52 protein-coding genes and 1 riboswitch (2 of these 53 running past the window's edge) are annotated in these 57,671 nt (G+C 40.0%); of the genes, 26 read left to right on the top strand and 26 right to left on the bottom strand.

From position 1 onward, the window contains the following. The 4 genes from ACIQYG_RS08360 to ACIQYG_RS08345 all read left to right on the top strand — a co-directional run. Positions 1 to 554, top strand: partial view of an ABC transporter ATP-binding protein gene (locus tag ACIQYG_RS08360; protein WP_402836980.1) — the 3' portion only. Its footprint begins 295 nt before the window's first position; the window shows 554 of its 849 coding nt (coding positions 296-849); its start codon lies beyond the left edge, outside the window; its stop codon occupies positions 552 to 554. Next, a complete protein-coding gene (locus tag ACIQYG_RS08355; protein ID WP_402836978.1) occupies positions 505 to 1,425 on the top strand; it encodes an iron-hydroxamate ABC transporter substrate-binding protein in 921 nt (306 codons plus the stop codon). Before ACIQYG_RS08360 ends, ACIQYG_RS08355 begins: the two co-directional genes overlap by 50 nt. Before the next feature lie 67 nt (positions 1,426 to 1,492). Beyond that, on the top strand, positions 1,493 to 2,503 hold the full coding sequence (locus tag ACIQYG_RS08350; RefSeq protein WP_402836976.1) for a FecCD family ABC transporter permease: 1,011 nt from the start codon (positions 1,493 to 1,495) through the stop codon (positions 2,501 to 2,503). Next, positions 2,500 to 3,507 carry a FecCD family ABC transporter permease gene (locus ACIQYG_RS08345; protein ID WP_402836974.1) on the top strand — a complete coding sequence of 336 codons (1,008 nt, stop codon included), beginning with the start codon at positions 2,500 to 2,502 and terminating at the stop codon, positions 3,505 to 3,507. Before ACIQYG_RS08350 ends, ACIQYG_RS08345 begins: the two co-directional genes overlap by 4 nt. Before the next feature lie 82 nt (positions 3,508 to 3,589). Here the strand turns inward: ACIQYG_RS08345 and ACIQYG_RS08340 are convergent, their stop codons facing one another. Both ACIQYG_RS08340 and ACIQYG_RS08335 read right to left on the bottom strand, forming a co-directional pair. Next, positions 3,590 to 4,534 (bottom strand): response regulator, encoded by a 945-nt coding sequence (locus ACIQYG_RS08340; RefSeq protein ID WP_402836972.1) that lies wholly within the window; start codon positions 4,532 to 4,534, stop codon positions 3,590 to 3,592. Positions 4,535 to 4,538: 4 nt separating this feature from the next. Beyond that, a complete protein-coding gene (locus ACIQYG_RS08335) occupies positions 4,539 to 5,894 on the bottom strand; it encodes an ATP-binding protein (RefSeq protein ID WP_402837185.1) in 1,356 nt (451 codons plus the stop codon). Positions 5,895 to 6,234: 340 nt separating this feature from the next. Here ACIQYG_RS08335 and ACIQYG_RS08330 point away from each other — a divergent pair, with 340 nt between their 5' ends. The 3 genes from ACIQYG_RS08330 (at position 6,235) to ACIQYG_RS08320 (ending at position 11,441) form a co-directional block, all read left to right on the top strand. Further along, positions 6,235 to 7,224: a glutaminase gene (locus ACIQYG_RS08330; RefSeq protein ID WP_402837183.1), complete on the top strand. Its 990-nt coding sequence runs from the start codon at positions 6,235 to 6,237 to the stop codon at positions 7,222 to 7,224. A 205-nt stretch (positions 7,225 to 7,429) separates the two neighbouring features. Continuing rightward, entirely contained in the window at positions 7,430 to 9,064 is a 1,635-nt protein-coding gene (locus tag ACIQYG_RS08325) for a glutamate/serine transporter AimA (protein ID WP_402836970.1), read from the top strand. A 481-nt stretch (positions 9,065 to 9,545) separates the two neighbouring features. After that, positions 9,546 to 11,441, top strand: a complete 1,896-nt coding sequence (locus ACIQYG_RS08320; RefSeq protein ID WP_053533904.1) for a PrkA family serine protein kinase — start codon at positions 9,546 to 9,548, stop codon at positions 11,439 to 11,441. A gap of 187 nt (positions 11,442 to 11,628) precedes the next feature. Here the strand turns inward: ACIQYG_RS08320 and ACIQYG_RS08315 are convergent, their stop codons facing one another. Beyond that, the gene (locus ACIQYG_RS08315; protein WP_034315156.1) at positions 11,629 to 11,838 is read right to left on the bottom strand and encodes a metal ABC transporter ATPase; all 210 of its coding nucleotides are present in this window, start codon (positions 11,836 to 11,838) and stop codon (positions 11,629 to 11,631) included. Between the two features lie 117 nt (positions 11,839 to 11,955). On the opposite strand from ACIQYG_RS08315, the gene ACIQYG_RS08310 reads away from it, so the two are divergent. After that, complete coding sequence (locus ACIQYG_RS08310) at positions 11,956 to 12,135, top strand: hypothetical protein (RefSeq protein ID WP_034315155.1); 180 nt, start codon at positions 11,956 to 11,958, stop codon at positions 12,133 to 12,135. A gap of 495 nt (positions 12,136 to 12,630) precedes the next feature. After that, a complete protein-coding gene (gene yhbH / locus ACIQYG_RS08305; protein ID WP_101223356.1) occupies positions 12,631 to 13,800 on the top strand; it encodes a sporulation protein YhbH in 1,170 nt (389 codons plus the stop codon). Positions 13,801 to 14,129: 329 nt separating this feature from the next. Here the strand turns inward: yhbH and ACIQYG_RS08300 are convergent, their stop codons facing one another. The 7 genes from ACIQYG_RS08300 to galU form a co-directional block, all read right to left on the bottom strand. Beyond that, on the bottom strand, positions 14,130 to 15,356 hold the full coding sequence (locus tag ACIQYG_RS08300; protein ID WP_402836966.1) for a CynX/NimT family MFS transporter: 1,227 nt from the start codon (positions 15,354 to 15,356) through the stop codon (positions 14,130 to 14,132). Between the two features lie 14 nt (positions 15,357 to 15,370). Then, complete coding sequence (locus tag ACIQYG_RS08295) at positions 15,371 to 16,048, bottom strand: FadR/GntR family transcriptional regulator (RefSeq protein WP_402836964.1); 678 nt, start codon at positions 16,046 to 16,048, stop codon at positions 15,371 to 15,373. 400 nt (positions 16,049 to 16,448) lie between these two features. Beyond that, the gene (locus tag ACIQYG_RS08290; protein ID WP_402836962.1) at positions 16,449 to 17,780 is read right to left on the bottom strand and encodes an amino acid permease; all 1,332 of its coding nucleotides are present in this window, start codon (positions 17,778 to 17,780) and stop codon (positions 16,449 to 16,451) included. A gap of 619 nt (positions 17,781 to 18,399) precedes the next feature. Continuing rightward, positions 18,400 to 18,573, bottom strand: coding sequence for a hypothetical protein (locus tag ACIQYG_RS08285; protein WP_402836960.1), 174 nt, complete (start codon positions 18,571 to 18,573; stop codon positions 18,400 to 18,402). 69 nt (positions 18,574 to 18,642) lie between these two features. Next, on the bottom strand, positions 18,643 to 20,037 hold the full coding sequence (locus ACIQYG_RS08280) for a cytochrome P450 (RefSeq protein ID WP_402836957.1): 1,395 nt from the start codon (positions 20,035 to 20,037) through the stop codon (positions 18,643 to 18,645). 193 nt (positions 20,038 to 20,230) lie between these two features. Next, positions 20,231 to 20,371 carry a bacitracin ABC transporter ATP-binding protein gene (locus ACIQYG_RS08275; protein WP_402836955.1) on the bottom strand — a complete coding sequence of 47 codons (141 nt, stop codon included), beginning with the start codon at positions 20,369 to 20,371 and terminating at the stop codon, positions 20,231 to 20,233. Positions 20,372 to 20,655: 284 nt separating this feature from the next. Then, positions 20,656 to 21,516 (bottom strand): UTP--glucose-1-phosphate uridylyltransferase GalU, encoded by an 861-nt coding sequence (galU, locus tag ACIQYG_RS08270; protein ID WP_034315138.1) that lies wholly within the window; start codon positions 21,514 to 21,516, stop codon positions 20,656 to 20,658. Between the two features lie 168 nt (positions 21,517 to 21,684). Between galU and ACIQYG_RS08265 the strand changes: the two genes are divergently transcribed. The 4 genes from ACIQYG_RS08265 (at position 21,685) to ACIQYG_RS08250 (ending at position 27,275) form a co-directional block, all read left to right on the top strand. Then, entirely contained in the window at positions 21,685 to 23,349 is a 1,665-nt protein-coding gene (locus ACIQYG_RS08265; protein ID WP_402837181.1) for a DUF6044 family protein, read from the top strand. Between the two features lie 15 nt (positions 23,350 to 23,364). Continuing rightward, the gene (locus ACIQYG_RS08260) at positions 23,365 to 24,387 is read left to right on the top strand and encodes a glycosyltransferase family 2 protein (protein ID WP_402836953.1); all 1,023 of its coding nucleotides are present in this window, start codon (positions 23,365 to 23,367) and stop codon (positions 24,385 to 24,387) included. Further along, on the top strand, positions 24,347 to 24,802 hold the full coding sequence (locus ACIQYG_RS08255; protein WP_402836951.1) for a GtrA family protein: 456 nt from the start codon (positions 24,347 to 24,349) through the stop codon (positions 24,800 to 24,802). Before ACIQYG_RS08260 ends, ACIQYG_RS08255 begins: the two co-directional genes overlap by 41 nt. A 362-nt stretch (positions 24,803 to 25,164) precedes the next feature. Continuing rightward, positions 25,165 to 25,310: riboswitch (cyclic di-AMP (ydaO/yuaA leader) on the top strand. A 138-nt stretch (positions 25,311 to 25,448) separates the two neighbouring features. Further along, positions 25,449 to 27,275 (top strand): APC family permease, encoded by a 1,827-nt coding sequence (locus ACIQYG_RS08250; protein WP_402837179.1) that lies wholly within the window; start codon positions 25,449 to 25,451, stop codon positions 27,273 to 27,275. A gap of 951 nt (positions 27,276 to 28,226) precedes the next feature. On the opposite strand, the gene ACIQYG_RS08245 is transcribed toward ACIQYG_RS08250, so the two are convergent. Continuing rightward, positions 28,227 to 28,505: a hypothetical protein gene (locus tag ACIQYG_RS08245; RefSeq protein ID WP_402836949.1), complete on the bottom strand. Its 279-nt coding sequence runs from the start codon at positions 28,503 to 28,505 to the stop codon at positions 28,227 to 28,229. Between the two features lie 48 nt (positions 28,506 to 28,553). Between ACIQYG_RS08245 and ACIQYG_RS08240 the strand changes: the two genes are divergently transcribed. Together ACIQYG_RS08240 and ACIQYG_RS08235 are read left to right on the top strand one after the other, a co-directional pair. After that, a complete protein-coding gene (locus ACIQYG_RS08240; protein ID WP_402836947.1) occupies positions 28,554 to 29,408 on the top strand; it encodes a RhaT/GlcU family sugar-proton symporter in 855 nt (284 codons plus the stop codon). 15 nt (positions 29,409 to 29,423) lie between these two features. Then, on the top strand, positions 29,424 to 30,209 hold the full coding sequence (locus ACIQYG_RS08235) for a glucose 1-dehydrogenase (RefSeq protein ID WP_402836945.1): 786 nt from the start codon (positions 29,424 to 29,426) through the stop codon (positions 30,207 to 30,209). A gap of 79 nt (positions 30,210 to 30,288) precedes the next feature. Here ACIQYG_RS08235 and ACIQYG_RS08230 read toward each other — a convergent pair whose 3' ends face one another. Continuing rightward, positions 30,289 to 30,834, bottom strand: coding sequence for an NADPH-dependent FMN reductase (locus ACIQYG_RS08230; protein ID WP_402836943.1), 546 nt, complete (start codon positions 30,832 to 30,834; stop codon positions 30,289 to 30,291). 108 nt (positions 30,835 to 30,942) lie between these two features. After that, positions 30,943 to 31,911 (bottom strand): bile acid:sodium symporter family protein, encoded by a 969-nt coding sequence (locus ACIQYG_RS08225; RefSeq protein ID WP_402836941.1) that lies wholly within the window; start codon positions 31,909 to 31,911, stop codon positions 30,943 to 30,945. A 276-nt stretch (positions 31,912 to 32,187) separates the two neighbouring features. Here ACIQYG_RS08225 and ACIQYG_RS08220 point away from each other — a divergent pair, with 276 nt between their 5' ends. The 4 genes from ACIQYG_RS08220 (at position 32,188) to cobT (ending at position 35,382) form a co-directional block, all read left to right on the top strand. Beyond that, positions 32,188 to 32,604: an RrF2 family transcriptional regulator gene (locus tag ACIQYG_RS08220; protein ID WP_053533915.1), complete on the top strand. Its 417-nt coding sequence runs from the start codon at positions 32,188 to 32,190 to the stop codon at positions 32,602 to 32,604. A gap of 114 nt (positions 32,605 to 32,718) precedes the next feature. Further along, on the top strand, positions 32,719 to 33,426 hold the full coding sequence (locus ACIQYG_RS08215) for a nitroreductase family protein (protein ID WP_402836938.1): 708 nt from the start codon (positions 32,719 to 32,721) through the stop codon (positions 33,424 to 33,426). Positions 33,427 to 33,657: 231 nt separating this feature from the next. After that, positions 33,658 to 34,203, top strand: coding sequence for a signal peptidase I (lepB, locus tag ACIQYG_RS08210; protein ID WP_402836936.1), 546 nt, complete (start codon positions 33,658 to 33,660; stop codon positions 34,201 to 34,203). Between the two features lie 132 nt (positions 34,204 to 34,335). Further along, positions 34,336 to 35,382 carry a nicotinate-nucleotide--dimethylbenzimidazole phosphoribosyltransferase gene (gene cobT / locus ACIQYG_RS08205; RefSeq protein ID WP_402836934.1) on the top strand — a complete coding sequence of 349 codons (1,047 nt, stop codon included), beginning with the start codon at positions 34,336 to 34,338 and terminating at the stop codon, positions 35,380 to 35,382. A 90-nt stretch (positions 35,383 to 35,472) separates the two neighbouring features. Here cobT and ACIQYG_RS08200 read toward each other — a convergent pair whose 3' ends face one another. Beyond that, complete coding sequence (locus ACIQYG_RS08200; protein WP_402836932.1) at positions 35,473 to 36,873, bottom strand: sigma-54 interaction domain-containing protein; 1,401 nt, start codon at positions 36,871 to 36,873, stop codon at positions 35,473 to 35,475. Positions 36,874 to 37,126: 253 nt separating this feature from the next. On the opposite strand from ACIQYG_RS08200, the gene ACIQYG_RS08195 reads away from it, so the two are divergent. Then, on the top strand, positions 37,127 to 38,815 hold the full coding sequence (locus tag ACIQYG_RS08195) for an alpha-keto acid decarboxylase family protein (RefSeq protein WP_402836930.1): 1,689 nt from the start codon (positions 37,127 to 37,129) through the stop codon (positions 38,813 to 38,815). Between the two features lie 164 nt (positions 38,816 to 38,979). Here ACIQYG_RS08195 and ACIQYG_RS08190 read toward each other — a convergent pair whose 3' ends face one another. The 3 genes from ACIQYG_RS08190 to ACIQYG_RS08180 all read right to left on the bottom strand — a co-directional run bounded on the left by ACIQYG_RS08190 (position 38,980) and on the right by ACIQYG_RS08180 (position 43,203). Continuing rightward, positions 38,980 to 40,152 (bottom strand): C40 family peptidase, encoded by a 1,173-nt coding sequence (locus tag ACIQYG_RS08190; protein WP_402836928.1) that lies wholly within the window; start codon positions 40,150 to 40,152, stop codon positions 38,980 to 38,982. A gap of 736 nt (positions 40,153 to 40,888) precedes the next feature. Continuing rightward, positions 40,889 to 41,521, bottom strand: coding sequence for a DNA-3-methyladenine glycosylase (locus tag ACIQYG_RS08185; protein ID WP_402836926.1), 633 nt, complete (start codon positions 41,519 to 41,521; stop codon positions 40,889 to 40,891). A 116-nt stretch (positions 41,522 to 41,637) separates the two neighbouring features. Beyond that, entirely contained in the window at positions 41,638 to 43,203 is a 1,566-nt protein-coding gene (locus tag ACIQYG_RS08180; RefSeq protein ID WP_402836924.1) for an MDR family MFS transporter, read from the bottom strand. Between the two features lie 280 nt (positions 43,204 to 43,483). Between ACIQYG_RS08180 and proC the strand changes: the two genes are divergently transcribed. Continuing rightward, complete coding sequence (gene proC / locus ACIQYG_RS08175) at positions 43,484 to 44,290, top strand: pyrroline-5-carboxylate reductase (protein WP_402836922.1); 807 nt, start codon at positions 43,484 to 43,486, stop codon at positions 44,288 to 44,290. Between the two features lie 144 nt (positions 44,291 to 44,434). After that, positions 44,435 to 44,698: an FAD-binding oxidoreductase gene (locus tag ACIQYG_RS08170; RefSeq protein ID WP_402836920.1), complete on the top strand. Its 264-nt coding sequence runs from the start codon at positions 44,435 to 44,437 to the stop codon at positions 44,696 to 44,698. Positions 44,699 to 44,974: 276 nt separating this feature from the next. Here the strand turns inward: ACIQYG_RS08170 and ald are convergent, their stop codons facing one another. From ald to ACIQYG_RS08140, 6 genes are all read right to left on the bottom strand, one after another. Then, a complete protein-coding gene (gene ald / locus ACIQYG_RS08165) occupies positions 44,975 to 46,108 on the bottom strand; it encodes an alanine dehydrogenase (RefSeq protein ID WP_402836918.1) in 1,134 nt (377 codons plus the stop codon). Between the two features lie 172 nt (positions 46,109 to 46,280). Then, the gene (locus ACIQYG_RS08160; RefSeq protein ID WP_402836916.1) at positions 46,281 to 47,102 is read right to left on the bottom strand and encodes an EcsC family protein; all 822 of its coding nucleotides are present in this window, start codon (positions 47,100 to 47,102) and stop codon (positions 46,281 to 46,283) included. 52 nt (positions 47,103 to 47,154) lie between these two features. Then, a complete protein-coding gene (locus ACIQYG_RS08155) occupies positions 47,155 to 48,411 on the bottom strand; it encodes a PucR family transcriptional regulator (protein ID WP_402836914.1) in 1,257 nt (418 codons plus the stop codon). 127 nt (positions 48,412 to 48,538) lie between these two features. Continuing rightward, positions 48,539 to 49,537: an inorganic phosphate transporter gene (locus tag ACIQYG_RS08150; RefSeq protein ID WP_241591535.1), complete on the bottom strand. Its 999-nt coding sequence runs from the start codon at positions 49,535 to 49,537 to the stop codon at positions 48,539 to 48,541. A 15-nt stretch (positions 49,538 to 49,552) separates the two neighbouring features. Then, a complete protein-coding gene (locus ACIQYG_RS08145) occupies positions 49,553 to 50,173 on the bottom strand; it encodes a DUF47 domain-containing protein (RefSeq protein ID WP_048689774.1) in 621 nt (206 codons plus the stop codon). A 238-nt stretch (positions 50,174 to 50,411) separates the two neighbouring features. Beyond that, positions 50,412 to 51,410 carry an inorganic phosphate transporter gene (locus ACIQYG_RS08140; protein WP_402836910.1) on the bottom strand — a complete coding sequence of 333 codons (999 nt, stop codon included), beginning with the start codon at positions 51,408 to 51,410 and terminating at the stop codon, positions 50,412 to 50,414. A gap of 394 nt (positions 51,411 to 51,804) precedes the next feature. On the opposite strand from ACIQYG_RS08140, the gene ACIQYG_RS08135 reads away from it, so the two are divergent. Then, positions 51,805 to 52,635 (top strand): aldo/keto reductase, encoded by an 831-nt coding sequence (locus ACIQYG_RS08135; protein WP_402836908.1) that lies wholly within the window; start codon positions 51,805 to 51,807, stop codon positions 52,633 to 52,635. Positions 52,636 to 53,106: 471 nt separating this feature from the next. Then, complete coding sequence (locus ACIQYG_RS08130; protein WP_170946860.1) at positions 53,107 to 53,361, top strand: GlsB/YeaQ/YmgE family stress response membrane protein; 255 nt, start codon at positions 53,107 to 53,109, stop codon at positions 53,359 to 53,361. A 169-nt stretch (positions 53,362 to 53,530) separates the two neighbouring features. Here the strand turns inward: ACIQYG_RS08130 and ACIQYG_RS08125 are convergent, their stop codons facing one another. Next, positions 53,531 to 54,442 (bottom strand): RluA family pseudouridine synthase, encoded by a 912-nt coding sequence (locus tag ACIQYG_RS08125; protein ID WP_402836905.1) that lies wholly within the window; start codon positions 54,440 to 54,442, stop codon positions 53,531 to 53,533. Positions 54,443 to 54,674: 232 nt separating this feature from the next. Between ACIQYG_RS08125 and ACIQYG_RS08120 the strand changes: the two genes are divergently transcribed. Next, entirely contained in the window at positions 54,675 to 55,082 is a 408-nt protein-coding gene (locus ACIQYG_RS08120; RefSeq protein ID WP_402836903.1) for a DUF5365 family protein, read from the top strand. Positions 55,083 to 55,150: 68 nt separating this feature from the next. Here the strand turns inward: ACIQYG_RS08120 and ACIQYG_RS08115 are convergent, their stop codons facing one another. Further along, positions 55,151 to 55,621 carry a thioredoxin family protein gene (locus ACIQYG_RS08115; RefSeq protein WP_402836901.1) on the bottom strand — a complete coding sequence of 157 codons (471 nt, stop codon included), beginning with the start codon at positions 55,619 to 55,621 and terminating at the stop codon, positions 55,151 to 55,153. Then, positions 55,621 to 56,058 carry a disulfide oxidoreductase gene (locus tag ACIQYG_RS08110; protein WP_402836899.1) on the bottom strand — a complete coding sequence of 146 codons (438 nt, stop codon included), beginning with the start codon at positions 56,056 to 56,058 and terminating at the stop codon, positions 55,621 to 55,623. Before ACIQYG_RS08110 ends, ACIQYG_RS08115 begins: the two co-directional genes overlap by 1 nt. Before the next feature lie 190 nt (positions 56,059 to 56,248). Between ACIQYG_RS08110 and ACIQYG_RS08105 the strand changes: the two genes are divergently transcribed. Then, on the top strand, positions 56,249 to 57,671 hold the 5' portion of the coding sequence (locus tag ACIQYG_RS08105) for a GNAT family N-acetyltransferase (protein WP_402836897.1). The gene runs 125 nt beyond the window's last position; only the first 1,423 of its 1,548 coding nucleotides appear in the window; its start codon is at positions 56,249 to 56,251; its stop codon lies beyond the right edge, outside the window.

Here is a 57,671-nt window from a genome sequence, read left to right as displayed (position 1 = left end):
CATATGGGCGCTTTCCCTATCAAAAAGGTTTTGGGCGCCTGACCCAAAAAGACTATGATGTGATTGATTGGGCCCTTGAAGTGACCGGCACGAAAGACTTCAAGTTCCGTCCGGTGGATGCTCTATCAGGAGGTCAGCGCCAGCGTGTTTGGATTGCGATGGCCCTTGCCCAGGAAACGGAAATCATCTTCCTTGATGAGCCGACCACCTATTTGGATATGGCGCATCAACTGGAGGTCCTGGAATTATTACAGAGGCTGAATATAGAACAGGGACGCACAATTGTCATGGTTCTTCATGATTTGAACCAAGCTGCTCGCTTTGCCGACTATATCATTGCCTTAAAGGACGGGGAAATAGTCAAAGCCGGAGATTGTGAAGAAGTCATCACTCATGAAGTGCTTAAGGAAGTATTCCATATTGATGCGGTAATCGGACGAGATCAACGAACGAACAAACCAATGTGCAGTACATACAATTTACTAAAAGGAGATTTGACAACAAATGAAAAAGATAATGATCCCGTTTATACTGCTGTTAGTGTTAATTATTAGCGCTTGTGGTAACGAGTCAGCCGAAAAAGAAAAAAGCTCCGATTCCAAAAAGGAAAAATCAGGTACCATCACATATCAATCTGAAAATGGTCCTGTTGAAGTTCCGGCAGATCCTCAGCGTGTTTTAGTACTATCATCTTTCGCAGGTAACGTAATGGCTTTGGATGTTAACCTTGTAGGGGTTGATTCATGGTCTAAAATGAACCCGAATTTTAAAGAGTTAAAAGATGTTGAAGAAGTGACGGACGAAAACCTGGAAAAGATCATCGAGTTGAATCCGGATTTAATCATTGGTTTATCCACGATTAAAAATGTCGATAAATTAAAGGAAATTGCTCCAACCGTAACATATACATACGGAAAAGTGGACTATTTAACACAGCACGTAGAAATCGGTAAACTTTTGAATAAAGAAAAAGAAGCTCAAGCATGGGTGGATGATTTCAAAAAACGGGCAAAAACAACTGGTGATGAAATTAAAGCTAAAATTGGAGAAGATGCTACTGTTTCCGTTTTCGAAAAGTTTGACAAACAGTTCTATGTATACGGTGATAATTGGGGCCGTGGAACGGAAATCCTTTATCAAGAAATGAAATTGGGCATGCCTGAAAAGGTAAAAGAAGTGGCGTTGAAAGATGGTTACTTTGCCTTATCATTAGAAGTCCTGAAAGACTATGCCGGTGATTATGTGATTTTGAGCAATAACAAAGATCAGGACAATTCATTCCAACAAACTGACACGTTTAAAAACATACCTGCCGTTAAAAATAATAAACTATATGAAGCTGATGCAAAAAAATTCTACTTCAATGACCCAATAACATTAGATTACCAATTAGACTTCTTTTCCAAAAGTTTTCTTGGAAAATAATACTGCGAGGGAGAGGGATTCCAATTCCTCTCCTTTTATTCTATAAAAAAAGAGATGAGAGAGACAGATGACTAATGAAAATCAACGTTTCATCCCATTTATAAGTAAACTGATCATAGCGATCTTTGCCTTTATAGGCATGTTCATTATTTCAATGGCATTTGGTGCGGCTGATGTTACCGCTAAAGATGTCTGGCAAGCACTGACATCGAATGCTACCGGTGAAAAGATTTCAATCATTCGTGAAATCCGTTTCCCTCGTGAAGTGGGGGTAATCTTTGTTGGTGCAGCGCTTGCCGTTTCTGGTGCCATCATGCAGGGAATGACCAGGAATCCACTTGCCGATCCGGGGTTGCTTGGATTGACGGCAGGAGCCAATGCAGGTCTCGCCATTACTTTGGCATTTATTCCAAATGCTAATAATTTAGGGATCATGATTGCGTGTTTTATAGGTTCCGCTGTCGGGGCAACCATGGTTTTCGGAATCGGTGCGATGAAAAAGGGAGGATTTTCCCCTTTACGGATCGTATTGGCTGGTGCTGCAGTCTCTGCATTCCTATTTGCCGTTTCGGAAGGGGTCGGCATATATTTCAAGGTATCAAAAGATGTATCGATGTGGACAGCGGGCGGAAATATCGGAACTTCATGGGAGCAGCTTCGCGTAATCGCTCCGTTCATTTTAATAGGCATCCTAATCTCCCTTATCTTTTCCAGACAGCTCACCATACTTAGCTTAAGTGAAGAAGTGGCCGTAGGCTTAGGGCAAAAGACAACACAAATAAAGGCGGTTCTCTTCGTGGTCATCATTCTCCTGGCAGGGGCTGCTGTTGCACTTGTAGGAAATATGGTGTTCATCGGGTTAATGGTCCCGCATATCGTTCGGGCTATCGTGGGTACGGATTATCGATTCATCCTCCCAATGTCTGCGATTTTGGGAGCCACTTTCATGCTGCTAGCCGATACGATCGGCCGTACGATCAATTCTCCATATGAAACACCTGTGGTAGCGGTTGTTGCGATGATAGGTTTACCTTTCTTCCTCCTAATCGTGCGTAAAGGAGGTAAAGCATTTTCATGATCCAGTCAGCTTTAGTCAAAAAACAGCGTTGGATAATAGGTGCATTGACTGCACTCATCATCATTACGATCATTATTGGGACGTGTTCGGGATATTCCAATCTTTCTTTAGGGCGACTGTTTCCAACGCTCTTCGGGCATGGGACGTTTAAAGAGGAATTCATATTATTTTCCGTCCGCTTACCGCGAATCATCATCACCCTTTTAGCAGGCATGGCCCTTGCACTGTCGGGAGCCATTCTACAAGGGATCACACGTAATGATTTAGCCGATCCCGGAATCATCGGGATCAACTCAGGAGCAGGTGTTGCCATTGCCGCTTTCTTTCTGTTTTTCCCTCTTGACGCTGGTTCGTTTGTTTATATGGTTCCGCTTGTCGGTTTTATCGGAGCGTTACTGACGGCCTGTTTAATATATATCCTCTCATATAAGAGAAAGAGTGGCCTTGAACCCGTTCGGTTAGTGTTGATCGGCGTAGGTTTTTCAATGGCGCTTTCAGGCCTGATGATTGTCCTTATTTCGTCAGCGGAACGAGCGAAGGTCGATTTCATCGCAAAATGGTTGGCGGGAAATATATGGGGCACGGATTGGCCTTTCATTTGGGCAATCATTCCATGGTTAATCATCCTCATTCCATTCACTTTATATAAAGCAAATCGTTTGAATCTGCTTGGTTTAAGTGAACCGGTCGCAATTGGGGTCGGTGTATCGATTGAAAAGGAGCGGATCGTCCTGCTGATCACGGCTGTAGCACTGGCAGCCGCTGCCGTTTCTGTTACAGGCGGAATTGCCTTCATTGGACTTATGTCCCCGCATATAGCAAAATCCTTGGTAGGACCTCGAAATCAACTATTTATTCCGGTTGCCATTTTAATCGGTGGATGGCTATTGCTGCTTGCCGATACGATCGGCCGTAATATAATTGAACCAGAGGGGATTCCTGCAGGTATCATGGTTGCATTGATCGGTGCTCCTTATTTCATGTATTTATTGTTGAAAAAATAAGAACTTACTAAAATCCCCTGAAATCTTTCAGGGGATTTTATGCTTTTTGACTGACACTGTAGTTTATTGTTTCAATCATGGATTATCTATATCTAATTATTTCATCAGGATTCAATCGTTTCGCTTCGAAATAAAATACTTGAATAAACTTTTTTGTATTTACTCGGGTAGGAAGAACTATTGCTGTATCATTTTGCAGTTCTTTCATCTTTTGGCGAACGACTGTGAAATCAAAAAATTTGGAAGCGTAATTTTCAAACTTCGGATTTGAAAAATCCGTTAAACCGAGCGAAGCAAAATGATTCAGCGACTGGTTTATCGTTCTGCGTATTCGCTGTTCGGCAGCTTTTATTTCCCGATTGATATCAACCTGTACAGCTGCTGTACCGAGCTTTTTTTTGGTGATTTCTACAAAGATATCTTTAAGGGTCGGAAAATGCTGTTTAAAAGTAAAAGTCCGTTCATACATAAATAAATATTGAAGTATTTCCATTAAATCTTTTGCACCATTTTCTCCAACGATCCCTAATTCCGATAGTAGGAATTCGCCCACTTCTCTTATACTTTTCTCATTGAAATTATTTGATTTATCAATTTTTGGCTGTTCGAAATTCAATACACTATTTAAAGAGGCTTGGATATTAGTGATCGATCTTTCTAAATGGATACGTTCCATAACTTTTCGGATAACTGTTAATATCTCAATACGATTGATTGGTTTAGTAATATAATAATCGATTCCAAGCGAGTATGCCTCACCAATCAGCTCCTTTGATTCAACCTGTGAAATCATTATTATTTTTCCCTTAAATGTACTTTTTATATGACGAAGTGTCTCGATGCCATCCCGGATGGGCATTAATAAATCAATGAATAATATATCAATTTGCTTTAAATTCAAAATATGTCCTTCTAATAGACTGCCATCTTCGGCTTCCTCCACCACTTCTCCTAAATCTTCGCTCTCTATAATTTGGCTTAAGTTTGAACGTATAGCACAATCATCATCTGTTATAAAAAAACGCATGGAATCATCCTTTCTGGATCAACTTATCAATGGGTAATTTTATTGTAAAAACGGCTCCGTTAAAACTATTTTCAAATAGGATATCGCCTCCCAGTTCTTTTACGACCTCTTTTACATATGAGAGTCCAATCCCTGTTGAAGGTGTCCCGAACTGATCATATTTTGATGTGAATCCAGGTTTGAATATGACAGTCTGATATTTTTGAGGAATTCCAGGTCCAGTATCAGCCACTTTAAATTCTACATTGTCATGGAGTTCAACCAAACTTAAACTCACGATTCCCTTTTCATTAATTGCTTCCACTGCATTAGCGACTAAATTATTGAAAAGGGATAACACGGTATACACATGATAATGTGAATCGTTTTTTCCCTCTAATGAGTATTCAAATTGAATATCCTTTCCTAGTGATAAGGCATATTTTTCATTAATTCGGATAATTAAATGAAAAAGTTCAGCAGCATTCATATAATCTTTAAAACTTTCATTAGAGATCAATTTGGAGAGACCAGCAAAAATCCGTTGATTATCTTTCTTGACTTCATGCATTTCACCCGCGATGCGCAATGCTTTTTGACTATATGGCTCTGTAAGAACATGAAGCTGTTTTTCCCGTTTTTCTAGTGCTTTTAATTCGCGATACAAATCATACGATTTCTTTGTAATATTCTCTGCATTTTTTAATGTTTTTTTTAAATGAATCGTTTCCTCGTATAAATTGGAAATGAGCATCAGCATATGTTCATTTTGTTTTCTGATTTGCCTTTCCCTTGATTGTGCTTCATATAATTTCATCATATTAAAAAAGCTTAAAACGATAAAACTGTGGGCGAATGCAATCATGATCATCTCGTTTAGTGAACTTAACGTTATTGTTGTTTCTAATACAATATATTGAAAGACTAATTCTACAGAGTCGGATAATATTTCGATAATGAGACCAATAAATCCAATAATCAAAGAACGGTTTTGAAAGCGGTTGATTTTCACTAAATGAAAAAGAAAGGAATAGGTGAAATAAAAGAAAAAACTAGGATAATGAATTTCAAAAGCGGATGTCAAGGAAAAACTATCGTGCATGAAAAAATCTTTTAGAATTCGAAATGCCACAACCATTGCCCCTGTCAGGGTGCCCGAAAGAATGGCAGGTGTTTTCTGTAGTAATAGTAAAAAGAAGAAAAGTACAGGCGGACCAAAACTTACCCGAAACGTTTCATTTAAAGGATAAAAACTCAATTCGCCTGCTAATGGCACTGTTAACAACATCAAAGCAAGGATATTGACCTCTTTTTTCATTAACGTACTGAGATTCAAGTCGTCACCTCCCAATCTGTTTAAAAAATCAGTATACAGTTTCATGGGCTTCAATACAACGCTTACTTTGTTCCTGAATAGAACGGCTTATAACCAATTATGGCAAAACCAATCAGTTTTTCTATCCACAAAAATTGGTAACGGAACATGTAAGATGATCACGTTTTTTTAGAGGATTTTTTTTTAGATTTTGTAGGTTTTCGTATGATTATGTAGTTCCCAATTTAAAATTAACGGTAGATAGAAATTTTTGAAAGCGCTTAACAATTTTTAGAATATTCATTATTTTTTCATCGAATCTATTACATGTAAGCTTGATGGCATTCGGTAAAACGTTCATATAGAAAATATAATGATACAACAACTGAAGAGGTGGAAGAATGTGATTGAAGAATTATCGAAAGAGTATGACATTCACGTTAATAGTCAAAGAAAATCCGACTTAGATGAATGGGTAGCACATTACAGATCCTTTGCTAGTGAAGGACAAACCGCTAATTATATACCGGCATTGAGTAATGCACATTTATCGCAATTGGGCATTACCATACTGGAGCCGGGTGGAACAATGATCAAGTCAGGGGATTGGGAGGTCCCATTCACGCTGCAAAGTATTTCAAAAGTGCTCAGCTTTATAGCCGCATGTTTGGGTCGCGGCATTTCTTATGTGTTAGATAGGGTCGATGTGGAACCGACTGGGGATGCTTTCAATTCAATTATTCGTTTAGAAATGCATAAGCCGGGAAAGCCGTTTAATCCCATGATAAATGCTGGGGCGATTACCGTAGCTTCGCTTCTCCCAGGGGATTCTTCACAAAGGAAATTGGAATTTCTCTATGTGCTATTTGAAAATTTGTTAGGGAAGCGCCCGACCATCAATGAGGAAGTGTATCAATCCGAGTGGCAAACCTCTCATAGAAATAGAGCTTTAGCTCACTATTTAAAAGAGACGAATTATTTGGAATCGGAAGTAGAGGAAGCTTTAGAGGTTTACCTCATGCAATGTTCCATAGAAGTGACAACAGAAGACATAGCCCTGCTTGGACTGATTCTTGCTCAAGATGGTTACCATCCCGTTCGTAAAGAACAAGTAATCCCTAAAAAAGTGGCTAAGCTGGCCAAAGCATTAATGCTTACTTGCGGTATGTACAATGCTTCGGGGAAATTTGCGGCTTTTATTGGGGTGCCGGCCAAAAGTGGAGTATCTGGCGGGATTATGGCACTAGTTCCTCCAAGTGCCAGAAGCGGAATGCCTTTTCAAGATGGATGTGGCATTGGTATTTATGGACCAGCCATTGATGAATATGGGAATAGCGTAGCAGGTAGTTTGTTATTGAAGCAAATGGCACAAGAATGGGATTTAAGCATTTTCTGAAATGCAGAAAAATTTGGTTCCGGTGTAATTAATAGAAGCAATAAGGGGACATCCTTAAGATTTCCTCATCAATTTTCAAACTTTTACAAGAGGTGATGTAAATGCAGCAATTACTTTAAGATGTAATTGGACGCACTAGCACAAATCATTAATCCAGTTACTTTTAAACGTAAAGAATAATTTTGGAAAGCATGGTGAAAAATGTATGAATAATATGCAGCGAAAGATGGGAACATTTTCGTTAATGATGGTAGGACTCGGGTCAATTATTGGCTCAGGTTGGTTATTCGGAGCTTGGAGAGCGGCACAGATTGCAGGACCCGCTGCCATTATCTCTTGGATTATCGGGATGGTTGTTATTTTATTTATCGCACTATCTTACAGTGAATTAGGGTCTATGTTTCCTGAAGCTGGGGGAATGGTAAAATACACGCAGTACTCTCATGGTTCTTTTTTAGGGTTTATTGCAGGCTGGGCAAACTGGATTGCAATCGTTTCCGTAATTCCAGTTGAAGCGATTGCTTCTGTTCAATATATGAGCTCATGGCCATGGGAATGGGCACGGTGGACGCATGGTTTAGTAGAAAATGGAAGTCTTACTGGGGGAGGCTTGGCAATTGCCTCTGCATTACTGATCGTCTACTTTTTATTGAATTACTGGACAGTTAGTTTGTTTTCAAAAGCAAATTCATTTATTACAGTCTTTAAGGTTATAATACCTGGACTTACGATCGGCTCACTTTTATTTGCCGGGTTTCATGGTTCAAATTTTACCTCTGCAGGAAGTATCGCTCCTAATGGTTGGGCAAGTGTGCTTACTGCTGTAGCAACTTCTGGGATCATCTTTGCATTTAACGGTTTTCAAAGTCCGATTAACATGGCAGGCGAGGCAAAGAATCCCGGCCGTTCGATTCCATTTGCAGTAATTGGCTCCATCTTGATTGCAACGGTCATTTACGTTTTATTACAGGTTGCTTTTATTGGCGCTGTTGATCCATCCATGATTGTAAACGGATGGCAACATTTGAATTTCAATTCACCGTTTGCTGACTTAGCAATTGTTTTAGGCATAAACTGGTTGGTTATTTTACTATACGTAGATGCTTTTATTTCTCCTTCCGGGACGGGGATAACATACACGGCGACAACGTCACGAATGCTTTATGGAATGGAAAAGAATAAATATTTACCAAGCGTGTTTGGAAAACTGCATCCTCTTTATGGTATCCCGCGTCAAGCCATGTATTTTAATCTAGGCGTATCTTTCTTATTTTTATTCATGTTTAGAGGCTGGGGCGTATTGGCAGAGGTTATTTCAGTTGCGACTTTAGTCTCTTATATTACAGGTCCAGTTACTGTTATGACATTAAGACGCACAGGTCAGAACTTGTACAGACCATTACGTTTAAAAGGATTAAGCATCATTGCACCACTGGGCTTTGTTTTTGCTTCTTTGGTTCTATATTGGGCAAGATGGCCGCTGACAGGTCAAGTATTATTTATCATTATGGCTGGTCTTCCCGTTTATTTCTATTATCAATCAAAAATAAAATGGAAGGGATTCCGCCAAAACTTTTCAGCAGGGCTTTGGATGGTTGTTTACTTACTCTGTATGATGACCATTTCATACTTAGGCAGTGAAAAGTTTGGTGGACTAAACATAATTCCATTTGGTTTGGATATGGTCATCATTACATGTTTATCACTAATGTTTTATAGTTGGGCAATAAAGAGTGGGTTCCAAACGGAATATTTGGAACAAGGACAAAAAGTAAATGAAGACTTGAAGTCAATGGTGAACAACAATGCAGCTCAAACTGATAAAAAGAACGCTGTATAAATGATGAAGCCACTTCATTGAATGGCATGCTCGAAAGCGCTTCTTTATATTTATATTGATGAGGATACAAAAAAAGGGACGGCAAATTTGATTTGCTGTCCCTTTTTTTGGAGTTTTAGAAAAGGCTGTTATTTTTTTATTTCACACCTGGTTTATCTTCATATCCGGCAGTGAAGATAGCGGCTAAAAATGTAACAGCAACTCCAATGATAATAACTGTGCCCATGTTGTGACCTCCCTTTACCCATATTGTCCCACTTAAGTATAGGCTTAGTATACCCTAATTTTTAGCAGGAGTGCACACAAATTTTCTTGTCGGCATATTTGTCATCTATTCTTCAATGATGAAGCCTTTTTCGATACATGGAGAGTCAAGGGGGATTCGAAACAATGCCCGTCCACTTTTTAAAGTCTGACATGTTTGTCAGACTTGGAGCATAGATTTAAGTATTCTCTGAAAGTGACAGGGGGAGGTTCCTTAATGGATATTTTAAAGAAAATCGAAAAATTTAGAGAAGATGAACAGAAGCTGAAGTGGGAAGGCACCTTCGCAGAGTACTTAGAAATATTGAAAGAAACGCCTTTAGTTGCTCAATCTGCTCATTCACGTGTATACAACATGATCAGAGATGCAGGGATAGAGGAAGTAAATGGGACAAAGAAATACAATTTTTTCAGCGGTCAGTTATTTGGCCTTGAAGATTCACTGGAAAGGCTCATCGAGGAATATTTTCATCCGGCGGCAAAGCGGCTGGATGTCCGTAAGCGGATATTGCTTCTCATGGGTCCGGTGTCAGGCGGGAAGTCTACACTCGTTTCTTTACTGAAGCGTGGACTTGAAAATTATTCGTTAAAAGACTCTGGTGCGATTTATGCAATAAAAGGATGCCCGATGCATGAAGATCCACTGCATCTCATTCCGCAGTATTTACGGGATGATTTTTTTGAAGAATATGGCATCCGGATTGAAGGAAACCTATCGCCGCTTAATGTAATGAGGTTAGAACAGGAGTATGGAAACAGGATTGAAGATGTGATGGTCGAACGTATTTTCCTTTCTGAGGATAAACGTGTTGGAATTGGAACATTCAGTCCTTCTGACCCTAAGTCACAGGATATTGCTGATTTGACGGGCAGCATCGATTTTTCGACCATTGCCGAATATGGATCCGAATCAGATCCGCGTGCCTATCGCTTTGATGGCGAGCTGAACAAGGCGAACCGCGGGATGATGGAGTTCCAGGAGATGCTGAAATGTGATGAGAAATTCTTATGGCATTTGCTATCATTGACACAAGAGGGGAATTTTAAAGCAGGCCGTTTTGCATTGATCAGTGCAGATGAACTCATTGTGGCTCATACGAATGAAACGGAGTATAAAGCATTCATTTCCAACAAGAAAAATGAAGCATTGCATTCCCGGATCATTGTCATGCCTATTCCATATAATCTGAAGGTTACCGAGGAAGAGAAGATTTATGAGAAAATGATCCGTGAAAGTGATGTCTCGGATGTTCATATAGCTCCGCATACATTAAGGGTGGCCGCAATCTTCAGCATCATGACCCGCCTGAAAGATCCCAAAAAGGGCGATATCGATTTAGTGAAAAAGATGAGGCTTTATGATGGGGAAAATGTCGAAGGGTTTAATTCCGCAGACATCAATGAATTGAAAAAAGAATATCAGGATGAAGGCATGAGCGGAATCGACCCGCGTTACGTGATTAACCGGATTTCCTCTACGATCATTCGTAAGGAAAATCCGTCCATTAATGCATTGGATGTACTTATGTCATTAAAAGCAGGTCTTGACCAGCATCCCTCCATTACAAACGAACTTCGGGAGCGGTATTTGAATTTCATTTCACTGGCACGTAAAGAATACGATGCCATTGCAAAAAATGAAGTACAAAAGGCTTTTGTTTATTCATATGAAGAGTCGGCGAAGATCCTCATGGATAATTATCTGGATAATGTCGAAGCATACTGCAATAAATCAAGGCTGCGCGATCCATTGACTGGGGAAGAAATCAACCCGGATGAAAAATTGATGCGCTCGATAGAAGAGCAAATTGGAATTTCCGAGAATGCCAAAAAAGCATTCCGCGAAGAAATATTGATTCGCATTTCAGCATATGCTCGTAAAGGGAAGCGATTTGATTATAATTCCCATGATCGTTTACGGGAAGCAATCCAGAAAAAACTATTCGCTGATTTGAAGGATGTCGTTAAGATCACTACTTCAACGAAGACACCAGACGAAAGGCAACTGAAGAAAGTGAACGAGGTCATCACGAGACTTATCGACGAGCACGGATATAATTCTACTTCAGCCAATGATTTGCTGCGCTATGTGGGCAGCTTGTTAAATCGGTAATCCATACTTTTTTGCCCCTGCCCCCGATCGGGCAGGGGTTTATAACTTTTTGCGGAAGGTTGAATGAAAAGTGGCCTTCCATTGAAATCATGCATCTTTTGTAGGTGTTAAACGATGATCATCATGGGATATGAATCAACAAAGCACCGGGCACTTCTGAATGGAGGGAGCCCGGTGCCTTTGATTTCTATTTAGTTACATTCAAGCCATACTGTTCAATAAGTGTAATAAGTTGATTCGGTGATAGTTTTTCTTCACTATGATCGATTTTAATTTCCCCATCATCGACGTCGATGATTGCACGTTCCACACCTTCCGTTTTCAAAAGTATGGACTCCAAATTTAAAATAGGGCCTTCTGACGTTGCTTCCTTTACATAAAGGGTAGTTGTTTGCATAAATCTTGCACCTCCTTACATTTGCTCATAATGTTTTATCTATACCCCATATTTCCATTAGATATGTTACGTTTCGGATTTGGAAATATTGGGTATCAATAAGTAGAGGTGATGGCAATGAGCAAAGAGGAATTGAAAAAAGAACATGTACCGGAAAATAGCTCCATGGCTAAGGATTATGAAGAGATGAAAGAACTTGGAAAGCAGATGGAAAATCAAAGGACGAATGAAGAATTGAAAGAGTGGGATAAACGCCCAGGTACAGTTCAACATGAAATAGAGGAAGAGAAAGATTGACGAATATCACAACCAGAATCATTCTATCTGTGTAAAAAGGGTGTCCAGAAAAACTGCTGGGGCACCTTTTTTGTTGTGTTTCATTGCTTCTTTTATATGTCTGGAAGTCTTTTGCAGCTCAATTACTTCTAGCTAAGTTCAGAAAGATATTTAGATTGATCCTATAATCGAATGAATGATGAAACCTGCTAAAAAAAACGAACAGACCTGAAAATCATCAAGTCTGTCCGTATCTTGAAATGCTTATTTAGAAAATAACCTTAAAGGGCCTTTAACGCCCATGTCAGGACTTGTCTAGTTCATAGGCAAACATCCATTATTGAATTTTGTTGTAAATTATCCTGCATCGCTGCATAAGATAGAGTAATACTTTTAATCCGTTTTTTCGCACTGTATTTTTCATTGGAAAACCGGAATGATGTGGGCATCCCCACACTAACTTATTATATGAAGGAATGATGAAAAGCGTGCAAACATTTTTAAGGGGGGAAGAGAATGTCGGAAGAGAGTAATCAACAGTATGTAATCTCACAGGAAAATTGGTCCCTCCATCGGAAAGGCTATGATGATCAACAACGTCATCAGGAAAAGGTGCAGGAAGCGATCAAGAATAATTTGCCTGATCTAATTTCAGAAGAAAGCATCGTAATGTCCAATGGCCGGGACGTCATCAAGATCCCCATTCGCTCCTTGGATGAATACAAAATTCGTTATAACTATGATAAAAACAAACATGTAGGGCAAGGCGATGGAGACAGTAAAGTGGGGGATGTAGTCGCAAGGGATGGCTCACCGTCCGATGCCGGAGCCGGTAAGGGCCAAGGTGCAGGTGACAAGGCCGGCGAGGATTATTATGAAGCTGAAGTGTCGATGATGGAATTGGAGGAAGCCCTGTTCAGTCAATTGGAACTCCCTAATCTTCAGAAGAAAGAACACGCGGAGCACACTCTTGAACATATTGAATTCAACGACATCCGCAAGACAGGCCTAATGGGAAATATCGATAAAAAGAAAACGATGATATCCGCTTTCAAACGGAACGCCTTAAGGGGGGACCCAGGATTTCATCCTATTTATAAGGAAGACTTTAAATTCAAAACCTGGAATGAGATTCAGAAACCTGATTCCAAAGCAGTTGTACTGGCAATGATGGATACTTCCGGAAGTATGGGGTTATGGGAAAAATATATGGCTCGAAGCTTTTTCTTTTGGATGAACCGTTTCTTGCGGACAAAATATGAAACGGTGGAAATCGAGTTCATTGCCCATCATACAGAAGCGAAAGTTGTTCCGGAAGAGGATTTCTTTTCAAAAGGGGAAAGCGGCGGTACGATTTGTTCGTCCGTATACCGAAAAGCATTAGAACTTATTGATCATAAATATGACCCCGCGAAGTTTAATATCTATCCGTTTCACTTTTCCGATGGTGATAACCTAACATCCGATAACGTCCGATGCGTTAAGCTTGTTGAAGAACTCATGAAGGTTTCCAATATGTTCGGATACGGGGAAGTCAATCAATACAATCGTCATTCGACATTGATGACAGCGTATAAGAACATTGATAATGAAAAATTCAGGTACTATATCCTTAAGCAAAAGGCTGACGTTTTCCATGCAATGAAGAGCTTTTTTAAAGACGAGGAAAGTAAGAAGTATGCATGAAGAAGGAAACGTGGAAAGTGGAATTTTAAAATCAAAATAATTGTAGGGAAAAAAGGCGTGCAATTCACATTGTACGTCTTTTTTCAAGTCTTCTTTCTTTGCAGTGTCAGGGTAACTGATAACATACATAAAGTCAATTCCATATGAAAAGGCCGTTGCTCAATAGAAGCAGAGGCCTTTTCATATCCACTATATTTATATCATGCGTTTGAAGTTTATAATCTACAAGTTCACAATATTTATAAGCAGAACAGAATCAAAAGAAAGAAAAAAGAACAACCATCCCCTAATATGGAAGTATGGTTGTTTTACAAAATTTCATGACTGGCTTATTGAGTAGTTACATATTCATTATTTCCTGCACGCATTCCAACAATGAATATAAGTGCCGATATTGCGGCCAACATCAATAAGGGAACAGTCCAGCTGTGTGTAATGTCATGAAGCAATCCGAATAATACCGGTCCAATGGCAGCTAAGAGGTACCCGAATGATTGTGCCATTCCTGATAATTCCGTCGCCTCATGGGTGCTTTGTGTTCGCAGACTAAAGAACATCATGGATAAACTGAATATGGTTCCGACTCCAATCCCGATCAATATCATGCATATTGGGATGAAGAGAGTGCTTCCGTATAATATGCCGAATATCCCTGCTATAAGGAAGATGACAGGCGGGAACACTAACAGACGCTGACTTTGTAAGCGTCCAGCTAAAATTGGCACAAGGAATGTTATCGGAATGACTGCAAGCTGCATGATGGATAGCATCCAGCCAGCTTCATCAGCATTCAGGCCTTTTTGCTCCAGGATTTCCGGCATCCAGGTAATTACTGTATAGAAAATAAACGATTGCAAACCCATGAAGAATGTTATCTGCCAGGCTAAACCAGAACGCCATAAGTTAATCTTTTTATCCTTTTGTGCCGTTTGTCCATCCTTACCTGACTTGAATGGCCGCCTTAATTGCGGCATCCATAAGAAAACTGTAATAAGTGATAAAATTCCCCAACATCCAAGGGCACCAGCCCATCCCAATCCCGATGAAGAAGCTAGGGGAATGCTGATTCCGGAACCTATTGCGCCACATAAATTCATGGAAACAGCATAGGTTCCTGTCATCAAACCGATGTTCCTGGCAAAGTTATGTTTAATCAGACTGGGTAGCAATACATTGCCTATTGCAATGGCTAACCCGATTAAAATGGTCCCTATGAACAATGTCGGCACTCCGCCAACTGAGCGTAACCCAATCCCGATCGTTAATAATACCAAGGAAAGGAAAAGTGTAAGCTCCATTCCAAAACGCCGTGCTATCCTAGGTGCAAACGGTGATAATAAAGCGAAGGAAAGCAAAGGCAATGTCGTTAATGAACCTGATAATGTATTGGAAATCCCCAAGCTATCACGGATCGAAGTGACAAGGGGTCCAACCGATGTTAAGGGAGCCCTCAGATTTGCCCCAAGAAGAATGATTCCGATGATAAGCAGTCCTACTCTGGGTTTAATATCCGCTTTTCTTTGTTCTAGTTGATTTGCCGCTTGATGAATGCCCATAATCTCCTCCTTACTTACTCTAAAGATTTTTTGAATTGTGCAATGTATTCATTCACTGTTTCGATTGCCTGGTTCACATCTTGTTCGATGATGGCATCTACAAGTTTGCAATGAATGTTCAAATGAAAGTTCACATCGGAACTCATCTCCACTATCTGATGGATGGATTCATGCAGGGATTGTTCCATATGTTCGTACAAATCAATCAATAAATCATTATGTGATGAAACCATAATCGATTTATGTAATTGTATATCCGCTTCTTCGTAAGCCTTGATATCCTTTGCTTCGGCAGCTTTACTGCATGCAGAAATATGAAACCGCAATCGTTCTATATCTTTTTGATTACGTCTTAATGCCGCTAACTGAGCTCCCTCTCTTTCAAGGGCATGACGAACCTCTAACGTTTCTAATAAACTCGACTGCTGGATCCTTCTTTCAAAAGCAGCCCCCAAGGCACTTGATGACCTTACGAATGTCCCCCTTCCTTGTTTCGTTACTAAAAGGCCTGCATAAACAAGTGATCGTACAGCTTCTCTTAATGTATTTCTGCTTACATCGAACTGTTGGATCAAATCCATTTCAGGGGGAATTTGATTTCCAACTTTCCATTCACCTGATTCGATTAACGATTCGATTTGGGAAACCACTTGCTCTACAAGTGATAAGCGATTTGTTTTAGATATGGTCAAGATATACACCTCGAATTTGTAGGATGATTGGTTCATTGGTTATTTTAACATATGTAAGTTGAAAATGGGGCATACGGAGAATTTGAAATCCAAATTTATTTCCCCAGGCACTCGCTTTCATCATTTCTTGAGGGAATCACCTAGTATTTTATATAGAATGAAACCCTCTCTTGATTGAAGAAATTTGCGGCACTCCTGCCGAATAACTGGCTAGTCGAGACCCTACAGCCGCTTGCTTTGATGAGGTTTGGCAGGCAGTCGGCGGAAAGGGAGCGGATTTCTGAAATCAATTGAAATTTTTTTCTGAAGAATAGTTCAAACTGTACTAGCACTAAAAAGACTGTAGGCAAACTCTGCTTTCATGGAGAGTTTGTCTACAGTCTGAGGGGGTATAGTATTTCTATTTTTTTTGTTTGACAATAAAAGAGAGAAGGATGAATATCACTAACGTGACAAGACATACTGTGGTCCCGATGATGTTTTGCTTATTAAATATAAATGCCAAAAAGATAATGCTTAATGCCATGATCGCCAATATAGTTGTATATGGGAACCATTTTACCCGGAAACCTGTTTTGCCAGTGTATTGGTTATGCAGCTTCAATTGCGCGGAACAAATACTGATCCATAATAATAAAACCGTGAATCCTGGGATGGCCATAAGGTAGCTTAAAATCAGGTCGGGATACAAATAGGATAAAAACACACCTGCCAATATACATAATGTAGTTAAAAATATACCATTAAGCGGGATACCCTTTTTCGTTGTTTTTAAAAATGCCTTAGGCGCTTCTCCGTTCTGGGAAAGAGTGAACAGTGTCCTTGAGGTAGCGTATATACCTGAATTTGCAGCTGATAAGACAGCGGTTAAAAGAACGAAATTCATGATATCGGCGGCTCCGGGAAGGCCCGATAAGCTGAAAACCTGAACGAAAGGACTTACTTCAGTGCTTACTTGGTTCCAAGGTATTACCCCGCAAATAATAAGTATCGGCAAGACATAGAAAAGAATCACCCGCCATACTGTTCCTTTAATGATTTTTGGTATGACTCGCTGACTATCTTTTGTTTCCGTGACGGCTACACCAATTAATTCCGCACCACCATATGAAAACATTACCACTAAAAGTGCACTTAACATTCCGTCAATTCCTTGGGGGAAAAAACCACCATGTTCCGTGTAATTAGAAAATGAAGCCGAACTAGGAAAAAGTCCTAGCATGATCAAAGCTCCTAAAATAATAAAGGCAATTAAGGTTATTATTTTAATTCCTGCGAACCAAAATTCGAGTTCTCCATAGTATTTTACTTGAAACAAATTAATTCCTATTATTACTGAAGCGCAAAGTATACTTAACAGCCATAATGGTACTGTAGGAAACCAATATTGTAGAAAACTGCCGGCTGCGACTATTTCTACAATGATTACGATAATCCAATTGAACCAATAAAGCCATCCGACAATGAAGGAGAGCTGAAACCCAAAAGCTTTATTAATGAGATGTTGTACGTTCATATTAGGAAAAGCGGTTGCCATCTCCCCTAATGCGGCCATTACAATAAATAACAATAGCCCCCCTATTAAATAGGCTATTACAACACTTGGACCTGCCATATTTAATGTATCGGAACTCCCCTTAAAAATACCGGTTCCTATCATTCCGGCTAAAGCAATGAACTGGACATGCCTCGGCAATAGGCCCTTTTTTAGATCTTGATGAGTCTTCTCCATTGTATTCATGCCTTTCATTCATTATTTTAATAAAATAGTCTATCAATAAAACTAAAAAGTTCTTCTATTATTGAACGCTTTCATGCACTAAAGTACTATATTAATATATCATGAATCGGAAAAATGTCAATTTAGGCCGATGAACTGAAATAGATTTCTAATCAGCGAAGATGGTTATCTAAAAATATTGGATTTTATGAAATGAATCAAAGAAAAAAACTGCTAGATGATTTTTTATGGATGGTATCGATTTAATTTAACCAATCGCACTAGGCAATTCTTCATTCTTTAAAATACATATTGAAAAGAGAGAAATATAATTCTGTTTAATTGCATTATTACTGGCATTTGTTTGATAGTGAATAAGATGATGTAATCAGTTCAAGTCCTTCGATAAAAATGAAAAAGGAAATGTTTCATATATGCCGGGTTGTGATGGCGGTTTTTGAATTGGCGGACGTTTCGTCTTCATAGCAATTTGTTTATCTATTAGTGAACTTGGAGCAGCATTTGCGGCTGCGCGGGCCAGGGCTATGGAACATACTGCAGAATAACAAAAAACCGACCTTTCAAGGTCGGTTTTTCTTTAATATTTTAATATAAGGTACGAAGCGGGAAACTATCCGTTCTCATATGAAAAGGGGAGCGGCGGCGACTGCAGGCATTCGGTTTCTTGTTTTGGTTCAATTTCGCTTAGGAATTGTAAATAACCGGTATATACCTGCGAGGCCATTCCTAAATAGTGCAATTCAGTGTGAATGATTCCCTTCCGTGGTGAATGGAGCAAATACATTTTTTCATCCCTCCTTTCTAAAAGGATAGGCCAGTTTGTTAAAAGAGTTATTACAAATAACTCCTATTACTAAAAATTGGATGCGCCAGGTTCAAAGGCTTCTGCAGCTCTTTCTTCTAATACCATGCGCAGTCCACTTTTGGGCCTGAGTGTAAGGGAGGGAAGGGGAGTTACTTCATGATGGTCAGGTGCAAGCTTTATCCTATACCGCTTTGCTATGCAGGCCAGGACAAACACCGCTTCCATCATGGCAAAGTGATTGCCGATACAAATCCGCGGCCCTCCGCCGAATGGAAAGTAAGCGAACGGAGGCAGGCTTTTCATAAAGTTATTTTCAAATCGCTCAGGAATAAATGATTCCGGTTGATCAAAATACTCTGGATTATGCTGCATCACATAAGAACTTATTAGAATCATATCGCCTTTTTTAAAGCGATATCCTCCTATTACGACATCCTCCGTCACATCACGGGATAAGATATACAGTGGCGGGTAAACGCGAAGTGTTTCATGAATGATATTTTGAGTGTATTGTAATTTCATGAAATCTTCAGGCTTGGGTGTCCGGTGACCGATTATGCTATTGACTTCATTGAAAAGCTTGGCTTGAATTTCCGGATGCTTCGAAATTGCATACAGTGCCCAGGAAAGAGCATTTGCTGTCGTTTCATGACCGGCAAGGAAAATAGTCATTAATTCATCTCGGACCTGATGGCTTGTCATGCCTAACCCGTCGTCGGCATCACGGGCGTCCATCAAGATCCCAAGCATGTCTTCATGTTTTACTGTGTCGTTCTTCCGTTTTTCAATAATGCCGTAAATCACTTTATCAAGCCTTTGTATCGCCTTTTTATATGCACGGTTGATTTTAGTTGGTACCCATAATGGCATACGGAAAATCTTTCTCATCCTTTTGACTGTTATTCTCAAAGCAGTTTCCAGAGGTTTCCCAACGATTTCATATCCATCCTTGAATTCCATGCTGAACATGGTCTTGCTGATTATCCCGAGAGTGATGTTCATCATATCCTTCGTTATAATCCGTTCATCATGATGTTGCCAAGTTGATATATAATCCATTGTGATATCAATCATATCCTTGGCGTATTGGCTAATATGAGTCTTTTTGAAAGAGGGTTGGATAAGCCTTCTCTGGCGCATATGAAAGTCTTTTTCGCTTGTAAGTAGACCTTCACCGATAAGCGGCTTTAAAAGATTGAAGTCCTTGGATTTGGCGAAAGATTGTTGTTTTGTTACGAGTATTTGTTTTATTAGATCAGGATTTAAAACGTGATAAACATTTTGGAATGGCCCTAAACGGAATTTAGCGACTTCCCCATATTCCTTGGACAATCGGGTCAGAAACCCAATGGGATCTGTTTGAAACTCTTTTGTATGTCCGGAAACCAGCCTTCCTTTTGGAACCTTTGGAGCAGTGCGGAAGACATCATCAGCGTGGCTCAATGAAGTTTTTCCCCTTTCTTTAAAAATAATTACATGTAATCATTCTATGAGGATAAGCTAATTCGGTTTGGACAAGTCGTTAAAGAAAGGGCGGATAATTCTATGGAAGAAAAAAAGTTACAGCAAAAAAACCCTGGATGAATATAGCCAGAGTTTTTCATGAGAGCTTTGGATTAATGAAGGATGATTCCATTCAACTTCTTTCGTCATCGTTCCCATGTTGGAAACGATCATTTTTTTCATTGATGGGCCCGCCAAATTGTGCATTGATATCCTTAACCACTTGATCTAAAAATTCATCAGATATTATTGGATTATTAGTTTTATTGTGCATGTGTTTCTCTACATTCCTTTCTGGATATCGTGAGTTTGGAACATACATGAAGGATACGTTATCAACATAACCTCACTTATGAAAAAGTATTCTTTCTCTGTCCAACATTTTCACTTGCTTTTACATTACGCGGAAGCGTTCAAGATAAACAATTCATGTTTGCTTTGAGGGTTATGGTATGGAGATAGGTTAGTGGATCATTCTACAACAAAAGGGGTGAAGCCGATGTGGAAATAGCCCAATCACCTTTTCTTGGTAATTGGGCATGGTCTATATTAACTTTATTAAGGAAACAACTGCCTTAAATATTTTATTAGCTGATCACGAAGTTCAGGGCGTTTCATGGCGAAATCTATTGAAGCTTGAAGGAAGCCGAATTTATCGCCGACGTCATAACGATTTCCCTCGATGATATACGAATATAATGGTTCCTTTTCTAACAAAAGGTCCAAAGCTTCGGTAAGCTGGATCTCCCCCTTACGATCAGGCTGTACGTTTTCAAGGATTTCAAAAATCGCAGGTGATAAAATATATCGGCCGATAATCGCCTGTGTTGATGGTGCATCCTCCACTTTTGGCTTTTCCACTAAGTTTCTTACCAGAAATAAATCCTCATATCGTTCTTGGAAATTCACGATTCCATACTTGGAGACATCGGCAGGTGACACTTCCTTGCATCCGATAATGCTCGCTCGAACCTTGTTATACCGTTCCATTAACTGCTTCAAGGCTGGAACCTGGCTATCCACGATATCATCCCCTAACAGGACCGCAAAAGGTTCGTCTCCGATAAAAGTTTTGGCACATAAAACTGCATGCCCCAGACCTAAAGGTTCCTTTTGTCTTACATAGTGGATATCCACCATGTTGGAAATGTTCTCCACAATCTTTAGCAGATCATTTTGTCCTTTCATTTGCAGAAGCATTTCAAGTTCAATCGATTTATCGAAATGATCTTCGATGGCACGTTTGTTTTTACCCGTAACGATGATAATATCCGTAATCCCTGATTGTACCGCTTCCTCGATAATATATTGAATGGTCGGCTTATCGACAATCGGCAGCATTTCCTTTGGTTGAGCTTTCGTAGCAGGTAAAAATCGTGTTCCTAAACCGGCTGCTGGAATCACCGCTTTCCTTATCATAGCCCAGCCCCTTTTTAAGGTTCTTTTATATGCTTATTGCATTTTATGTGGTCATTGGTTGACCTATATCAAAATAGGTTAAAATAAATCCCTGAAAAAGAATAGATTTACCTTTGAAGCCAAATATTATGGATATATGAATTTAATCAAGAGGTGTATATTTTGCCAATTGAAAATCAAGAGAGAAAACAAATCCTTTTTGCCTTACTCATCATTGTTTTATATCTTTCCCCTTTAATCATCCTTGGAGAAAATGCGCATATTCGCGTACATGATAATTTGGATTCCAACCTTGCCTGGTATAAAGTCCTTTCAGAAAGCGGTGAGTTATTCGGTGGAATTGACGCCAAAATTCCCCAGATTATGAATGGGCTGCCCCGAAATGCTTTTGGCAGTGAGTTCAGTATTATCGTATGGCTTCATGCTATTTTTCCAACAATGGTTGCATATGCAATAAGCCAGGCATTAACAAGGTTTATTGCATTCTTTGGTATGTATATTTTATTAAAGAAACATTTGGTTACAGGAAGACAATCAGGTTGGATTAGGGTTGGAACATCCTTAGCCTTCGCCCTTACCCCATTTTGGCCATCGGGAATGCTCAGTACACTTGGGATGCCGCTAGCCCTTTGGGCTTTCTTGAATATTCGCGGCAAGGACCATTCTTGGAAGAATTATTTGGTCCTTACACTTTTACCGCTTTATTCAAGCATCGTGCTTGGTTTTTTCTTTTTTCTTGTTGCAATGGGCTTTCTTTGGTTAACGGATGTGATCAGGAGAAAAGGTTGGAATATAACGTTTCTTCTTTCGATCGTGTATATGACCGTCATTTTTGGTTTGGTGGAGTATCGTTTGGTCGCTTCATTCATTTTTGATTCGGAGCCAAACAGCAGAGATGAATATTTTCACGCAAGGCTGCCGCTCGATTGGGTCATTAAGCTTACTTTCAAAAATTTCGTTCTTGGACATACACATGTCATGACCGTACATGCGCTTATCATTCTGCCGATTACAGTCTTTGCGCTTTATATTATTCTGACCAAAAAGCTGTGGAGACAGGAAAAGGTATATGTTTTTTTATTCGGCTTGAATTTTATGCTTTCAGCGTGGTACGCATTTTGGTTTTATAAAGGCTGGCTTCCTTTAACGGAAAGGTTTCACACCCTGGATACATTTAATTTTGCCAGATTTCACTTTTTAAGGCCGATGGTAATTTACTTGGGGTTTGCCCTCGCGATAAAAATCATTTGGGAACACAGCGACTATGCTAAGAAAACACTTTCTATTTTCATCGCCGTTCAAATTATGATTTTAATGGGTTTCAATGAAGAAATCACTCACAATAAAAAACCATCTTTTAAAGAGTTCTATTCAGAAAGCCTTTTTCAGGAAATAAAAGATCATATTGACCTTCCACAGGAAGAATATCGTGTTGCCAGCATTGGGCTGCATCCCGCAATTGCTCAATTTAATGGATTTTACACGCTCGATAGCTATAACAATTTCTATCCGCTTTCTTACAAACATCAATTTCGTCAAATAATTGAAAACGAATTGGCTAAGAATAAAAACATCAGAATTTACTTTGATGAATGGGGAGGACGTTGTTACCTATTTACCGATGAGCTTGGGAAGCATTATATGTTCAAGAAACGTTCGAAGAAAGAGCTGGAAAATTTGGACCTTAATATGGATGCGTTTAAAGGATTAGGCGGGAAGTATATATTTTCTGCCATCCCAATCAACAACGCGAAGGAAAACGGATTGGTACTAGATAGGATTTTCACAAAAAAAGGAAGCGCATGGAAAATTCATTTATACAGAGTCATGTGAAAAGGGGGGAATAGAATGAATTCACCGATAGTAACGATTGTTGTACCTTGTTATAACGAAGAAAGCGTTTTGCAGGATACCATTTCCCAGCTTTGTGGATTGATGAGGGGGTTAGTCGAAGAAAACGTTGTTTCTGGTCTAAGTAAAATTTTGTTGGTTGATGATGGAAGCAAGGATCAAACTTGGAAGATCATTTATAAAGAAACGATTAATAATGAATATGTTCGAGGGCTAAAGCTTTCCCGGAATGCTGGACATCAAAATGCACTCCTGGCAGGATTGTTTACAGCCAAGGAAGCCTCGGATTGTGTGATTTCCATTGATGCAGATTTACAGGATGATATTCAAGTCATCCCTGAATTCATTCGGAAATTCAATGAAGGATGTGAAATCGTATATGGTGTCCGCCAAAAAAGGGACCTTGATTCATTTTTTAAACGAACATCTGCAACCGGTTTTTATAAATTGATGAACAAGATGGGTGTTAACCTTGTCTATAATCATGCCGATTTCAGGCTAATGAGCAAAAGGGCGATCGCGGAGTTGGAGAGATTTGATGAAACGAATCTTTTCTTACGGGGGATTGTACCGCTCATTGGGTTTAAGACGGACTCTGTTTATTATGACCGAAAAGAAAGATTGGCTGGGGAAACGAAATATCCATTTAAGAAGATGGTTGCTTTTGCGCTTGATGGCATTACTTCCTTTTCAGTAACACCGATCCGGCTTGTATTATGGCTTGGATGTCTTTCCTTTTTCATAAGCTTACTCTTTGGTTCTTACTTTTTATGGTTGAAATTTTATGGGCAGACCGAAACTGGGTGGACCTCATTAATTACCTCCGTATGGTTGATCGGTGGACTGCAGTTGATTGCTGTCGGCTTGATTGGGGAATATATCGGTAAAATCTATAATGAATCCAAACGCCGGCCTAAATATATTGTTGATCTTGATCTATTTAATCCGCTCGATTTAAAAAAACGGGAGCAACTAGACAATGAACGGAACAGTATTGAAAAACTATCTAAAACACACTAACTCCTTTATCCGCTTTTTATTGGTTGGAATAGTCAATACAGCGGTTGGACTTTCCATCATGCTTTTTCTCATGAATGTTCTTGAATTATCTTACTGGGTCTCCACCTTTTTCGGCAATGGAACGGGAGCTGTAACGAGTTTTCTTTTGAACAGGACTTTTACCTTTAAAAGCGACATAGAATGGCGGCGAGGAGTTGCCCGTTTCTTTTGCGTAATTCTGATTTGTTATTCCGTCGCTTATTCCATAGGCCAAGCCATTGCAGAATCACTGGAAGGATCCGTCCATTTATCCATACAACAAAATTTGGCTGTTCTGATAGGAACGATATTTTATACAGTGCTTAACTATCTTGGCCAGAAATACTTTGTCTTTAAAAAAAGCAATTTGAGACCAATTCAAGAAGGAAGGAATTAATTAGGGTGGATCAGTGGAATAATGCCCCCGATTGGACGGGAATTAAAATGGAATCGGAAAGCGAAATTCTATGCATTTAATGACTATCCAAGCTGGGGCAGATCTGTTTAATTTCGTCCTTCACGTTCTCCATGTGGCAATCATTTTAACCTTTTTTGGACCACCTATTGTTCATTGAGCGCTTGATTATTTTCTTTTTAGACGTTTACTTACCTCCTTTCCTACCTTCGAATCATGTGTTTGCATGACTTATGTAATATATGTCAAGAATAAAACCTCACCTACAAAGAATAATTCTATTTCTGTGTAAAATTTTCATTTACTTTTCCATTTCACGGGAGTATGATAATCAACAGTTTCATATTTCTAAATCGCTTAAACCTTATGGTGCGGGGGACCCGTTATTGGGATTGTTTTAACAATCCAAGGGGTGAATCCTTTAAAAGGTAGGGCTACTCTTAGGTCCGAATCCGACAGCTAACCTCGTAAGCGTTATATGAGAAGGAAGGTGGAGCTTGTTAGACAAAAAAATTGATGTCTACAGGTCTATTTCGCTATGACTTGTAGGCATTTTTGTGTTTCGTCTCGTTTTTTGCTACAGCTGGGAATCATAAACTTATAAATTAAACATGGTGGTGAATTCTTGATGTTATCTGCTATAAAGAGGTTCTTGATTGGGAGACCTTTAAAATCAAATGCACTTGGTGAACAAAAGCTTAACAAAACAAAGGCTTTGGCGATATTATCTTCTGATGCTTTGTCTTCGGTTGCTTATGGACCGGAGCAAATATTGATCGTCCTGATCACGGTCGGTGCTGCGGCTTTCTGGTATTCAATCCCTATCGCGATCGGAGTATTGATCCTGTTAACTGCTTTGATTTTGTCCTACAGACAAATCATTTTCGCTTATCCACATGGCGGGGGAGCTTATGTGGTTTCAAAAAACAATTTAGGTGTCAATCCAGGGTTGATAGCTGGGGGATCCTTATTGGTCGATTATATATTAACTGTCGCGGTAAGTGTTTCTGCTGGTACGGATGCCATCACGTCCGCTTTTCCCGGCCTGCATGAATATAATGTCGTCATAGCCATTATATTCGTCATCTTACTTACAATCTTGAACCTTAGGGGGGTTACGGAATCGGCCTCTGTCTTGGCCTATCCGGTGTACCTATTCGTTTTAGCATTGTTCATCTTGATTGGGGTTGGAATTTACAAGATTTTGACGGGAGGAGTCTCACCGGAATTGCATGCGTCACTTGGGACTCCAGTAGCTGGCATCAGTTTATTTATACTGCTAAGAGCATTTGCATCAGGAAGCTCCGCATTGACAGGAGTCGAAGCGATTTCAAATGCAATCCCGAACTTTAAAGATCCAGCACCGAATAATGCTGCGAAAACATTAATAGCAATGGGTTCCTTACTAGCTGTATTGTTTTCGGGAATCGTATTCTTAGCCTATTATTTAAGCATTGTTCCTAGCGCAGAGGTAACGGTCGTCTCCCAGATTGCTGAAGAGATCTTTGGACGGAATTTCATGTATTTCTTCATTCAAGGTACGACTGCATTGATCTTGATACTTGCAGCAAATACTGGCTATTCGGCTTTCCCTCTGCTTGCGGTAAATCTGGCGAAGGATAAATTCATACCAAGGGCGTTTACGATCAGAGGGGACCGTTTAGGGTATTCCAATGGAATTATCATACTTGGACTTGCATCCATCATCTTGATAGTCGCATTTGAAGGACATACGGAAAATCTCATTCCGCTATATGCGGTGGGTGTATTCATTCCATTTACGTTATCCCAGACCGGGATGATTGTTAAATGGATTCGCGAAAAGCCAAAAGGCTGGATGATGAAATTAACCATTAATTCAATTGGTGCCATAATTAGCTTTATCGTCACGATGATATTCTTTTTAACCAAATTTACTCAGGTTTGGCCGGTTTTGATTTTTTTACCTATCATCATTTTAATTTTTCATCGAATTAGAATGCATTATGAAGCAGTTGGGGACCAACTAAGGATTACAACATGTGAGCCAATCTTACCAATTGAAGGAAATATCATCATTGTACCTGTGGCGGGTATAACTCATGTGGTTGAGAACTCTTTAAATTATGCAAAATCTTTATCCGCACATCAGGTCATTGCCGTTTATGTCGCTTTTGAAAGAGAAGATGAAAAGAAATTCGGAGAAAAGTGGAAAAAATGGCAGCCGGATGTAAGGCTCGTTACACTGAATTCTTATTACAGAAGCATCATTCAGCCACTAACTAAATTTGTGGATACAGTTGAACATAAGGCTAGTGAATCCAATTATAAAGTTACGGTGATCATCCCCCAATTCATTCCGAAGAAAGGCTGGCACAATATACTTCATAACCAATCAAGTTTACTGATTCGCGCTTACTTACTTTATAAAAGAAATGTGGTTGTTACGACAGTGCCATATCATTTGAAGAAGTAAATTCCATTTCTTAGAAAAGAAGAAACCTTCATCAGGTTTGCTGAGACTGTAGACAAATTTCGAAGAAAAATCGAGTTTGTCTACAGTTTTTTCTTTTTAAAAAAAGTTGCAGTTGGTATCAGGAAATCGGTTCCTTTCCGTCGATAGTTGCCAAGCCCCCTTACCGCAAGCGTCTGTGGTGTCTTGGCTAGTCAGTTATCCGCGGGAGTGAACAAATTTTTTCTATCCAGTAAGGATTATAAAACAGTAAAAACCATTGATAACCAAGTCTTGTTTTAAGATTTTGAGTCCGGTTCGATCTGAATTATAAAACAAAGTTGATTGGAACGTAAGGTGCGAGACTCCTGCGGGAAAAGCGTGTCCAAGTGAGACCCCGCAGGCGCATAGGCGCCGAGGAGGCTCACGGACCGCCCGCGGAAAGCGAGTGCCTGGAGTGGAAATCTACGTTGGTATCAGGAAATCGGTTCTTTTCCGTCGAAAGTCTGCCAAGCCTCCTCCCGCAAACATCTGTGGTGTTAACCATTCCGAACTCTTTTGTCTACAAACTGTGTGACCCTTGACTATGGTTTGCTTTTTTTATTATCACCAGTTCTGTAAGTTGGATGTTTTATTGAAGTGGGGCGTTGTTTAATTTTTTTCAGTCAAAAGTTTTCGAAATACTTGTCGAAAATTAAAAAACAAAGCTCATATTGATAATAGCCAGGGGTGGGAAGAATGATGATCGGCTCTCCTGATCCGTGTAGTAATGCGGATGACCCTCTCAGACGTATTCATGGCAAACGATTACTGTAGTAATTCAGGCAAATGCAAGATTATTGAAAGTATGAAGTTGTATCAAAGTAGAGGGATTTTCACTGCTTGCATAAGTTTTAAAGGGTAAAGGGGCTTGGTGACAGTGTAATATAAAAGGAGCGTGATGGTAGCTGAGCATCATTCAGAGTTTCAATAACTTCAAAAAGTGGGAGGGGATTTGCTCCCCTCTTTCTGACCCTCTTGTTCTCCATCATCATTATCGGAACGTCGGCTGTTTGGGAAAGTGATTATTTCAAGGTCGGTGGAGATTCGGAAATGGACATGCAACATCATCAACACGGTGGGTAGCTGTGCAATAATATCATCCAAAAGGGCTGCTTCTGCAGCCCTTTTTGTGTTGAACGCTTTTTTGGGGGAACACTTCATAAAATTACCAAGGGTCATTTCAAATAATGAGAACATATTAAAAGAAAACAAAATGAAATATCCTGCTTAGTTTTGTACTTACATATATGGGGGTTGAAAATGGATATATTATTAGCTCTCTTGCCGGCATTGTTCTGGGGAAGCATCGTTTTATTTAATGTGAAACTCGGGGGTGGACCCTATAGTCAAACACTAGGTACAACGATTGGCGCCTTGATTTTTTCAATTGGTGTTTATATTTTTGCAGATATTAAGCTGTCACTTCTGGTGTTTGGAGTCGGAGTCGTATCTGGATTGTTTTGGGCCGTTGGACAAGCTAATCAGCTTAAGAGCATCGATTTAATGGGAGTATCCAAAACGATGCCGATATCAACAGGATTGCAGCTCATTTCAACCACTTTATTCGGGGTCATAGTTTTTAACGAATGGTCTACAATGAAAGCTATTATTTTAGGCGTTTTGGCATTGGTCTTCATTATTATAGGAATCGTCTTGACCTCCTTGGAAGATAAAGAATCGAAAGAGGGCAAGTCGGGAAACTTGAAGAAAGGAATTGTTATTCTCCTCATCTCGACATTCGGTTATTTGGTTTATGTGGTCGTGGCCCGTCTTTTTGATGTTGACGGGTGGTCAGCGTTGTTCCCTCAAGCGATCGGGATGGTGATAGGCGGTCTGTTATTGACTTTTAAACATAAACCGTTTAACAAATATACGATTCGCAATATCATTCCGGGATTGATATGGGCTGCAGGGAACATGTTTCTATTCATTTCCCAGCCCCGTGTGGGAGTGGCTACTAGTTTTTCCCTTTCTCAAATGGGCATAGTCATCTCAACTCTTGGCGGGATCTTCATTTTACGTGAAAAGAAAACGAAGCGCCAACTAATTGGAATTGTAATTGGGATTATCTTGATCATCATAGCTGGGATAATGCTTGGATTGGCAAAAAGTTAATTGGAGGGTGATTAAATGTATACAGATTTAGAAGGTAAGGTCGTTGTTATAACCGGTTCATCCACTGGTTTAGGAAAAGCGATGGCCATTCGCTTTGCTAAGGAAAAGGCAAAGGTCGTGGTTAATTATCGCACTAAATCAGAAGAAGCGGATAGTGTAATGGAAGAAATCAAAACAAATGGCGGGGAAGCCATTGCAGTAAAAGGCGATGTCACAGTTGAAGAAGATGTTATTAACCTTGTTCAATCAGCGATAAAGAATTTCGGGAAACTCGATATATTCATCAATAATGCAGGAATTGAAAATCCGGTTCCATCTCACGAGATGCCGTTAAGCGACTGGAATAGGGTAATCGCTACTAACTTAACGGGAAATTTCTTAGGCTGCCGTGAAGCTATCAAGTATTTTGTCGAGAACGATATTAAAGGGAATGTAATAAATATGTCCAGTGTACATGAGATGATTCCCTGGCCTTTATTCGTTCACTATGCAGCAAGCAAGGGCGGGGTGAAGCTGCTTACGGAAACCCTGGCTCTTGAATATGCACCAAAAGGGATCCGTGTGAACAGCATTGGTCCCGGGGCCATCGCCACGCCAATAAATGCCGACAAGCTTGAAGATCCCGAAAAGAAAAAGGATCTTGAAAGCATGATTCCGATGGGGTATATCGGAAAACCTGAAGAAATTGCCGCGGTTGCTGCATGGCTCGCATCTTCAGAGTCCAGTTATGTAACGGGCATCACTCTATTCGCTGACGGGGGAATGACAAAATACCCTTCATTCCAAGCTGGTAGAGGATGAATATTTTGGTTAATTCCCTCTTTTGATGCAACAAGAATCCCAGCAGGATCATACCTGCTGGGATTCTTGTAAAAAAGCATTAACGAGTATGATGACTATACCAGCTAATGAAGTTATCGACGACCGTATCGATAAACTGGACAGTCGACTCATGTGTAAGGCTGCCTTCGTTATCGATTTTGTCATGCACTGCACCAACATATACTTCATTCCCGGGAAGGAGTGGGGAGGAGATGCCTATTGCGAATAAGATTTCACGCAAATGCAATTGAGCTTTAACCGTTCCCAATTGCCCCATTGACGCACCCATGATCCATGATGGTTTGCCGATCAAGACTTTATCGACACGTGATAACCAATCGATTGCATTGCCCAATACGCCTGGAATCGTCCCATTGTATTCAGGTGTTACCCATAAGACTGCATCTGCATGGGCCACTTTGCTTTTAAATTCTTTTACAACCAATGGAGGATCATTTTCAATATCTTGATCATAAAAAGGTAAATCCCGAATGTTCAAGATTTCGAGATCAAACCGATCTTGATATCTAGTTTGAATATATTTGGCAAGCTTAAGGTTGTATGACTCTTTACGGATACTTCCTACTATTGCAACAACTTTCATCTTCATATACCCCCAATGATTTTATAATGGATAATCATGTAAATGAGTTCCACTTACCTATTATAATTGGAATATAAATGAAAGGGAAAAAGGATGCTTGGGAAATAATCATTCGGCGGATGACCCTTCAATCACATCACGATGAAAATGCTTTTCCATGACATAGCCAAAAAAGGAGGCAAGCATTTGTTGAAACAGCATGCCAAGTACAACGGGTACCGCGACGGCAGCAGGGAAATAGGTGGTTGCAAGAACGGCTCCTGCACTGATGTTTCGCATACCGCCAGTAAATGTCAAGGTGATGATATCCGCCTTTTCCCATCTTAAACATGCACCGACCATCCAAGAAAGGGCATAACCTGAAGCAGCAATAAACAATACCAATAAGGCCATGATCATTATTTTCTTATCAAAATGGGTTAAGTAAGGCCCAATTTTTGAACTATTCAATATGACTACGATTCCAACGCTTATCTTGGAAAATGGGGCTAATTGGGAGGATAGGGTATATTGTATCTTTCCTTTTGTAGCCTGATTCAAGAACATAGCAAGCATGGAGGGAAGAACGACCATTCCGATTAATCCTATCACTATCGACCCCAAATCCATTTCGATCGAACCGCCGCCAAAAAGGGAAACACTGTAAGGAACGATGAATGGCGAGAGCAGTGTGTCGATTAAGATGATGGTCAGGGCAAGTATGGCATTACCATTATAAATAGATACCCAGATCATACTGGTGACACCGGTTGGAATCACTACAGCCAGGACTAGGCCGGTAATTGTGAAATCATCGCCATGAAACACTAAATGGCCGAGGCCAAAAGCCCAAATAGGCATAAGCATATGAAGGATGATCAATACGATGAAAACAGGTAAAGGGTGGGTTACTGCCTGATGCAGAGATTTAAAGTTAGAGCCTAAACTTCCGGAAAATGTAATGAAGGCAAATATCCATGGAACAAGAAAGGTGTAATCCATTAGATGGTCGGACAGTAATACCCCAATAACCACGCTTATCGGCGTGATGAGAGGCATGACTTTATCGAGTTGTTCATTTATTGTTTTCAACATCATACATCCACTTCCTCAATCATTCTATTAAGTAAGTTTACCATACTTCAAAATATATAATTTGTAAGACAAGAAATTTGTCATTTTATTTTTAAAAATATTTAATGTACGACTATATAAAATAGGCCAAGTGGGCTGCCTGTTTATCCATTCTTTTGGCTTTCTTTTCTTTTACTTTTCCTGATGGATTGTTTTAAAAGGAGGTTTTAGGCGGGATTGTTCGATGCAGCGTTGTATATTCATTGAAAAATAGTTTAAAGTAGAGGAGAGGTGAAAGAAATGTCTGAAAAGGTTTCCAGTATAATGTGGTTTAGTCTTGCAGTACAAGCCCTGCTTGTTCTTGCTGATCATGATGGATTATGCAATAGTAATAAATTGGCCGTTAAGCTTGATTCGGAGTCAGGTTTTCTTAGAAAAATATTAAGTAATTTAGTGAAGGCAGGACTGATTCAAGCGAAGGAAGGAAGAGACGGGGGGTATTCACTTGCCAAGAACCCCGAACAAATCATTCTTGCAGATATATACTCTGCAATTAAATCTGAACCTTTTTCAAAGGGCTTTCTTGATGTGAATGATAAAAAATGCTTTCAACCATCTTCCCGAGAAGCTTTATGCGGTTTGAAAAACGAGATGGAGAGCTGGATTATACAAGGCTTGGAGCAGAAGACGATTGCTGATTTACTATCAAAATCTTGATGTGAAAAACGAAACTGACATGGTTTCGTTTTTCTTAAACTGTATTTGACAAAAGAACAGTATGCGTTATATACTGTTCCTGTATTAATTACAGTTAAATGGAGGTCATTATAAATGACAAAAAATATAATGAGTAAAGAAGAGTACCTGAATAAATCGAAAGAATTGAATGTACCGCTTGAAAAGCCGAAAGTCCTTAATGATACGGATTTCATTACGGTAGCAAAAGAAAGGAGATCTGTTCGCCAGTACGATGCTGAATACGTGATGACTGAAGAGGAAATTCGTGAAATCCTGGAGATTGCGATTCAAGCACCGTCTTCTTCCAACTTACAGCCATGGAGATTCCTTGTGATTCAAGATAAACAAACCCAACAAGAATTGCTTCCCATCGCAAATAACCAACAACAAATCGTCGATGCATCTGCTGTCATTGCCGTTTTAGCTGATATAGAAGGTTACAAAAATGCAGAACGGATTTATGGTGAATTAGTCGATAAAGGGATCATGAAGAATGAAATCAAAGAGCCATATGTAGCCTCTATTCTGCATAATTACGGCAACTTTTCCGCTGAAAAAGCTTTAAGCGTAGCCATGATTGACGGTGGCTTGGTTTCCATGCAGATCATGTTAGCTGCAAAAGCAAAAGGATACGATACAGTCCCAATGGGAGGGTTCGATGAAGCCAAATTTGTGGAAGCATTCAATGTACCGGAAAACTTCAAACCTGTCATGTTGATTTCCCTTGGAAAAGGAACTAAAGCAGGATTTGAAAAAGTCCGTTTGCCACTCGACTCAATATTGACTTGGAATAAATTCTGAAGAACAAACTAAGGAAAAGGATAGCTAAAATCGCTATCCTTTTTCTCATGGTTTAAGATTGGCTCTACGAATCATTTAATCTCGCAAGCGATAAATGAATATGTTACAATTTTTCCAGATATTTCTTTGGAATGTCTCCTCTAAAAATCACCGACCGGCAAATTAAAGCTAAAGAATTATTTTTGGTGCTGCTAGGCAAAATACAGCCATTATCGTTGGGAAGGAGTTCTTATGAGGAATATGAAAAGTGAAGTGTTTTCATGGTTGAAAGCTATCTTATTCGCTCTAATGATCGTGTTCATTTGCCAACAGTTTTTATTTACACCAGTCACGGTAAAAGGTGAATCAATGGAGCCGACTTATGAAAATGATGACCGGATCGTGGTAGCTAAAATAGGAAAGCCGGAGCGCTTCGATATGGTCGTATTTTATGCTCCGGACGCGGAAGAGAATTATATAAAAAGGGTGATCGGTTTACCAGGGGACAGCATCGCAATGAAAGATGATGTCTTATATATCAATGGGAAAAAGTATACAGAACCATATTTGAAAACAAAAAAAGGTGAAATTCCACCTGAAGAAAATCTGACGGAGAATTTCACCCTAAGTGATTTACTTGGGAAATCCAAGGTACCTGTCGGTCATTTATTTGTCATGGGGGATAATCGAAGGAATAGTTGGGATGGAAGAAGATTTGGTTTTATTTCTGAAAAATCACTTGTGGGCAAAGTGAAATTTCGTATCTACCCATTAAATGAAATGGGAGTGCCGAAGTAAAAGGATCACAGTGAATTCAAGTGAAAGCTTAGATGATAATTATATGGACTAAGTTGTAGTTATATCAGATGATGGATAAGAACCTTTTCCTATGGTTAAGGTTTTTCATTTTGGATTGTGGGGGTTATTAATATGACAAATGAGTTAGCTGCCATCTCCATTCCGATACTGGATGAAGAAATGGGACGGCAGGTTAAAGGCCATGTCGATTCGCTGACGCTTCCTCAGGGAAGCTTAGGACGGCTTGAAGAATGGATAATCGAACTGGCCAAGATGACAGGGGAGGCATTTCCGGACATTTCGAAACCGGGGGTGATCGTGTTTGCAGCCGACCATGGAATTACGGAAGAAGGGGTTTCTGCTTATCCAAAAGAAGTGACGGAACAAATGGCGCTTAATTTCCTGAATGACGGTGCTGCCATCAATGTATTAAGCCGTGCGATAGATGCTTACTTGGACATTGTCGATATAGGGATCGATGCAGATATCGAAGCACCGGGATTAACTTCGAGAAAAGTCCGTAATGGAACTAGAAACTTTTATAAGGAAGAGGCGATGACAAAGGAAGAAGTAAATCAAGCGCTTGAAATTGGATATGACCGTGCACAGAAAATGATTGCCCGTGGTGTGAATTGCCTGATCCTTGGTGAAATGGGAATCGGAAATACGACATCCAGTACCGCAATCATCTCCATCGTAAGCGGGAAAAGCGTCGAATCACTAGTGGGGCAGGGAACAGGATTGAAGTCAGAAGGCATTTTACATAAGCGAAGAATAATTGAAGAAGCGATTTCATTAAGAAATCCTAATCCTGATGATCCAATAAATATTTTGATGAATATCGGTGGATTCGAAATTGCAGGTATGGCAGGGGCGATGCTTGCTGCAGCGAATAACCGTATACCCATTCTTGTTGATGGTTTCATTACAACCACGGCTGCCGTATTGGCAAACCTGATTTCCGTACGTGCAGCCGATTATATGTTTGTTGGACATCGATCTGCAGAACCTGGTCATGAAACGGCCATAGAACTGCTTGGCAAGGAGCCGATCCTCGACCTGGGAATGAGAATCGGGGAAGGAACAGGGGCAGCCCTGTCATACCCCATCCTTAAGGCAGCGACATTGGTCATTAAAGAAATGGCAACATTTGAATCTGCAGGCGTGTCAAATAAGTAAGCGATAGGAGACCTTCGATACGCTGGTCTCCTATTTATAAAGGCTAAAAAAAGGTGGATACTGTATTGGAAATCTTTCATCCCACTGTTACTAAATGGGCAGATGATCTTTATATTTCTTCATTTTCCTGACGACAGAAGGCTGGCTGATACCTAAGAATTTAGCCATTTCATATGTGGACTTGCATTGTTTACTCGCTTTCATCATCATCCATTTTTCGACTTGTTCGAGGGCGGTATTGAGATCACTATCATCAACCATCATATTGTCAATCATTAGGGTGTCATCTATTTTCTCCAAAGATTCTTGTCCATGGAAATGGGAGGGGAGAAAGCCTGGGAAAATGATGGAGTCTTCCGAGGTCAAAATGAGCCGTTCAATCAGGTTTTCCAATTCACGCACGTTTCCTGACCATTTATGCTGAATCAGTATTTCGTAAGTGGAAGGGTGCAATTTCTTATCTGACTTGTATTTTTTGTTGATGATTTCGAGATTATGATTGATTAAGATGGCAATATCTTCTTTTCTTTCTCGTAAAGGCGGTATTTGGATGGGAATCACATTTAAGCGATAATATAAATCAAGCCTGAATGTTCCCTTTTCCACCATTTCCTCAAGGTTTTGATTGGTGGCCGTTACAAGCCGGAAATCTATCTTATGCTCTTTTTTTCCTCCCACTCTTTTAAAGGTCTTCTCTTGCAGGACATTTAATAATTTCACTTGCATATCCAGGGGAAGCTCCCCAATTTCATCCAGAAATAAGGTTCCGTTATCTGCTTGTTCAATCAGCCCTTGCTTCCCCTGCTTCTGCGCTCCGGTGAAGGATCCCGCTTCATATCCAAACATTTCTGATTCAAAGAGGCTTTCTGGGATGGTACTGCAGTTGACTTCGATGAATGGCTCTTTGCTGCGGTAACTCTGATTGTGCAGCCGCCGGGCGAATACGCTCTTTCCCACACCGGATTCCCCAAGAAGCATGACTGTCGCATCCGTTTTGGAAACACGGTGGATTGTTTTGGCGATTTGCCGCATTTCCTTGCTGCGATAGATCAGCTCCTCCTGTTCCCTAAGTTCCTCTACCTCCGATTGGTATTCTTGAATCTTTTTCTCCAATTGACCGTACTGATCCTGGAGGTTCCTGATTTCAGTTTGATCTTGGGCATAGCTGACGACATGAATCAATTCACCATCTTCATCAAAGATGGGATAAGCGGTCGACATGACGATTTTTCCCGTCTTCGTTTGCTGCATGATCTGGATAGGTGTTTTCTCTTTCAATACCATGGCGGATATCGAAGGTGAAAGGATTCCTTCCGTTTCGAGCTGATAAACGGATTTTCCAAGATAATGTTCTGGTTCGATTCCATATATCCACCAATGGTTAGGATTCGTGAATAAAATGAATCCTTTTTCATCAGTCACGGTAATATTATTATTGGATGTGTTGATGATGCATTCCAAAACTCTTTTCACATTGTTCTCACTCATCATTTGCCCCCTTATCCACTGTTCCGGTGATTCAAATATAAATCAAAAACAGAGCTGAAATCAAGAATTTTCAGATATTTCGATTTGGATTTGAATCATTTTTATAAGAGTCATGCCTGGGATAGTCTAACTCACTTCATTCATCAAAGCTAAAACTAGAGTAATAGAGCCAACCCACCTTGAAGTATATGGATACATATACGGTTAACCTACTTCTGTTTGGGTATAAATAAAGTAGAGAGTAATCGATGAAGGAGTGATTGACTTGGCTGAAAACAGAACCTTGGGACAATATTTATACGACTGCTTAAAAGCAGAAGGCATTACAGAGATTTTTGGTGTGCCCGGAGACTATAATTTCTCATTGCTAGATACTTTGGAAGATTACGATGGGATTGAGTTTATTAATGGACGAAATGAACTCAATGCTGGATACGCAGCGGACGCTTATGCCCGGGTAAGGGGCATGTCGGCACTCATCACCACCTTTGGTGTCGGTGAAATGAGCGCATGTAATGCAATCGCTGGAGCGTACAGTGAAAATGTGCCGCTCATCCATATTGTAGGCTCGCCAAAGTCCATGATGCAACAGGAGAAGGAGCTTGCCCATCATACGTTAATGGATGGAGATTTTGATGTTTTCCGTAAGGTTTATGAGCATATCACCAGTTATACGGCAATTCTTACACCAGAAAACGCAGTTAGGGAGATACCGGCTGCAATCAGAATCGCGAAAGAAAAGAAAAAGCCCGTTTATTTGGTAGTGGCTATCGATCTCGTTGAAAAACCAGTGCTTTCTCACAGTGAGACATCAGAAAATATGACCAAAACGAATGTCGATGCTTTGCAGTCAGCAGTGAAGCACATAAAAGGCATGTTAGAACATGTAAATAAAGCCGTTCTGCTTGTGGACGTGAAAACACTTCGTTATAACTTGCAGAAACCCGTACTGCAGCTCGCTGAGAGGTTAAACGTTCCAGTTGCTTCATTAATGCAGGGCAAAAGCGGGTTTGATGAGAGCCATCCCCAGTATATTGGTGTATACGGCGGAGCTTTCGGAAGTAAGGATGTAACTCAGACTGTTGAAGAAGCGGATTTGATCATAGCCGTTGGTGCTGTTTGGTCCGACGTCAATACTTCCAAAGGAACAGCAAAGCTTAACCCGTTGAAAATGGTGGAAATTCAACCTGACACAGTAAAAGTGGGAGCAGCCAGTTATATGAATGTCAGAGCGGAGGAAATTCTAAATGAATTCCAGGACATAGGCTACCGGCAGAACGAATCTGTTGGAAACATCTCGTTTCCGTATAGCACAATAATTGTGGAAGACCCTTCAGCACCGCTGAAAGCGACTTCCTATTATCCTCGAATTCAGCAAATGTTGAAGGAAAAGGACATAGTGGTCACGGAAACAGGAACATTCTCTTATGGCATGTCACAGGTCAGATTGCCGAAAGGGGTGACCTACATTGCTCAGGGAGGCTGGCAAAGCATTGGATATGCGACGCCCGCAGCTTTCGGTGCTTGTATAGCGGATAGAAACCGGCGTGTTCTTTTGTTTACAGGGGACGGCTCGATACAGCTGACAGCACAGGAAATAAGCTCGATGCTGGAGAACGGCTGCAAGCCCATCGTGTTTATCCTCAACAATAATGGCTACACGATAGAAAAATTCTTAAACGTAAAAGTAGATATAGAAAAACAGAAATACAACGAGATACCAGAGTGGGATTATACAAAACTGGCTGAAGCGTTTGGTAAAGAGGTATATACAGCAAGAGTCGAGACGAATGGTGAACTGGATGATGCCATTGCAAATGCTCAGGAAATGAACGCCGATAAACTTTGCCTTATAGAATTGGTCGTGAAAGATCAAATGGATGCACCGGCTTATTTGCAAAAAATGAGGCAGTATCTTGAAAAGCAAGAGAAACTAAAGAAATAACAAAAGGAATGCTGGAAGAAGGATTATTAGCCATAACACCAGTTGGCGACATTATGATACGCAAAAAAGCGTGTATGATAGTATCAAAACGCGCTTTTTTGCTCTTTTATCAAGGCCTATAGAGTTATTTTTTTGCCGTCAATCTTTTATTGCCATATCGTCATTTAGTTAAGAACTCGGACTGCCTTCACAAAGCTAGGTCCCCAGTAGGAATTGTTAATGTTAGCGTAGGAAACACCTTTAGATGTCGAAGCATTCAGCATTTGACCGTTACCGGCATAAATTCCTACATGATTGATTACTCCATCATTATTGGTATCGAAAAATACTAAATCCCCTTTTTGCAGGGCTTTCGAAGATACAACTGTACCAACGTGTGATTGTGCCACTGAATTTCGAGGCAAGGAAATACCTGCACTTTGGAATGCCCTTAATGTGAATGAAGAGCAATCAAATACATCAGTACGTGTTGTGCTCGCACCGTAAACATACTTGGCTCCCATGTATTTAGCGCCAGCTGCCAAAACTTGATCCGCTTTGGTGGATTTGGACGGTTTATTAATTGCAGATGCCGAGGCTTTTCCTGAAACCCGGATGGTTTGGCCTATACGAATACGATCTGAATTGGAAATGTTAGGGTTTATTTTAAGTAAGGCACTAAGGGAAAGGTTATATCTTTTAGCGATTGTTGATAAGGAATCCCCTAATTTAACAACATAAACGTCCGTTGTATTTTTACCTTTATCCGGATTGCTGGTAATGGTATTAACCTTCAAGACCTGGCCGGGAAAAATAAGAGTGCTAGTTAAATGGTTTATAGACTTTAATTGTTGGACAGTTATATTATTGACTCTGGAAATTTTGTCCAGTGTATCCCCGGATTTGACTGTATATGTAGCATTTGAACTGTTTTTAGCCGTAGAGCTGGACCCAGTGGCTTTTCCTGAAACCCGGATGGTTTGGCCGATATAAATGCGATCCGAATTAGAAATGTTAGTGTTTAATTTAAGCAGGGCGCTAAGGGAAAGGTTATATTTATTAGCGATTTTAGATAAAGTATCCCCCAGTTTAACCACATATTTTTCGGTTTTATCTATATTTTTATCTGTACGGTTGTTAATAGTATTAAATTTCAAGACTTGGCCGGGAAAAATAAGGTTACTAGTCAAATGGTTTTGAGATTTTAAGTGTTGGACAGTTGTATTATTGGCTTTAGAGATTTTATCTAGGGTGTCCCCTGATTTAACTTGATAAGAACCAGCATAAGCAGAAGTGCCGGCGATTAGGGTACCTATAATGGTCCCCGCAAGAATGAAAGAGTTTTTAGAATTGTTCATTTAGGAAAGTTCCTCCTGATGTGGTAAAAAAATATCTAGCATTTATATTATAAAGGTATGGAATATAAAAAACATGACCCATATAAATAAAATTCAACTTTTTCGTCATTTTTCGGTTATTCTATTACAGGAAATGGGAGTCTGTTACATCGGGCGGATTCATAGAGTGAAAGATGACCAAATATTGAAATTTATCGTAAAAAATGGATAACCATTAAACTTTAAAAGAGCAATTCATAAAATGGAAGTTTGAGTTTTGATTTTTTAATATTGTCTATAAACTTAGAGATCATCAGGTTCAGCGATTTTACTATGTGATGTTACTTTGAGCAGGGGAATGGTTTTCTTGAATGGCTGATAATATACGGATTTCATACAAACATTTAGATGATTCCATTATACAAATAGGACTGAACGTTCATCATAACCACCTTCCATATTGCTGATTTAACTATAGTAGGTTGTAATGGAGGGAAGTCAATTTATTATTACCGGGGTAATAGGAGGGAAAAATAGATTTTGGATTTTATTGGGGAAATTTAATAATTAGTTTGGCAGAAATTAAGTATTTCCTCAAATAAAGCCTCGTCCCTTTTGGGCTAGTGCCTTAAGCTATATTCCTGAAGTTTTCATTCACTACTTTTTGATATATCGGAATGCTTACGGACATAGTAAAATCCCCTCAAAGGTGTGTATCATCCACAGAATTTACACAGTTCACTTAGAGGGGATAACATCACGGTGATTTTTTCGGTACCCTTTTATTAATTACGTTCTTACGGGATATAAATGGATTGTCGGTAACCCAGAAACGCCAAGGGTAATCTTTTGCTTCCCCGGAGTTGTCGATTCCGACGCGGGGGCCGCTCGATATGTGTTCAGGCTTTTTTCCTGCAGCTAGATATAGCGGTGGATCCGTAAAAGATCGACCATAATCATCCATGGTGATGCCTAGTGCCTTTGTTAGCTTCCCTGGTCCATCGGTACATTTACGAATATCGGCAATTCCGCGTCTTTCATGCATTAACTCGAGCCCTGAATAGGGTTCAATCGCCCGAATTAAAATGGCTTCCGGATTTTCAGGTCCGCCGCTTACGACATTGACCAGTGTATGTGTGTGCATGACGTATGTATATATCAAACCGGAATTTCCGAACATCACTTCCGTCCGTTTTGTCCGTCTATTTCCAAAACTATGTGCGGCCCTGTCCCCAGGACCAATATAGGCCTCTGTTTCAACAATGAATCCAGAAGCGGTTCCATCAGCTGTTTCTTTTACAATCAGGCAGCCAAGAAGGGATTTTGCCAGTTCAAGCGTGGGCTGCTGATAAAAATCAACTGGCAAAATTGAATGGTTTATCTTTTTCATAGTATCACCCCATTTAATCTCATATAGGTAAAATTCCCTTATCAATGAAAAAGAAACATAGGATTGAAGGGATGAAAAAGGCCGACCGATTATATCAGCCGGTCCCGAGCATATATTTAGCCTAATTCTTTTTCTGTTTCTTGATCACTTTTGATTCGGCCCGAACCCACGGAAAGTGCCACTAATATCCCCGCGGAAACAAAAAAGATACCGGTGATGAAAACACTGGAGAATGCATCGATCCAGGCATTTTCTATCGTTTTTACAAGGACATTGCTGACTTCTGCGGGCATTTTAAGGTTTTCAGGATAAAGCATGATGTTGAATAACGTATCCGTTTTATCGGCTAATGCCTTCAGTGCCTCATGCAATATAGGGTCCTTTTGGCTTACGACCGCATCATCCATATTTTGCTGGAGATTGTGATTCATGACAGCATTCAAAATCGTGATGCCCATCGTTCCCCCTATTGACCGGAAGAATGTCGAAGCAGCTGTAACCGAACCTAGCTGCGATTTTGGAAATTCGTTTTGAACGGCAATCATCAATGTCGGCATGACAAGCCCCATGCCTATCCCAAGGATGGCCATGAATGAGTACGCAGTGAATATAGTCGTACTGCCGTCCATCATACTCATTAAGAAAAAGCCAAGCGTCGCAAAGGCCATTCCAAAGGTAAGCACGGTACGAAAACGGAATTTCAAAAGTAACCGACCGCCAATGATGCTGGAAAGAATCATACCGATCATCATCGGAGTCATGGTCGAACCCGCTTTTGTTGGTGAAACTCCCAAAACGCCTTGCATGAACAGCGGGACGAACATGATTGCTCCGAACATGCCAAGGCCAAGCAGGAATCCCAAAATATTCGTAGTGGAAAAAACTCTATTCTTAAAAAGGGATAAATCAAGGATAGGTTCGACTGCTCTTCTTTCAAAAATGATGAATAGGGCAATGAAGACAATGGTGCTGCCGAAAATCAAGAGAGATTCTAATGATACCCATTCGAATTTATCACCACCGAAGGTCAAGCCAAGCAATAACAGGACAATACCAGGAATCAAGGTGAAAATCCCTAGATAATCGATATTCACTTTCTCAGTTTTCCTTATCGCTTCATGTTTCAACCCTACATAAATCAAAATGGCAGATAGTAAGCCCGTCGGTACATTGATCAAAAAGATCCAATGCCAGCTGATATGGTCAACGATCAGGCCGCCCAAAAAAGGGCCGATGACAGAACTTAAACCAAAAAGGGCTCCGAATACACCCTGCCATTTGGCTCTTTGTTCCGCAGAGAATATATCGCCGATGATCGTTTGGGATAAAGGCATGATCATCCCGCCGCCGATTCCCTGCAGACCCCTGTAGATGATCAATTGCTCCATCGAAGTGGCTGTGGCACATAAAAACGAACCGATCGTAAATATGATTGTGCCAAGCAGATAAAGGGAACGCCTGCCATATAAATCAGATAGCTTTCCAACAATGGGTACAACAGTCGTTGAGGCTATTAAATAGGCAGTCGTTACCCATGCAAAGATGGTAAAACCATTCAATTGCCCGATAATGGTCGGCATGGCCGTACCGACGATCGTCTGTTCCAATGAACTGAAAAACATTCCTATGATCAATCCTGTTAAGACAAGCTTGGTATTGACCGCTTTTTTTTCCATTTGCATAGCATTTCTCCATTTCTATAACTGTATTTCTTATTCGTTTGTGACTAATAGGTCAAAATTATAAATCTCTAATGACCAATTAGTCAACGTTTTTTGCAAAAGAATTCAATTACATGACTATATTGCGTAAAGGTGGATATAAAGATTCATTCATATTATTTAAGTAATTCGACCAGAAATCACCAAATCCTTCCTGATTAATATCTCCAACGTGTTTCCATATACCATATCCGATATAATAAGAAGGAATCTAGATGAACCATGATTGGAAGTGTAAGATATGAATAAAAAAATCGGTTTTATTGGATGCGGCAAAATGGGTGAGGCAATGCTTGAGGGCATGCTGCTTGCAGAGGTCATTTCACCTGAAGAGATCATAGTCAGTACTGCGAGTGCGGAGACCAAAACTAAAATCACCACGAAATATAACGTTAAAGGTACTTTGGATAATAAAGAGGTTGCCGGTTTTGCCGATTTTCTCTTTCTAGGGATCCAACCTGCCATGCATAAGCAAGTGCTTGAAGAAGTGAAGAATCATGTTAAAGAAGATGCTGTGATCATTACTATGGCAGCAGGAATCACTGTATCTCTAGTTGAGAACAGCTTCGAAAAAAGAGTGAAGGTTGTCCGGACGATGCCAAACACCCCTTCGCTTGTCGGTGAAGGCATGACTGCCATGTGCATTAATGATGAAATTACCGATGCTGATATAGAGGATGTGACTGCACTGCTGAATAGTTTCGGTAAAACGGAAATCCTGCATGAAGATTTGATGGACGCAGTACCGGCTATCAGCGGTTCGTCGCCTGCTTATGTATATATGTTCATCGAGGCGCTGGCTGATGGGGGGGTCCGTGATGGCATTCCACGAAAACAAGCATACCGAATGGCAGCACAAGCTGTAATGGGAGCTGCTAAAATGGTACTGGAAACGGAAAGACATCCTGCTGCTTTAAAGGATGATGTCTGCACGCCGGGCGGATCAACGATATCTGCGGTAGCGGCTTTGGAAGAGAATCAGCTAAGATCCAGCATTCTACAAGCAATGAAGGCCTGCACGGATAAAACGAAAGGTTTCAGTAAGTGAAGAAAGATGGATTGCCTATTAGCGGGCAATCTCATTTGTGTAATATTTTCATAATGTTTGGTAAAAAATGGGGCAGCATAACGAATGATTATATAGAAGAATGAAGGAAGATACTTTCGGAAGAACACGGTAAATGAAACTTTATTGGAACAGCACAGCCATGATGAATCATATCACACTCCGTATTTACCGGATATGGTGATATATCCAAGGGATACTGCGGAAGTAAGAGCAATCATGGGTTATGCAAATGAACATGGAATACCAGTCATTCCTTTTGGATTAGGATCAAGACAAGATGCATCATCACGCCAAACCGCCCTGGTGTTAACGCAAGAAAAAGAAGAAGACGACCGAATAATAAGTCATCATTGTATTCGGGAAATACATAAGGAAAGATTACAATAGGTATATCGTGACTTTTGTATTAAAAACAAGCTTTAATAGAAGACCTACTTATTTTTCCAGTAGGTCTTTTACACACAGATATTCTTAGCCAGCTGTGGCTGAATGACCATGCGCAAAGTGGTTAAAACCTTAAATTGATAGGAAGAACCAGGCCAGCACCTATATTTCCTTGTAATATTAAGTCGTAAATGCGCAGATATCGTTTTTAGTTGAAAGAATATTAAAACCAGGAAAAAATAAGACTCCAGACGATTATGTCTGGAGTCTTATTTTTTATTAAGCGTTAATGTTATTGGGGTTTAAAGCGTTTTCAACACTTACATAGTTGTACCCAAGGTCTGTGGCAACTGCTTCGAAAGTGATTTCACCGTTCGCCACATTGACGCCTTTTGCAAGTGCATCATTTTCAAGGATTGCTTTGATGGCACCTTTGTTTGCAATTTGAAGTGCAAATGGTACTGTTACGTTAGTTAAAGCTACTGTAGAAGTTTGAGGCACTGCTCCTGGCATATTTGCTACTGCATAATGCACTACTCCATGCTTAACATAAGTAGGGTTATCATGTGTTGTTATGTGGTCGACAGTTTCAAAGATACCGCCTTGGTCGATTGCAACATCGACAATGACTGAACCTGGAGACATCGATTTAACCATTTCTTCAGTAACTAGCTTAGGAGCTTTAGCACCTGGAATCAATACAGCACCGATTACTAAATCGGCTTCTTTGACTGCTTCTGCAATATTATAAGGGTTGGAGATGAGTGTAGTCAGTTCATTTCCGAAAATATCATCAAGTTGACGAAGGCGGTCAGGGCTTAAGTCAAGAATGGTAACATCCGCGCCTAATCCGATAGCGATTTTAGCAGCATTCGTTCCAACCATGCCTCCGCCGATTACAGCGACTTTACCACGTTTGACTCCAGGAACTCCGCTTAAGAGTATTCCTTTACCGCCGTTATTTTTTTCAAGGAACTGAGCACCGATTTGTGCAGCCATGCGTCCTGCAACTTCACTCATTGGTGTCAATAAAGGAAGTGTGCGGTTTACAGCAACCGTTTCATAAGCAATGGCCAAGACACCGCTTTCTTTTAGGGCCTGAGCTAGGGCCGGTTCTGCCGCAAGATGTAAATATGTGAAAAGGATTAAATCTTTTCTGAAATATTTATATTCAGATGAGATAGGTTCTTTTACTTTCATGATCATTTCTGTGCTTGCCCAAACGCTAGCAGCGTCCTCGACTATTACAGCACCAGCTTCTTGATATGCTTCATTTGTAAAACTGCTTCCTAGACCTGCGTTCATTTCGATTAATACTTCGTGTCCTGCATTGACTAATGCTACGACCCCAGCTGGAGTGATAGCTACACGATTTTCATTGTTTTTAATCTCTTTTGGAATTCCTATTCTCATCTTAATCCCTCCAATAATATGTTTTACTATTTGTATCACAAGTATAGTTGGAAAAAGAAACAGTTAGTATGTGGAAATCAGAAAAATGAAAAAGGTGTATTTGTGGAATTCCACAAACGCAGTTTAAAAAACATGGACTCGCAGGATCAAGACCTTTTTTTAAAAGCTGAATTTAATTCTTTGCAATAGGTTCTTGAATGCGCTCTAAAATCCTTCTTTTCTTATATAGCATGATTCCCGTATCGGCAATATCGGCTATCATCGACCGATTTGTAAGGGCGCCAAATATTATTCCGGCAACAGGAACCATTTGCAAAAGCTTTTTCCAGCCAAACTGATCACGGTATGTATAAACGACTTCTCGCCATCCTTGCAGTTCGGATGCTATTTCCCTTTTTGATTGGGAATCAGTCTGGTTCATTTTCGACAATTCATTTAATAGAGCCTTTTTGCCGACAACATCCGATGTTGTAAATTGTAGACATTTGACGATGAAAATACGTTCTTCGCGGTCTCTGGGATTGAAGCCATATGTGATGGCAATATCCTGAAGGGTTTTGATCGACATGCCGAGAAGGAGTGGGATGTCGATGGCCAAGGTGAAGATTCCGCCAATCCCGGTAGTGGCACCTTGAACCGTTGCCAATTTGCTGCCTGAATTTTTAATATCCTGACTCACGCTATCCATGATATGGAGGGGAATCCTTGAAACATCTTCCAGGTCAGTAATATTTAATTCGGGAACCTTTGCTTGCAGCTGACTTAGAATATAGGCTTCTTTCGTTAAATATTTTCCGCCATTCTGAATGTAGCTGCCGATTTCATCAAGCATGACACCCAATTTTTTCTGAATGAAATCCGGTGTCAACTTATCCAATAGCTTGAAGGGGATCCGGCCAATACGTTCCCAAAACCATAGTCCTTTCTGATCCTTCTCCCATTTTCCAATGATTGTTAATTCTTTTTCGAGTTCTTCTTTTGTTTCAAATTTCATATGATCAACCTTTCCACACTTCTTTTAGCATTCCATATCAAGGAATATATCATTAATTTTTCTTGAAAAATTCATCATATTGATTAAGTTTAATGTTAAGAAAGAGGGACATTTTTTGAATCGGGTCTTTTAATCGAATATTTCCCACTTCAGATATTCTTTTCAATCGGTAATTCAATGTATTCACATGGATATGAAGAATTCTTGAAGCTTCATTTGGGTTGCAATCTTTCTCTAGATAGACGGTGAGTGTTTGCAGCAATTCCGTCTGGTTTTTCATGTCGTATGCCTTTAGCTTAAGGATGGAAGGATGGACACGACGCTGTTTGTTGCTTGCAAGTGATTCAATCATTTGAAACATGCCAAGTTCTTCGTAATGTAAAATGAGTTTCATGTCATCAGGGAATATATTCTTCATTTTTAGGGTGTATAAAGCTTCTTCGTAACTTGATTTAACATCCATTAAGTTTTTATACATATTTCCAGCCGTTCCAAGGATATGCTCAACACCGAAACGCCGTTTCATCTCCAGAATGAAAAAAGGAATGAACTCATAAATCGATGAAGTGAAAGAAGGGTTGTTTTCCTGGTTGGCTCCCGCGAAAAGAATGAGCTTATTATGGTCAATGGCAAATAAGGAACTGTTTATCTTTTGAGTGGTCGTTAACATGTATGAAATGTAGCGCTCCACTTCGCGATTGATCTCTTTAGGAAATTCGAATACCAAAATGGAAAAAGCCACTGGAACATGGATGGAGAATTTCTTGTAATTTTCAATTATTTCCGATTCTTCTTGGTAGTGCCCGGTCAACATGCGCCAGAGGAATTCTTGATGACCTGCCTCTTTCCTTTTCTTTTTCAATTGCAATTGCTGTAACTGGTTCTTTGCCTCCTTGGCAGCGAATTGCAGAAATTTCATATCTTCTTCGGTGAAAGGTTCATTTACCTCCAAAGCCCAAATGAATCCAAGTACTTCATTATTTTTCCGGATGGAAACCGCAACCCTATTCCCGAGACCGACATCATTGATAGCCCCGATTTTAATGGGGGCATCTTCTTTCAATAACGCGGGGATGAAGCCATCTTTCCATAAACTGTTGATGACCTTTTCAGGGACACGTCTTCCGATTATGGTCATGATACGAGCCTGATCCGTAGTATCATCGTGAGTGCTATATGCAAGTAAGCGGTGGTTACCGTCCTCGATTGTAATGGGGCAACCTAAAACAGAACTGATTCTATCGGCAAACTCCATCATATCTCCATAAAGGTCTTTAAAAATATCTCTATTTTTTTCGAATTCCTTCATTTTTTTTGCCCCTCGCTAAAAAAAATTCCTTCTCCTTGAATTTTAAACGATTTCCTATTAATAAGCATAGATAAATCCTTTGTAAAACAGAAAATCCCTACCGATGGAAACCGGAAGGGATTTTATTTTAGAATAGGAAGTTAATTAAAAGATAAAGCAAACCAGCTAATGTAGCCGAGATGGGAATGGTAATGAACCATGTGATGATCATTCTTTTAGCCGTTCCCCATTTTACACCCTTGACACGATGCGCTGATCCAACCCCAAGGATTGAAGACGAAATAACATGGGTTGTACTGACTGGCATGTGTATTACAGTCGCACCGAAAATGATAAAGGCTCCGGTTAAATCCGCTGCAACACCATTGACCGGCCGGATTTTCATGATTTTGCCGCCAACGGTCTTAATGATCTTCCAGCCGCCGACCGAAGTTCCAAGTCCCATTGCGAGCGCACAGGAGAACTGAACCCAGAAGGCGATATCGGTACTTGATGCATAACCATTTGCAATAAGGGCCATCGTGATGATACCCATTGCTTTTTGAGCGTCGTTCGTTCCGTGGGTATACGATTGAAGTGCTGCAGTAGCAATCTGTATAGTCCGGAATTTTTGGTTTGTTTTTGTCAGGTTATTGTTTTTAAAAACAACTTTAAAGATGCTGTATACGATAAACCCGATTGCAAAAGCAATTAGCGGGGAGAAGATCAAAGCTTGAAGAATTTTCAAGAATCCTCCCCAGTTAATTCCAGCGAATCCTGCTGCAGCAATCGCTGCACCAGCAATCGAACCAATCAATGCATGGGAGGAACTGCTTGGTATTCCGTAATACCACGTTAGAAGGTTCCATATGATGGCGGCAAGTAGAGCAGCCATAATTACATATGAACCATTCGGAAGCGTGAACGGATCCACGATATCCTTCGTTATGGTCTTCGCCACTCCAGTAAATGTCATGGCTCCGACGAAATTCATGACGGCTGCCATGATGATGGCATGCCTAGGCTTCAAGGCCTTTGTTGAAACAGCAGTCGCTATTGCATTGGCTGTATCATGAAAACCATTGATGAAGTCAAATGCTAAAGCAAAGAAAACGATTAATATTGTTATAATTAATAAAGTATCCATTTATTGGGGTACTCCTTAGGCGTTTTTCATTATGATTGTTTCAAGTGTATTGGCCACCGCTTGACAGTGATCGGCAATCTCTTCAAGGCTTTCATAAATTTCTTTATATTGAATGATCCTGATTGGATCTTTTTCAACTGTAAACAAGTTTTTGATTGATTGACGTTGGATTCCGTCACAAACGGATTCAAGATCTTTAATTTTGATTGCATGTTCACGAATCATTGGCAATTTTTTAGTGGATAGTGTATCGACAGCATTTTCAATCTCATACGTACACTGTTTGATTGCATCCACAAACTTAAGCATATACTCATCTGCATTGACAATTGAGTACATTTCGAATAATGCCGCACAGTGTTCCAAACCGTCTATGACATCATCCATTCTCATGGTTAATTCAAGGATATCCTCCCGTTCGATAGGAGTGATGAAAGCATTGTTAAGCTCTTTGATCACATTATGAACCATTGAATCGCCCTTATGCTCATAGTCTTTCATGGTATCTGAAAATACTTTGAGATCGGAGATGTTCTTGAGTTTATAATCCGCGAAATAGTCAGCACCTTCTTTAAGGTTTTGTGCGATGTTAAAAAGCATTACCGCGAATTTGTCTTTTTTCGATTTAAAAGCCATGTTAAAGCCTCCCAATTAGTCATGCAAATTTACGCACTTTAGTCGTACGCTTAGTATTAACAAATTGATTGTAACGAATTCATGTAGTATACGGGAAGGTTTTTCGACGAAAATTTACAAAATCTTAATAAAACTTTACATAAAAAAACAAGGAAAATTAAAAAAAGGGAAAAACCCTGCATTTATAAGGGGGATTTGTAAAAAAAAAGCCTTTCCGATATGGGAAAGGCAAAAGGTTCTATAAAAATAAAACAATCAAATAGTAAATGATTCCAGCTAGTGAAGCGGAAATTGGCAATGTAATGAACCAAGTGACCAACATGTTTTTTGCGGTTCCCCATTTTACCCCTTTGATGCGGTGTGCAGAACCGACCCCAAGTATTGAAGAAGAAATGACATGTGTCGTGCTGACCGGCATATGCAGGAAGGTTGCACCGAAAATGATCGCTGCTCCAGTCATATCGGCAGCCACACCATTAACCGGGCGGATTTTCATGATTTTACCGCCAACGGTTTTGATGATCTTCCAACCTCCGATCGATGTTCCGAGCGCCATGGCTATTGCGCAGGATAATTGTACCCAGAAAGGAACTTCAGATGTAGAGGCATATCCGTTAGCGATTAAAGCCATCGTGATGATTCCCATGGATTTTTGAGCATCATTCGTCCCATGTGTATAAGACTGGATGGCCGCCGTGAGAATTTGTATACTCCTGAATCGTTTATTGGTTTTTCCTAAATTATTATTTTTGAATACTACCTTGAAGATACTGTATACAATGAATCCAAGCGTAAAGGCAAGGATTGGAGATAGGATCAATGCTTGTACAATTTTAGTGAACCCACTCCATTTAATCGCATCGAATCCACTAGCCACGATGGCAGCTCCAGCTATTGAACCAATGATTGCATGGGAGGAACTGCTTGGAATGCCAAAATACCAAGTGATTAAATTCCATATTATTGCCGAAAGCAGTGCAGCAAGGATTACATAAGAACCATTGTTCAATGTGAAAGGATCGACGATATCCTTCGTAATGGTATGCGCTACACCGGTAAAGGTCAGTGCTCCCAATAAATTCATGACCGCAGCCATGATGATTGCATGACGTGGTTTAAGTGCCTTGGTTGATACTGCTGTAGCGATGGCGTTAGCCGTATCATGGAAACCATTGATAAAGTCAAAGACCAAAGCAAAAATAATAATTAGCGCGGTTAAGATGAGTATGCTATTCATACATGGAGGACTCCCTTGATTTCAAGTATGTAAAGTGTATATAGATTGTGACCAATGAATGGGCGCAGGACAGTTTGCACTCCTCAATATTTAGAATGGGAGTTTTACTATTGATTATTCTTTAAAGATGGCACCTTCTTTTTTACTTGGTTTAAAGTCGAACTATACTATTGTAACGAATTACATACCTATAAGGATAGATGTTTCGTCATTTTTTTACAAAATATTTAACCTAATGAATGATTAAAAAGATAAAATGTTTCCTTTAATATATATAAATGGAATATAAGGGTGTGTTATCACTCAAGGGACCTATAAATCCCGATGCTTATGGTTAGAAATAGAAGGTGGAGGGATGTATAATTGGTAAATAAAAGTAAGGGGGAATGATGGAATGATTTCAAATATTGGGGAAACGATCACCTTACATAATGGAGTAAAAATGCCACAGTTGGGTTTCGGTGTATTTAAAGTGAAAAACGGCAATGAAACGGTTGAGTCCGTCAAGAAAGCAATAGAAGTTGGTTATCGTGCTATTGATACGGCGGCCATTTATGAAAATGAAGAAGGTGTTGGTCAGGCGATTCGGGAATGCGGAGTGCCACGTGAAGAATTGTTCATTACATCCAAAGTGTGGAATACCGAGCAAGGATATGAAACGACGCTCCAGGCATTTGATGATAGTTTAAATCGCCTTGGATTGGATTACTTGGATTTATACCTGATCCACTGGCCGGGAAAAGATAAATATCTGGAAACCTGGAGGGCATTGGAGAAGCTGTATAAGGATGGAAAGGTGAAATCAATCGGTGTAAGTAACTTCCATGTTCATCATTTGGAAAATTTACTTGCAAATAGTGAAGTGAAGCCGGTCGTCAATCAAATTGAATTGCATCCACTTTTGACTCAAGTTGAAATTCGTGATTACTGTGCAAAACATGAAATAAAGGTAGAATCTTGGAGCCCTCTAGGCAGGGGGAATCTTTTGGAAGAGCCGACAATTAATCATATAGCGAAGAAGCACGGGAAAAGTTCAGCACAAGTATTGATTAGATGGCATCTGCAACATGATCTGGTTGTAATACCTAAATCGATTACGCCGTCCCGTATCAAGGAAAATGCACAGGTATTTGATTTTTCATTGAGTTTAAATGAAATGAATCAAATAGATGCCTTGAACAAAAATGAACGGTTCGGCAGCAATCCCGATGAACTTTTGTTCTAAAAAGAATACTGCATAGGAGGGTGTCCCGATAATGGGGCATCCTTTTTCTTTTTCCTTTATGAACATAATCGGGACAGTTGCTGTTTATACTAACATATGTGACAAAGTTAAACCTATGGTATACCCGTTTAATATGTCTGATAATCCTGTTTTCGTTGCCAAATATTTTTAAAAAAAATTAGGTTTTAGATTAATTAAACGGGGAAAATAATGAGTACAGCAGCAAACAAAAAGAAAAAATTCACTAACACGAGAATTGCAAATCAGTTACTCAAGGGCTATAGCTAGCTAACACTACCCATAACTAAAACATTCACATTCATTAGATATTATGCGAATCGGCATCATACCATTTGAATGTAAAGGTTAAAAGTACTGAAAAAAAAGCATGACAATATGGAAGTGATTTGATTTCTTGGAGTCTGCTGCAGAAAATGAAAAAAATAACTAATTTGAAGGAGGAAATATATTATGGGATTTTTATGGTCATTAATTATCGGAGGTATCATCGGTTGGTTAGCAGGTATGATCGTTGGACGTGACGTACCATTTGGAATTATCGGTAACATTATCGCTGGTTTTGTTGGTGCATGGTTAGGTTCATTAATTCTTGGGAACTGGGGACCTTCAGTGGCAGATTTCGCTATAATTCCAGCATTGATTGGTGCAATCGTATTTGTCTTCATCTTAAGCCTTATCTTAAAAGGCATGAGAAAAGCTTCATAAATACAAAAATAAAGCTGGCCCAAGTGGCCAGCTATTTTTTTTGCCAAAATGAATGGATTTCGTCCCGACATGAAGAAAAACCGTATGCTGAAAAAATATGAGTAACAATTTTGGATAATATTAATGAAGAAATAAGAACACCGTCCTGAATGGAACGGTGTTTTTCTGTTTAAATGGTGACATCGAATATTTCAGGTCTATCAATGAAAGGAGCTTCAACGATCATTTTTTCTTCAGAAATCGGGTGGATGAATTCGATTTTCCTTGCATGCAGGGCTTGACGTGGAAATGTCTTTTTTCCGCCATACAATGTATCTCCGGCCAAGGGGTGATTCAAATGACTGAAATGCACCCTGATCTGGTGGGTCCGGCCGCTTTCCAGTGTGCAGCTGACGAGCGTCAAGTTTTTCTTGGAATCGCGGTTGAGCACCCGATAATGGGTGACTGCCGTCTGGCCTGTAGGGGAAACCCTTCGTCTCGTGGCATGGTGGCGGTCACGGCCAATTTTTTCTTTGATTTCGCCTTCATCCTTTTTAATGTTTCCTTCGACTAAAGCTAGGTATGTCCGCTTGATTTCCCTTTCTTCCAACATTTTATCCAGCATGGACCCAATGAGGCGGTTTTTTGCAAAAAGGACCGCACCGGTGGTATCTTTATCAAGCCTATGAATATGCTTGATCATACAGGTCTGGCCGGTTATTTGAAGATGGTGTGCGACTCCATTGAGAAGGGAGTGTGCTTCACCCGGTTGAGAAGGGTGGGTATCCATTCCAGCCGGCTTATTGGCTATCAACAACACATCATCTTCATATAAAATGGTAATTCCTAAGTCTGTCGCTTGAACTGTTTCATTTTCAGCGTGATCCAATAAGGGGATGCTGATCGTATCTCCTTCGTTAAGGAGAGTTGACCAGGTGATGTAATTCCCGTTCACTGTCACTCCTTTACTCATCCTCCATTCATGCACTAATTTCTTCGGGGCCTTCCAACGCTCCCTGAAAAGCTTTTCCAATGTTAATCCATTCCAACTTTGGAGAACATCGATTATTAAATGTTGGTTAGTTATTTTGAAATTTTCCAATTTAACTCCTACTTTCGACTCGTTTGGTTGTGCTTATATGAAAAAAATATATAATAATTACGGATAAGGTGTAAAAAAGTAACCTTGGGCCTATTGCTAAGATTTTCAGTGGTGGAAATTACCACATATTTTTTACAATATTTATGTTATTCTATGGGGAAAGAAATCCCTTGTCCTAGAATATACATATAATAGATAGGTCTAACGGATCTGAAAAAAGGTGGTTTTTTTAGTGAAGACGGTCTTTTCTTCAACGGAAGAACAAGAGCAAGAAATAGCGAGTCTCGTTTCTCGTTTCTACGAATCTGTATTTCCAAAATACTTTACGGAAAGTGAAATCCTTCATTTTCGCGAGATTGGCGTTTTAGAGCCCAATCAAAGTCCTGTTACTTACTTGGCAACATTAAGAGACGCATTTCAAGTAATGACATGTCTTCAAGTCCTTATGTCGATATTAGACAATAAAAAGAGAGTGATGGAACCCAAATCTGAAGAATTGTTCCAACATAACATAACTCTATTGAATGAATGCGGAATATTCTTCCCCTTTTATTATGACCATTTTTCAAGTATAAACCATGAAGCGAATAATGATATGCAGATGTTGGACATCCAGGTGGCGAATCAATATTTAGTATAAGGCAAAAAAAATGAGCCGGCTATAACGGGAGAAGCATTTCCGTTAGGGCCGGCTCATTTTTTCCATCCTTAATTAATATCGTGGTCCTTGAACCATTTCTCAAACGTTTCCTCATCATTATAGCCAACGATCCGTTCTTGTTCTTTGCCATTTTTATAGTGAACGATGGTAGGAGTCTTTTTGATGCCATAATCGCTCCATCCTTGTTCAAACTCCAAAAGATTGTATTGAACTAGGTCGATTCCCAACTTTTCTGCCAAAGGAGCCACGATTGGCGTGGTTTTTTGACAATGCGTGCACTCAGGACTATAGAAATAAACGGTCACATCTTCATTATCCTGGAGGTCCTGCTCCAATTCTTCCGGCAGGATCAAGTTTTGATAATTGGGGTCATCCAGCTGATCGACAGTAGCGGGTTTAAGTTTATCCTTGCCGTATGGATTCCCTTTTGATTTTTCTTCTTTTTTGAAGTTTGTAAAAACGCCCAGCAGGACAAATAGCGCGACGATTATCACTAAAAATATAGCCATTTTCTTCATTAAGCTGCAACCTCCTTGGATCTTGTCCATATGATGTAACTGCATATGAAAATAATGATGAATGCAGTCAAGGCTAGGAACGGGATGGTGATGAAACCAAATACGTTTATATATTGTCCTGTACATGGAACCTTTCCGCATGCAAGGGTGTGATCAGAAAAGAATGAAACCTTTTGTATCAAGTAATGGTACGTGGAAATGAATGCACCGATAGCGGATAATATCATGGTATAAAAGCTGATCCAATAATCTTTTCGAATGATTGCAATTCCTAATATGATCGTAAAAGGATACATGATGATCCGCTGATACCAACAGAGCGCACAAGGTTCATATTGCTTTATTTCAGAAAAATATAAGCTTCCAAACATAGCAATGATGGAAACAGCCCAGGCTGCAAATAATAAGTTTTCCACACTGCGTTTAGTATTGTTCATGGTTCCTCTTCCCCATCTCTTTTTACTCTCATGAAAAGTATAGTATGTAAGGACCGCGTCTGTAAAATATATATTCTTTTAACGGACATTCTGAATGTTTTAATTTGAAATCCTTAGGTAGGTTCAGTTGTTTTAATTTTTGGATAAGGGGTATAATTCTTATGGAAGAGATTAAAGGAGTCTGAGGAAAATGCCTAATTTGGACCTGCATAAATATGAAAAAATAATGGAAATACGTAATATGAGGCTAGGAGACATTGATGAAATAATTGCTTTGCAGTCGAGTTGCTTTCCGGGAATGGTTCCCTGGAAGCGAGATCAGCTTGAGAGCCATCTGGCAATTTTTCCGGAAGGGCAGTTTGTGGCTGAATATGATGGAAAAGTGATTGGCTCATGTTCCAGCCTCATTATTAATTTTGACGAATATGATGACCGCCATACATGGGATGATGTAACCGATAATGGGTACATCACGAATCATAATCCGGACGGTTATAATTTATATGGAATCGAGGTCATGGTCCATCCTGAATTCCGCAGGATGAAAATTGGTCAGAGACTATACGATTCAAGGAAAGAACTTGTTGCCCATTTGAATTTAAAAAGCATCATTATCGGGGGAAGGATCCCCAATTACCATAAACATGCGGATGAACTGCTACCAAGGGAATACGTGAAAGAAGTTCAATTGCATAAAATATATGATCCGGTTCTTTCGTTCCAGCTTTTAAATGGGTTCACGCTTATGAGGATCAATCCGAATTACTTGCCGGATGATCTGCAATCGAATAAGTATGCTACGCTCATGGAGTGGAATAACGTTGATTATCAGCCGAAAACAAAACGTTATTATAAAACGTCAGAACCGGTACGGATTTGCGTCGTCCAATACATGCTGCGTAAAATCGATTCATTCGATGACTTCGCTAACCAAGTCGAGTATTTCACCGACGTTGCTTCGGATGCTAATGCGGATTTCGCCGTGTTCCCGGAATTGTTCACCACCCAGCTGATGTCTTTCTTGAATGAAAGATCACCAAGCTTGGCTGTCAGGAAACTGTCGGATTTCACGGAGCAGTACATTGAATTGTTTACCACTTTAGCTGTAAGGTATAACGTCAATATCATCGGCGGTTCCCATTTCGTTAAAGAAGATGATGATAATATCTATAATATCGCTTATTTATTCCGTCGCGATGGGACGATTGAAAAGCAATATAAAATTCATATCACACCGAATGAAAGAAAATGGTGGGGCATTAACGCAGGTGACCGCGTTCGTGTCTTTGATACGGACTGTGGAAAAATCGCGATACAAATTTGTTATGATATTGAGTTCCCGGAACTTGCCCGGATTGCTACCGACATGGGAGCGAAAATCATATTCACTCCGTTTTGTACGGAAGACAGGCAAGGCTACCTGCGAGTTCGTTATTGTGCCCAGGCCCGTGCCGTGGAAAACCAAATTTATACCGTCATTTCCGGAACGGTCGGAAATCTTCCGCAAACGGAAAATATGGATATCCAATATGCCCAATCGGGAATCTTCTCTCCTTCGGATTTCGAATTTGCGCGTGACGGCATAGTCGGGGAAACCAGCCCGAACCTTGAGA

The sequence above is a fragment of the Peribacillus sp. NPDC096622 genome (genome assembly GCF_044762665.1).
GTDB classification, from domain to species: Bacteria; Bacillota; Bacilli; order Bacillales; family DSM-1321; genus Peribacillus; species Peribacillus frigoritolerans_B.
The sequence above is the reverse complement of the archived record's forward strand: the minus strand, read 5'-3'. Positions and strand labels throughout refer to the sequence as shown.

Excerpts from the sequence above, each read along its gene's own strand:
- cobT (WP_402836934.1), top strand. The coding sequence starts at position 34,336 with ATGACAAATGAGTTAGCTGCCATCTCCATTCCGATACTGGATGAAGAA.
- ACIQYG_RS08340 (WP_402836972.1), bottom strand. The coding sequence starts at position 4,534 with ATGCGTTTTTTTATAACAGATGATGATTGTGCTATACGTTCAAACTTA.
- ACIQYG_RS08230 (WP_402836943.1), bottom strand. The coding sequence starts at position 30,834 with ATGAAAGTTGTTGCAATAGTAGGAAGTATCCGTAAAGAGTCATACAAC.
- ACIQYG_RS08135 (WP_402836908.1), top strand. The coding sequence starts at position 51,805 with ATGATTTCAAATATTGGGGAAACGATCACCTTACATAATGGAGTAAAA.
- lepB (WP_402836936.1), top strand. The coding sequence starts at position 33,658 with ATGAGGAATATGAAAAGTGAAGTGTTTTCATGGTTGAAAGCTATCTTA.
- ACIQYG_RS08325 (WP_402836970.1), top strand. The coding sequence starts at position 7,430 with ATGAATAATATGCAGCGAAAGATGGGAACATTTTCGTTAATGATGGTA.
- ACIQYG_RS08155 (WP_402836914.1), bottom strand. The coding sequence starts at position 48,411 with ATGAAGGAATTCGAAAAAAATAGAGATATTTTTAAAGACCTTTATGGA.
- ACIQYG_RS08200 (WP_402836932.1), bottom strand. The coding sequence starts at position 36,873 with ATGATGAGTGAGAACAATGTGAAAAGAGTTTTGGAATGCATCATCAAC.
- ACIQYG_RS08345 (WP_402836974.1), top strand. The coding sequence starts at position 2,500 with ATGATCCAGTCAGCTTTAGTCAAAAAACAGCGTTGGATAATAGGTGCA.
- ACIQYG_RS08130 (WP_170946860.1), top strand. The coding sequence starts at position 53,107 with ATGGGATTTTTATGGTCATTAATTATCGGAGGTATCATCGGTTGGTTA.
- ACIQYG_RS08285 (WP_402836960.1), bottom strand. The coding sequence starts at position 18,573 with ATGTATTTGCTCCATTCACCACGGAAGGGAATCATTCACACTGAATTG.
- ACIQYG_RS08180 (WP_402836924.1), bottom strand. The coding sequence starts at position 43,203 with ATGCAAATGGAAAAAAAAGCGGTCAATACCAAGCTTGTCTTAACAGGA.
- ACIQYG_RS08145 (WP_048689774.1), bottom strand. The coding sequence starts at position 50,173 with ATGGCTTTTAAATCGAAAAAAGACAAATTCGCGGTAATGCTTTTTAAC.
- ACIQYG_RS08110 (WP_402836899.1), bottom strand. The coding sequence starts at position 56,058 with ATGAACAATACTAAACGCAGTGTGGAAAACTTATTATTTGCAGCCTGG.
- proC (WP_402836922.1), top strand. The coding sequence starts at position 43,484 with ATGAATAAAAAAATCGGTTTTATTGGATGCGGCAAAATGGGTGAGGCA.
- ald (WP_402836918.1), bottom strand. The coding sequence starts at position 46,108 with ATGAGAATAGGAATTCCAAAAGAGATTAAAAACAATGAAAATCGTGTA.
- ACIQYG_RS08235 (WP_402836945.1), top strand. The coding sequence starts at position 29,424 with ATGTATACAGATTTAGAAGGTAAGGTCGTTGTTATAACCGGTTCATCC.
- ACIQYG_RS08315 (WP_034315156.1), bottom strand. The coding sequence starts at position 11,838 with ATGCAAACAACTACCCTTTATGTAAAGGAAGCAACGTCAGAAGGCCCT.
- ACIQYG_RS08300 (WP_402836966.1), bottom strand. The coding sequence starts at position 15,356 with ATGGGCATTCATCAAGCGGCAAATCAACTAGAACAAAGAAAAGCGGAT.
- ACIQYG_RS08220 (WP_053533915.1), top strand. The coding sequence starts at position 32,188 with ATGTCTGAAAAGGTTTCCAGTATAATGTGGTTTAGTCTTGCAGTACAA.
- ACIQYG_RS08335 (WP_402837185.1), bottom strand. The coding sequence starts at position 5,894 with ATGAAACTGTATACTGATTTTTTAAACAGATTGGGAGGTGACGACTTG.
- ACIQYG_RS08160 (WP_402836916.1), bottom strand. The coding sequence starts at position 47,102 with ATGAAATTTGAAACAAAAGAAGAACTCGAAAAAGAATTAACAATCATT.
- ACIQYG_RS08290 (WP_402836962.1), bottom strand. The coding sequence starts at position 17,780 with ATGGAGAAGACTCATCAAGATCTAAAAAAGGGCCTATTGCCGAGGCAT.
- ACIQYG_RS08320 (WP_053533904.1), top strand. The coding sequence starts at position 9,546 with ATGGATATTTTAAAGAAAATCGAAAAATTTAGAGAAGATGAACAGAAG.
- ACIQYG_RS08260 (WP_402836953.1), top strand. The coding sequence starts at position 23,365 with ATGAATTCACCGATAGTAACGATTGTTGTACCTTGTTATAACGAAGAA.
- ACIQYG_RS08185 (WP_402836926.1), bottom strand. The coding sequence starts at position 41,521 with ATGAAAAAGATAAACCATTCAATTTTGCCAGTTGATTTTTATCAGCAG.
- ACIQYG_RS08275 (WP_402836955.1), bottom strand. The coding sequence starts at position 20,371 with ATGCACAATAAAACTAATAATCCAATAATATCTGATGAATTTTTAGAT.
- yhbH (WP_101223356.1), top strand. The coding sequence starts at position 12,631 with ATGTCGGAAGAGAGTAATCAACAGTATGTAATCTCACAGGAAAATTGG.
- ACIQYG_RS08350 (WP_402836976.1), top strand. The coding sequence starts at position 1,493 with ATGACTAATGAAAATCAACGTTTCATCCCATTTATAAGTAAACTGATC.
- ACIQYG_RS08150 (WP_241591535.1), bottom strand. The coding sequence starts at position 49,537 with ATGGATACTTTATTAATTATAACAATATTAATCGTTTTCTTTGCTTTA.
- ACIQYG_RS08310 (WP_034315155.1), top strand. The coding sequence starts at position 11,956 with ATGAGCAAAGAGGAATTGAAAAAAGAACATGTACCGGAAAATAGCTCC.
- ACIQYG_RS08240 (WP_402836947.1), top strand. The coding sequence starts at position 28,554 with ATGGATATATTATTAGCTCTCTTGCCGGCATTGTTCTGGGGAAGCATC.
- ACIQYG_RS08215 (WP_402836938.1), top strand. The coding sequence starts at position 32,719 with ATGACAAAAAATATAATGAGTAAAGAAGAGTACCTGAATAAATCGAAA.
- ACIQYG_RS08355 (WP_402836978.1), top strand. The coding sequence starts at position 505 with ATGAAAAAGATAATGATCCCGTTTATACTGCTGTTAGTGTTAATTATT.
- ACIQYG_RS08115 (WP_402836901.1), bottom strand. The coding sequence starts at position 55,621 with ATGAAGAAAATGGCTATATTTTTAGTGATAATCGTCGCGCTATTTGTC.
- ACIQYG_RS08250 (WP_402837179.1), top strand. The coding sequence starts at position 25,449 with ATGTTATCTGCTATAAAGAGGTTCTTGATTGGGAGACCTTTAAAATCA.
- ACIQYG_RS08140 (WP_402836910.1), bottom strand. The coding sequence starts at position 51,410 with ATGAATAGCATACTCATCTTAACCGCGCTAATTATTATTTTTGCTTTG.
- ACIQYG_RS08255 (WP_402836951.1), top strand. The coding sequence starts at position 24,347 with ATGAACGGAACAGTATTGAAAAACTATCTAAAACACACTAACTCCTTT.
- ACIQYG_RS08225 (WP_402836941.1), bottom strand. The coding sequence starts at position 31,911 with ATGATGTTGAAAACAATAAATGAACAACTCGATAAAGTCATGCCTCTC.
- ACIQYG_RS08190 (WP_402836928.1), bottom strand. The coding sequence starts at position 40,152 with ATGAACAATTCTAAAAACTCTTTCATTCTTGCGGGGACCATTATAGGT.
- galU (WP_034315138.1), bottom strand. The coding sequence starts at position 21,516 with ATGATAAGGAAAGCGGTGATTCCAGCAGCCGGTTTAGGAACACGATTT.